The organism is Helicobacter sp. 23-1046 (genome assembly GCF_053654635.1).
This window is the reverse complement of the sequence record NZ_JBSIUS010000004.1, coordinates 57042-114712: the sequence shown is the minus strand read 5'-3', so window position 1 is coordinate 114712 and position 57671 is coordinate 57042. Positions and strand designations below refer to the sequence as shown.

The 57671-nt window shown below is 41.5% G+C and carries 56 protein-coding genes, 1 tRNA gene and 1 pseudogene (2 of these 58 cut by a window edge); 25 read left to right on the top strand and 33 right to left on the bottom strand.

Going from position 1 to position 57671, the window contains the following annotated elements:
• The 3 genes in view from gltX to rnc are tightly spaced (at most 17 nt apart) and all read right to left on the bottom strand, a layout consistent with a single transcriptional unit that may run on beyond the window.
• Positions 1-581: the start of a glutamate--tRNA ligase gene (gene gltX / locus ACWIUJ_RS09010; protein ID WP_454170387.1), read on the bottom strand. Its footprint begins 847 nt before the window's first position; the window shows 581 of its 1428 coding nt (coding positions 1-581); the start codon lies at positions 579-581; the stop codon falls past the left edge of the window.
• Positions 582-598: 17 nt separating this feature from the next.
• On the bottom strand, positions 599-1687 hold the full coding sequence (gene aroC, locus ACWIUJ_RS09005) for a chorismate synthase (protein ID WP_454170385.1): 1089 nt from the start codon (positions 1685-1687) through the stop codon (positions 599-601).
• Positions 1684-2382 (bottom strand): ribonuclease III, encoded by a 699-nt coding sequence (rnc, locus tag ACWIUJ_RS09000; protein ID WP_454170383.1) that lies wholly within the window; start codon positions 2380-2382, stop codon positions 1684-1686. The genes aroC and rnc overlap by 4 nt, the downstream gene beginning before the upstream one ends.
• 129 nt (positions 2383-2511) lie before the next feature.
• Between rnc and ACWIUJ_RS08995 the strand changes: the two genes are divergently transcribed.
• From ACWIUJ_RS08995 to ACWIUJ_RS08985, 3 genes are read left to right on the top strand one after another with little or no spacing between them, the layout of a single operon-like run.
• Positions 2512-3543, top strand: coding sequence for a hypothetical protein (locus tag ACWIUJ_RS08995; RefSeq protein WP_454170381.1), 1032 nt, complete (start codon positions 2512-2514; stop codon positions 3541-3543).
• 34 nt (positions 3544-3577) lie between these two features.
• Positions 3578-4519 (top strand): tRNA 5-methoxyuridine(34)/uridine 5-oxyacetic acid(34) synthase CmoB, encoded by a 942-nt coding sequence (cmoB, locus tag ACWIUJ_RS08990; protein WP_454170379.1) that lies wholly within the window; start codon positions 3578-3580, stop codon positions 4517-4519.
• 9 nt (positions 4520-4528) lie between these two features.
• Positions 4529-4993: a PaaI family thioesterase gene (locus ACWIUJ_RS08985; protein ID WP_454150104.1), complete on the top strand. Its 465-nt coding sequence runs from the start codon at positions 4529-4531 to the stop codon at positions 4991-4993.
• Positions 4994-5361: 368 nt separating this feature from the next.
• On the opposite strand, the gene fliP is transcribed toward ACWIUJ_RS08985, so the two are convergent.
• A complete protein-coding gene (gene fliP, locus ACWIUJ_RS08980; RefSeq protein WP_454151997.1) occupies positions 5362-6051 on the bottom strand; it encodes a flagellar type III secretion system pore protein FliP in 690 nt (229 codons plus the stop codon).
• Between the two features lie 357 nt (positions 6052-6408).
• Between fliP and glmU the strand changes: the two genes are divergently transcribed.
• Together glmU and thiS are read left to right on the top strand one after the other, a co-directional pair.
• Positions 6409-7797 (top strand): bifunctional UDP-N-acetylglucosamine diphosphorylase/glucosamine-1-phosphate N-acetyltransferase GlmU, encoded by a 1389-nt coding sequence (gene glmU / locus ACWIUJ_RS08975; RefSeq protein ID WP_454170378.1) that lies wholly within the window; start codon positions 6409-6411, stop codon positions 7795-7797.
• A complete protein-coding gene (thiS, locus tag ACWIUJ_RS08970; RefSeq protein WP_454150108.1) occupies positions 7794-8003 on the top strand; it encodes a sulfur carrier protein ThiS in 210 nt (69 codons plus the stop codon). The genes glmU and thiS overlap by 4 nt, the downstream gene beginning before the upstream one ends.
• A gap of 304 nt (positions 8004-8307) precedes the next feature.
• Here the strand turns inward: thiS and ACWIUJ_RS08965 are convergent, their stop codons facing one another.
• The 7 genes from ACWIUJ_RS08965 to ACWIUJ_RS08935 all read right to left on the bottom strand — a co-directional run bounded on the left by ACWIUJ_RS08965 (position 8308) and on the right by ACWIUJ_RS08935 (position 17243).
• Positions 8308-9423: a cytochrome d ubiquinol oxidase subunit II gene (locus ACWIUJ_RS08965; RefSeq protein ID WP_454170376.1), complete on the bottom strand. Its 1116-nt coding sequence runs from the start codon at positions 9421-9423 to the stop codon at positions 8308-8310.
• On the bottom strand, positions 9424-10941 hold the full coding sequence (locus tag ACWIUJ_RS08960) for a cytochrome ubiquinol oxidase subunit I (RefSeq protein WP_454170374.1): 1518 nt from the start codon (positions 10939-10941) through the stop codon (positions 9424-9426).
• The gene (locus tag ACWIUJ_RS08955) at positions 10938-11288 is read right to left on the bottom strand and encodes a DUF4492 domain-containing protein (RefSeq protein ID WP_454170372.1); all 351 of its coding nucleotides are present in this window, start codon (positions 11286-11288) and stop codon (positions 10938-10940) included. The genes ACWIUJ_RS08960 and ACWIUJ_RS08955 overlap by 4 nt, the downstream gene beginning before the upstream one ends.
• A gap of 168 nt (positions 11289-11456) precedes the next feature.
• Positions 11457-12815, bottom strand: coding sequence for a M16 family metallopeptidase (locus ACWIUJ_RS08950; RefSeq protein WP_454170370.1), 1359 nt, complete (start codon positions 12813-12815; stop codon positions 11457-11459).
• A 36-nt stretch (positions 12816-12851) separates the two neighbouring features.
• Positions 12852-13925, bottom strand: a complete 1074-nt coding sequence (locus ACWIUJ_RS08945; RefSeq protein ID WP_454170368.1) for a dehypoxanthine futalosine cyclase — start codon at positions 13923-13925, stop codon at positions 12852-12854.
• 15 nt (positions 13926-13940) lie between these two features.
• Complete coding sequence (bamA, locus tag ACWIUJ_RS08940) at positions 13941-16247, bottom strand: outer membrane protein assembly factor BamA (RefSeq protein ID WP_454170367.1); 2307 nt, start codon at positions 16245-16247, stop codon at positions 13941-13943.
• 156 nt (positions 16248-16403) lie between these two features.
• The gene (locus ACWIUJ_RS08935) at positions 16404-17243 is read right to left on the bottom strand and encodes a ferritin-like domain-containing protein (RefSeq protein ID WP_454170410.1); all 840 of its coding nucleotides are present in this window, start codon (positions 17241-17243) and stop codon (positions 16404-16406) included.
• 121 nt (positions 17244-17364) lie between these two features.
• Between ACWIUJ_RS08935 and ACWIUJ_RS08930 the strand changes: the two genes are divergently transcribed.
• From ACWIUJ_RS08930 to murA, 6 genes are read left to right on the top strand one after another with little or no spacing between them, the layout of a single operon-like run.
• Positions 17365-17736, top strand: a complete 372-nt coding sequence (locus ACWIUJ_RS08930; RefSeq protein WP_454150120.1) for a rhodanese-like domain-containing protein — start codon at positions 17365-17367, stop codon at positions 17734-17736.
• A gap of 19 nt (positions 17737-17755) precedes the next feature.
• On the top strand, positions 17756-18049 hold the full coding sequence (locus ACWIUJ_RS08925; protein ID WP_454151998.1) for a YggT family protein: 294 nt from the start codon (positions 17756-17758) through the stop codon (positions 18047-18049).
• A 1-nt stretch (position 18050) separates the two neighbouring features.
• On the top strand, positions 18051-19727 hold the full coding sequence (locus ACWIUJ_RS08920) for a lytic transglycosylase domain-containing protein (RefSeq protein WP_454170365.1): 1677 nt from the start codon (positions 18051-18053) through the stop codon (positions 19725-19727).
• 20 nt (positions 19728-19747) lie between these two features.
• Positions 19748-20572 (top strand): UTP--glucose-1-phosphate uridylyltransferase GalU, encoded by an 825-nt coding sequence (gene galU / locus ACWIUJ_RS08915; RefSeq protein ID WP_454150124.1) that lies wholly within the window; start codon positions 19748-19750, stop codon positions 20570-20572.
• A 15-nt stretch (positions 20573-20587) separates the two neighbouring features.
• Positions 20588-20998 (top strand): hypothetical protein, encoded by a 411-nt coding sequence (locus tag ACWIUJ_RS08910; RefSeq protein ID WP_454170364.1) that lies wholly within the window; start codon positions 20588-20590, stop codon positions 20996-20998.
• A gap of 9 nt (positions 20999-21007) precedes the next feature.
• Positions 21008-22297 carry a UDP-N-acetylglucosamine 1-carboxyvinyltransferase gene (gene murA / locus ACWIUJ_RS08905; RefSeq protein ID WP_454170362.1) on the top strand — a complete coding sequence of 430 codons (1290 nt, stop codon included), beginning with the start codon at positions 21008-21010 and terminating at the stop codon, positions 22295-22297.
• A 2-nt stretch (positions 22298-22299) separates the two neighbouring features.
• On the opposite strand, the gene ACWIUJ_RS08900 is transcribed toward murA, so the two are convergent.
• Positions 22300-23067 (bottom strand): TSUP family transporter, encoded by a 768-nt coding sequence (locus ACWIUJ_RS08900; protein ID WP_454170361.1) that lies wholly within the window; start codon positions 23065-23067, stop codon positions 22300-22302.
• A 279-nt stretch (positions 23068-23346) separates the two neighbouring features.
• On the opposite strand from ACWIUJ_RS08900, the gene ACWIUJ_RS08895 reads away from it, so the two are divergent.
• From ACWIUJ_RS08895 to ACWIUJ_RS08875, 5 genes are all read left to right on the top strand, one after another.
• Entirely contained in the window at positions 23347-25164 is a 1818-nt protein-coding gene (locus tag ACWIUJ_RS08895) for a PhoX family protein (protein WP_454170360.1), read from the top strand.
• Between the two features lie 335 nt (positions 25165-25499).
• Complete coding sequence (locus tag ACWIUJ_RS08890) at positions 25500-25814, top strand: hypothetical protein (protein WP_454170358.1); 315 nt, start codon at positions 25500-25502, stop codon at positions 25812-25814.
• Between the two features lie 75 nt (positions 25815-25889).
• Positions 25890-26234: a TM2 domain-containing protein gene (locus ACWIUJ_RS08885; protein ID WP_454150135.1), complete on the top strand. Its 345-nt coding sequence runs from the start codon at positions 25890-25892 to the stop codon at positions 26232-26234.
• Positions 26235-26323: 89 nt separating this feature from the next.
• Positions 26324-26572 (top strand): hypothetical protein, encoded by a 249-nt coding sequence (locus tag ACWIUJ_RS08880; protein ID WP_454150137.1) that lies wholly within the window; start codon positions 26324-26326, stop codon positions 26570-26572.
• Between the two features lie 123 nt (positions 26573-26695).
• On the top strand, positions 26696-27367 hold the full coding sequence (locus ACWIUJ_RS08875) for a YceI family protein (protein ID WP_454170356.1): 672 nt from the start codon (positions 26696-26698) through the stop codon (positions 27365-27367).
• 50 nt (positions 27368-27417) lie between these two features.
• Here ACWIUJ_RS08875 and flhB read toward each other — a convergent pair whose 3' ends face one another.
• The 4 genes from flhB to ACWIUJ_RS08855 form a co-directional block, all read right to left on the bottom strand.
• Positions 27418-28557: a flagellar biosynthesis protein FlhB gene (flhB, locus tag ACWIUJ_RS08870; protein WP_454150141.1), complete on the bottom strand. Its 1140-nt coding sequence runs from the start codon at positions 28555-28557 to the stop codon at positions 27418-27420.
• A 48-nt stretch (positions 28558-28605) separates the two neighbouring features.
• Positions 28606-29178: a hypothetical protein gene (locus ACWIUJ_RS08865; RefSeq protein WP_454170354.1), complete on the bottom strand. Its 573-nt coding sequence runs from the start codon at positions 29176-29178 to the stop codon at positions 28606-28608.
• Positions 29179-29181: 3 nt separating this feature from the next.
• Positions 29182-29943, bottom strand: coding sequence for an MlaD family protein (locus ACWIUJ_RS08860; RefSeq protein WP_454170352.1), 762 nt, complete (start codon positions 29941-29943; stop codon positions 29182-29184).
• A gap of 129 nt (positions 29944-30072) precedes the next feature.
• Positions 30073-30149 (bottom strand) — tRNA-Arg (locus tag ACWIUJ_RS08855).
• A 158-nt stretch (positions 30150-30307) separates the two neighbouring features.
• Here ACWIUJ_RS08855 and rpsU point away from each other — a divergent pair.
• Together rpsU and ilvA are read left to right on the top strand one after the other, a co-directional pair.
• The gene (gene rpsU, locus ACWIUJ_RS08850) at positions 30308-30520 is read left to right on the top strand and encodes a 30S ribosomal protein S21 (RefSeq protein ID WP_454150147.1); all 213 of its coding nucleotides are present in this window, start codon (positions 30308-30310) and stop codon (positions 30518-30520) included.
• Positions 30521-30608: 88 nt separating this feature from the next.
• Positions 30609-31844, top strand: coding sequence for a threonine ammonia-lyase (gene ilvA, locus ACWIUJ_RS08845; protein WP_454170350.1), 1236 nt, complete (start codon positions 30609-30611; stop codon positions 31842-31844).
• Between the two features lie 26 nt (positions 31845-31870).
• On the opposite strand, the gene ACWIUJ_RS08840 is transcribed toward ilvA, so the two are convergent.
• Together ACWIUJ_RS08840 and purH are read right to left on the bottom strand one after the other, a co-directional pair.
• A complete protein-coding gene (locus tag ACWIUJ_RS08840) occupies positions 31871-34114 on the bottom strand; it encodes a TonB-dependent receptor domain-containing protein (RefSeq protein ID WP_454170348.1) in 2244 nt (747 codons plus the stop codon).
• A gap of 113 nt (positions 34115-34227) precedes the next feature.
• Complete coding sequence (gene purH, locus ACWIUJ_RS08835; RefSeq protein ID WP_454150153.1) at positions 34228-35769, bottom strand: bifunctional phosphoribosylaminoimidazolecarboxamide formyltransferase/IMP cyclohydrolase; 1542 nt, start codon at positions 35767-35769, stop codon at positions 34228-34230.
• Between the two features lie 64 nt (positions 35770-35833).
• On the opposite strand from purH, the gene ACWIUJ_RS08830 reads away from it, so the two are divergent.
• The 3 genes from ACWIUJ_RS08830 (at position 35834) to ACWIUJ_RS08820 (ending at position 37869) form a co-directional block, all read left to right on the top strand.
• Entirely contained in the window at positions 35834-36745 is a 912-nt protein-coding gene (locus tag ACWIUJ_RS08830) for a 3'-5' exonuclease (RefSeq protein WP_454150155.1), read from the top strand.
• Between the two features lie 17 nt (positions 36746-36762).
• The gene (locus ACWIUJ_RS08825; protein ID WP_454170347.1) at positions 36763-37032 is read left to right on the top strand and encodes a hypothetical protein; all 270 of its coding nucleotides are present in this window, start codon (positions 36763-36765) and stop codon (positions 37030-37032) included.
• A gap of 156 nt (positions 37033-37188) precedes the next feature.
• Positions 37189-37869: an outer membrane beta-barrel protein gene (locus tag ACWIUJ_RS08820; RefSeq protein ID WP_454170345.1), complete on the top strand. Its 681-nt coding sequence runs from the start codon at positions 37189-37191 to the stop codon at positions 37867-37869.
• 340 nt (positions 37870-38209) lie between these two features.
• On the opposite strand, the gene ACWIUJ_RS08815 is transcribed toward ACWIUJ_RS08820, so the two are convergent.
• The 7 genes and pseudogenes from ACWIUJ_RS08815 to ybeY all read right to left on the bottom strand — a co-directional run bounded on the left by ACWIUJ_RS08815 (position 38210) and on the right by ybeY (position 43332).
• Complete coding sequence (locus ACWIUJ_RS08815; RefSeq protein ID WP_454150160.1) at positions 38210-38491, bottom strand: HU family DNA-binding protein; 282 nt, start codon at positions 38489-38491, stop codon at positions 38210-38212.
• Between the two features lie 125 nt (positions 38492-38616).
• On the bottom strand, positions 38617-39660 hold the full coding sequence (gene pseI, locus ACWIUJ_RS08810) for a pseudaminic acid synthase (RefSeq protein WP_454170408.1): 1044 nt from the start codon (positions 39658-39660) through the stop codon (positions 38617-38619).
• A 129-nt stretch (positions 39661-39789) separates the two neighbouring features.
• Positions 39790-40272, bottom strand: a pseudogene (gene pseH / locus ACWIUJ_RS08805) (UDP-4-amino-4,6-dideoxy-N-acetyl-beta-L-altrosamine N-acetyltransferase); the annotation flags it as partial.
• 51 nt (positions 40273-40323) lie between these two features.
• Positions 40324-41295 carry a hypothetical protein gene (locus tag ACWIUJ_RS08800; protein ID WP_454170343.1) on the bottom strand — a complete coding sequence of 324 codons (972 nt, stop codon included), beginning with the start codon at positions 41293-41295 and terminating at the stop codon, positions 40324-40326.
• The gene (gene pseF / locus ACWIUJ_RS08795; protein ID WP_454170341.1) at positions 41265-41978 is read right to left on the bottom strand and encodes a pseudaminic acid cytidylyltransferase; all 714 of its coding nucleotides are present in this window, start codon (positions 41976-41978) and stop codon (positions 41265-41267) included. The genes ACWIUJ_RS08800 and pseF overlap by 31 nt, the downstream gene beginning before the upstream one ends.
• A gap of 58 nt (positions 41979-42036) precedes the next feature.
• Positions 42037-42735: a flagellar basal body L-ring protein FlgH gene (gene flgH, locus ACWIUJ_RS08790; protein WP_454150166.1), complete on the bottom strand. Its 699-nt coding sequence runs from the start codon at positions 42733-42735 to the stop codon at positions 42037-42039.
• Positions 42736-42804: 69 nt separating this feature from the next.
• Positions 42805-43332 carry an rRNA maturation RNase YbeY gene (ybeY, locus tag ACWIUJ_RS08785; RefSeq protein ID WP_454170339.1) on the bottom strand — a complete coding sequence of 176 codons (528 nt, stop codon included), beginning with the start codon at positions 43330-43332 and terminating at the stop codon, positions 42805-42807.
• 130 nt (positions 43333-43462) lie between these two features.
• On the opposite strand from ybeY, the gene speA reads away from it, so the two are divergent.
• Positions 43463-45316, top strand: a complete 1854-nt coding sequence (gene speA, locus ACWIUJ_RS08780) for an arginine decarboxylase (protein WP_454150170.1) — start codon at positions 43463-43465, stop codon at positions 45314-45316.
• A 1-nt stretch (position 45317) separates the two neighbouring features.
• The gene (gene cysE, locus ACWIUJ_RS08775; protein ID WP_454170406.1) at positions 45318-46019 is read left to right on the top strand and encodes a serine O-acetyltransferase; all 702 of its coding nucleotides are present in this window, start codon (positions 45318-45320) and stop codon (positions 46017-46019) included.
• Between the two features lie 4 nt (positions 46020-46023).
• Here the strand turns inward: cysE and ACWIUJ_RS08770 are convergent, their stop codons facing one another.
• The gene (locus tag ACWIUJ_RS08770; protein WP_454170337.1) at positions 46024-46800 is read right to left on the bottom strand and encodes a pseudouridine synthase; all 777 of its coding nucleotides are present in this window, start codon (positions 46798-46800) and stop codon (positions 46024-46026) included.
• A 102-nt stretch (positions 46801-46902) separates the two neighbouring features.
• Here ACWIUJ_RS08770 and ACWIUJ_RS08765 point away from each other — a divergent pair, with 102 nt between their 5' ends.
• Complete coding sequence (locus ACWIUJ_RS08765) at positions 46903-47106, top strand: hypothetical protein (protein ID WP_454170335.1); 204 nt, start codon at positions 46903-46905, stop codon at positions 47104-47106.
• 105 nt (positions 47107-47211) lie between these two features.
• Here the strand turns inward: ACWIUJ_RS08765 and ACWIUJ_RS08760 are convergent, their stop codons facing one another.
• From ACWIUJ_RS08760 to ACWIUJ_RS08730, 7 genes are all read right to left on the bottom strand, one after another.
• Positions 47212-47958 (bottom strand): hypothetical protein, encoded by a 747-nt coding sequence (locus tag ACWIUJ_RS08760; RefSeq protein WP_454170334.1) that lies wholly within the window; start codon positions 47956-47958, stop codon positions 47212-47214.
• A gap of 29 nt (positions 47959-47987) precedes the next feature.
• A complete protein-coding gene (locus ACWIUJ_RS08755) occupies positions 47988-48287 on the bottom strand; it encodes a YciI family protein (protein ID WP_454150177.1) in 300 nt (99 codons plus the stop codon).
• Positions 48288-48316: 29 nt separating this feature from the next.
• Positions 48317-49966, bottom strand: a complete 1650-nt coding sequence (locus tag ACWIUJ_RS08750; RefSeq protein ID WP_454170332.1) for a methyl-accepting chemotaxis protein — start codon at positions 49964-49966, stop codon at positions 48317-48319.
• Positions 49967-50105: 139 nt separating this feature from the next.
• Positions 50106-51155: a 7-cyano-7-deazaguanine synthase gene (locus tag ACWIUJ_RS08745; protein WP_454170330.1), complete on the bottom strand. Its 1050-nt coding sequence runs from the start codon at positions 51153-51155 to the stop codon at positions 50106-50108.
• A complete protein-coding gene (gene dnaG, locus ACWIUJ_RS08740) occupies positions 51133-52788 on the bottom strand; it encodes a DNA primase (protein ID WP_454170328.1) in 1656 nt (551 codons plus the stop codon). The genes ACWIUJ_RS08745 and dnaG overlap by 23 nt, the downstream gene beginning before the upstream one ends.
• The gene (locus tag ACWIUJ_RS08735) at positions 52785-53093 is read right to left on the bottom strand and encodes a hypothetical protein (protein ID WP_454170326.1); all 309 of its coding nucleotides are present in this window, start codon (positions 53091-53093) and stop codon (positions 52785-52787) included. The genes dnaG and ACWIUJ_RS08735 overlap by 4 nt, the downstream gene beginning before the upstream one ends.
• 10 nt (positions 53094-53103) lie before the next feature.
• Complete coding sequence (locus ACWIUJ_RS08730; RefSeq protein WP_454150187.1) at positions 53104-54663, bottom strand: hypothetical protein; 1560 nt, start codon at positions 54661-54663, stop codon at positions 53104-53106.
• Between the two features lie 245 nt (positions 54664-54908).
• Between ACWIUJ_RS08730 and ACWIUJ_RS08725 the strand changes: the two genes are divergently transcribed.
• Positions 54909-57671 carry the 5' portion of a DNA translocase FtsK gene (locus ACWIUJ_RS08725; protein ID WP_454170325.1) on the top strand. The gene runs 192 nt beyond the window's last position, so 2763 of the gene's 2955 nt are visible here — the first part of the coding sequence; the start codon lies at positions 54909-54911; the stop codon falls past the right edge of the window.

The following is a 57671-nucleotide window of genomic DNA, read 5'->3' as shown; positions in this document are numbered from 1 at the left end:
GTTACGCCCATTAGCGCGTCATCAATGGTAACGACAAAATTATAAGTAGGGCTGCCATCGGCGCGGGCGATGATAAAGTCATCGATTTCCTTTGCCTCAATGCAAATCTCGCCTTTCACGCCATCAATAAAGCGAATTTGTCCGCTTAATGGAGCTTTAATCCGCACCACAGGCTCAACTCCTTTTGGAATCTCGCCACTAAACTCGCGGTAGCGGTTATCATATCGCCATTTTGTGCCTTGAGATTCCGCTTCTTTGCGCAAAGATTCTAATTCCTCCTTGCTCATATAGCAATAATACGCCTTTTTTTGCTCTAAAAGCTCTTTAATATAGCGCGCATAAATATCAAATCGCTTGCTTTGATACTCTACTTCCCCGTCATAAGAAAGCCCCACCCACTTAAATGAATCAATAATCGCCTGTGCGGCATCTTCGTTGTTCCTCGCTGTGTCTGTATCCTCAATGCGGAGTAAAAACTTCCCGCCACTTTGTCGCGCATAAAGATAATTAAACAACGCTGTGCGTAATCCGCCAATATGCAAATAGCCCGTAGGAGAGGGCGCAAATCGTGTAACAATCATTGTGAAATCCTTAGAATCTATGTGTAAATCTTTTTTAAATAAGAGAGCTTCGCGCTGGCATTAAGCAATAACAAATCTGCTAAAATCAGCGCAAGCTGGGCTTGAGCGACCACGCTACCACGAATGGCGATGCACGGGTCGTGCCGTCCTTTGACTTCGCAAGTTTGCACTGCTCCTTGCGTGTCTTGAGTGGATTGTGGGAGAGAAATGCTAGGCGTTGGCTTAAAATACACGCGCACCACGATTTCTTCGCCATTGCTAATCCCACCGAGCATTCCACCACTGCGATTACTCATAAAGCCCTGAGAATCCATACAATCGTTATATTCGCTCCCTTTCATCATAGCAGATTCTTTCCCTGCACCGATTTCCACAGCTTTCACGCCGTTTAATCCTAACATTAACGCACCAATAGCAGAATCTAGCTTATAATACAACGGCTCGCCAAGCCCAATGGGGACACAAAAGGCTTTGATTAACGCCACGCCACCCACGCTATCGTGCGCTCTTTTTGCTTCTAGCACGCGCTCTTTTTGTGCTTGGGCAAGATTTTCATCAAGGGTGAAAATCTCGCACTCTTGCGCACGCTCAAAATCACTCAAGCCAAAATCTAATCGCGGGGATTGAATCTCTCCCACACCGATAATCCCTCCGCCTATGCGTATGCCAAATTCTTGCAACAAAAGTTTAGCAATCGCGCCACTTGCTACTCTAAGTGCGCTCTCGCGCGCCGAAGCTCTGCCACCACCGCGATAATCCCTAATGCCATATTTGTGAAAATAAGTAAAATCGGCGTGAGATGGGCGAAATATATCTTTAATGTTTTCATAGTCTTTGGACTTGCTCGCGTTATTGGCGATATAAAGCCCGATTGGCGCACCTGTGCTCACACCATTAAACACACCACTAAGAATCTCCACCTCATCAGCTTCTTTACGCGCTGTGGCATAGGCATTCCTCCCACCTTGTCGCAAGAGCATTTGAGCGTGGATAAACTCCTCATCGATACGCAATCCCGCTGGAATCCCATCAATCACACACCCAATTCCTTTGCCGTGTGATTCTCCAAAGGTGCTCACGCGTAGGCGCGTCCCAAAAGTGTTCATTCCTCATTCCTTAATTTCTTATACACGATTTTTGCGCATTTTTGCTGTGCTTTTTTCTTAGAACCTCCACTTGCACGGGCATATTCCTTATCATCTAAAAACAAAGCCACTTCAAAGGTCTTTTTGTGGTCAGGTCCGCTTTGATTGATAACCCTGTATTCTGGGATTGCGTTAAAGCGTTCTTGGGTGAGCTCTTGGAGAAGTGTTTTGTAATCGCTTGAGAGGCTAAAATCAATTTTTTCATAGCAAGATTCTAGCAATTCATAAGTGATTTTGCTCGCCACGCTAAGACCAGATTCTAAATACACTGCGCCAATAATCGCCTCAAAAGTGTTAGACAAAATAGAGTGCTTGTGCCTGCCCTCATTGTGCTCCTCACTTTGAGAGACAAAAATATACTTGCCTAAATTTAACTTTAATGCAAATTTTGCTAATCCACTTTCGCTCACAATACACGCACGCAATTTAGACAAATCGCCCTCATCATCACGCGGAAACTTCCTAAAAAGATACTCACCAATAAGCAAGTCCAACACCGCATCGCCTAAAAATTCCAAGCGTTCGTTATTAGGCGCATCTTTACAGCTACGATGTGTAAGTGCCTTTATCAACAACTCCTCATCGCTAAAGTAGTAATTGATGGCTTTTTGCAATTCTTCTAAGTTTGCCTTATTGACTTCGCTCAAGTCCTCCACCTCTAAATCCTTGATAAAGAAATCCTTGAAAGTTGCCTAGCCATTATAGCAAAAATACTTTTTTATGGAATCTAATTTGCTACACTTTAGCGCAAAAATAAACCAAAATAGGCATAGAGAGGCAGTTGTATGAGAGTGAGTGAGGCAAAAGAAATTGTAAGGGGGAAGCTCATCGGAATCCCATCAATTAGTGAATTTGAAAACATCACAAGCCTTGCAGATAAAATCAAGCGTGGGTGGCTTTTCATAGCCAGAGATTGCTCGAGTGCCACTCTTGCTAAAGCTATCGAAAATGGCGCGTATGGTGTGATTTATGCCAAAGATTCTCTTAATTTAGAGCAACGAGATGAAGAAATCGCGTGGATTGAAGTTGATGACTTGCAAGATGCCGTTGTGCGCTTGGTGCGAGATAGTATTTTGCGCAATGATATTGATGTTGTGAGTTTTAGCGAGATTCAATGTGCTATTGGTGCACAAATCATCGTGGATAGAAGTGTGATTTTTAGCGATGGGGATTTTTTCGCCCTTTTGGAATCTCTCACCCCTCACACGCGCTACATAATAACAAACGAACAAAAACTTCTTACTATCGCCTTTAATGTTCTATCCCTACTTAAACCGCTTAGTATGCCTTTTAACCTCATTTCTTACACGCTTTTTGATATGCGCGTTTTTTATAATTCAAAAGAATACTTGCTTAATATGCCATTTTTGTTTGTCGATGATTTGAGCGCGGTGGTTGGCTTTTGTGAAGATAGAGGCGTTTTGTTTGATATAGCAAAGTTTCAATCACTCCCCTTTTTAAAGCCAAACTTTATCGACTCTTTTGGTAGGCGCAAGGAATATGGCGAAAGCCAACGCGTGCTTATCATAGAAGAGAATCTGGGTTATTTTGAGAACTATGTGCGTTACTTGGATAAATTTGCCAAATGGGGGAAAAAGGTCTATCTTTTACCCAAAGACAAAGAGCACGCGAGCTTTATGTTTATACACGGACAGCGGTTTTTGTTTTACAAAAATTATGAGGAAATTTTCCACTTTATAAGAAATGAAGAATTTAACTTTATGCTTATTTTTGGCTTACATAGCGATGGGTTGGCACGCATTTTTGAACTTGCTGCATTTGAAAATGCTCCAAGTCTCTTTGATGGGGTTTGCTAGGACTAAGGACAACTTTAAAATTTTGGGGGCAGAGGTGAATTTCTACTTAGAACAATATCTACAACACAAAATCAATCAACGCAATCAAAGCAGGGACTTTATGGCATTTTTAGAAAGCCTTCGTGCGTTGGATTACATAGATGATGAATTTGAGCTTGTCTTAAAGCCAAAGGACATTCAAAGCAATGGAATCGTTTTACAACCCAAAAAACCCCTAAGTGCTGACAAAAAAGAGCGCATACTCTCCATTGCTAAATCTCTCAAGCCGTGGCGCAAAGGACCATTTTTCATTGATGATTTGCATATAGATTCTGAATGGCGGAGCTGTATAAAGTTTAATATCCTTGCTCCGCACTTGGATTTGGAGGGCAAAAGTGTGCTTGATATGGGGTGCAACAATGGCTATTATCTCTTTGAAATGCTTCGTTTCGCGCCAAGAGAGCTTTTTGGGTTTGACCCAAGTGCTGCAAGCAAAGCGCAATTTGACTTTATCAACCATTTTGCCAAAACTCCTATTGCATTTTATCGTTTGGGAATCGAGGAATTGCGAGACTTTTGCGAAGCACACAACAAGCGATTTGATAGTATCTTTTGTTTGGGTGTGCTCTATCATCGAAGCGACCCCATTGCGAGCCTTAAGCACTTGAGCGTGGGGCTGAAAAAAGGTGGGGAGTTATTTTTGGATTGTTTGTTGTTTGAAAACGAACAAGAGGTTTGTTTATGTCCAAAACAAAGCTATGCAAAAATGCGTAATGTGTATTTTATCCCTAGCATTAGTGCCTTGCAAGGCTGGTGTGAGCGAGCTGGGTTTGGGGAGTTTGAACTCCTCGCGCTTAACCCCACCACTACACAAGAACAACGCAAAAGCGATTGGATAGATTCTCTTAGTTTAGAGAGTTTTTTAGACACCAACGGCAAGACTGTGGAGGGATATGAACCTCCGCTTAGAGGATATTTTAAACTAAAAAAACTATAAGGACACACAATGGATGAGCAAAATCAAGAGCAACAACCACAAGATGGAAGCACCGCCCTAGAAACCGATGATATAAATGTTTGTAAGGATTTGTATAATTGCGGGAATATCACAAAATTAGCAAAAGGCAGGGCGGTAGTGCGATTCGTGCCTGATGAAAATATGGTTATGGATAAAAATGAACGCAACCAACTCATTCATTCAGGCTATGTGTTTAACGCTGCCTCTTATGCTGCAATGGTAACTATAAATAAGCGGTATAGCATAATGATTGCCTCTGATGTGAAGTTTTTAGCACCTATTGAATTAGGACACGAAGTGTTTTTTTATACTCAAAGTATCCAAGATGATAGCAAAAAATGTGAAGTTAAAGTAGAGGGCTACTTGCTTGATATTAAAATTTTTGACGCGGTGTTTCATATCGCTGTGTTTGATAAAGCTCCGTTTTCTATCGCACTGGAAAAAATGAACTAATACCCCCTGCGCTAAGATTCTCCAAATACAACAACAAAATTTACTTAAAGTGTATTTTGATAGATTAAAAGCATCGCTTGCAAAAAGCTACCTCCTCTTACCACAACAACATAAGAGGAGGTATCAACAACAAATAAGGAAGGAAAAAGATGCTTGTTTCAGCCCAAAACCCACCCAACCTAAGCTTGATGCACCAAGCCATAGCCTAAGCATCTTTTTAGAATTATCATAGTAGCACAAAATTAAGAATGATATTTAAAAAATCAAATTTTTAAATATTTGACAACATTATACACAAAAAATAGTAAATGAAAAACAAATAATCGTTCTTATATATAAATTTTGTAACTATTTTCTTATAAAAGTAGCTACTTAAAGCCTGCCACGAGATTCCCAACCAATAAATTAAATCCATCAACGAGCACAAACACGAGAATCTTAAATGGCAGTGAAATCATCACAGGTGGAAGCATCATCATACCCATCGCCATAAGCACCGAACTTATCACCATATCAATCACAAGAAATGGCAAATAAAGCAAAAATCCTATCCAAAACGCTGTTTTGAGCTCGCTAATCATAAATGCTGGAATAGCCACAGTAAGTGGCACATCGTCCATTGTTTGAGGATTATCAAGGTTGCGGATTCTAAAAAAGAGTGCCAAATCCTTCTCACGCGTATTAGTAATCATAAATTCTTTAAAAGGCTTGATAGCAATATCAAACGCCTCATCATAGGAAATCTTGCTCTCACTATATGGCTTAATGCCCTCATTATAAGCCCTTGTAGCGATTGGCTCCATAATAAAAAATGTCAGCACCAACGCCAATGAAACTAGAATCTGCGTAGGTGGGGATTGTTGTGTGCCAAGCGCAGTGCGCAAAAATGCAAACACAATCAAAATCCGCGTGAAACTTGTCATCACTAGCACAAGCGAGGGCGCGAGCACCAAAAGCGTGATGACTATGATGATATTAAGCGTGCTTACAAGCTCATTTGGCTGGCTTGGTGGTGTAAGCGAGAGATTAAGCTGTGGAATCTGCACCGCTGGAGGCATTTTCACATTTGGCTTAGATTGTATATCTTGCGTGCGCCTCTCTGGTGTAACCTTATCTGGCACTTGTGGTGCAAGAGGACGGATATTTGGCTCTTGTGGCAAATAGGGATTTTCTACTTCAATCATATAAGGGTGGGTTGAGCCATCAAGGGTTTGTTGTGGTGGCACTTGCGCGGGCACTTTTTGTGTTTGTTGAGATTCTACATTTGCGCTTAGCGAGACAAAAAACGCAATACAAAGAAATAATGCCCTTAGTGCTTTCAAACCAATCCTTTGGTGTAATTTCTTTAAAATCCGCGATTATAGGATTTTATGTGTTAAAATTCCATAAAAATGACTAAATTTCAAGGAATCTTAATGAAAAAATGCGCTAAATTGGAAATTTTTTCACATTCAGTTGTTATTTTATGCGCTGGAGCTGGCACACGAATGAAATCCCACACACCAAAAGTCTTACATACGCTTTGTGGGCGCAGTATGATTTCGCTTATCTTGCGCGAGAGCCTACCAATAAGTGATGACATACATATCGTGCTCTATCATCAAGCCGATGAAATCACAGATTCCATTATGCGTGAATTTAGCGAGCATATCCCCTCACACATTCACTTCCACACCCAAGACCACAAAAACTATCCGGGCACGGGTGGGGCGTTAATGGGGGTAAAATGCAAGTATGAAAAAATCCTCGTGCTAAATGGTGATATGCCTCTAGTGCGCACCGCAAGCCTCCAAGCCCTATGCGCAAGGCGAGAATCTATCGTGCTAAGCGTGTTTGAACTAGCAAATCCGCAAGGATATGGGCGTGTGGTGTTAGATTCTAAAAAGGGGGTAAAAAGCTCGCCTCAAGTGCAAGCAATCATCGAGGAAAAAGACGCTAACGCCAAGCAAAAGGCGATTACAACGCTCAATGCGGGCGTGTATGTGTTTGAAAAATCCTTGCTTGGAACCCTTTTGCCACATTTATCAAATGCCAATGCCCAGCAAGAATACTATCTCACCGACATTATCGCTCTTGCGCGCGATGCAAATCTCCTTAAAAAATGCAAAATTACACGAGCCATAGACATTGGCGCGGAGTTTGTAAATAGTGAAGAGTTTATGGGGATAAATTCCAAAGCACATTTAGCAGACGCCCAAGAAGTGCTTTTAGCACGATTGCGAAATGAGGCAATGCAAAAGGGCGTGCGCTTTGACATTCCACAAAGTGTGTATATCGAATGTGGCGTGGAGTTTATCGGGGAGTGCGTCATAGAAAATGGCGTGAGGATAAGCGGGGAGTGCGTCATAGAAGATTCCCACATTAAAGCCCATAGCGTGGTAGAATCTAGCACTATTAAGCGTAGCGATGTGGGACCCTGCGCGCATATCCGCCCAAAGTGTGAAATCATAGACACACACATTGGCAACTTCGTAGAAGTCAAAGCGGGCAAACTAAATGGCGTCAAAGCGGGACATTTAAGCTATCTTGGCGACTGCGAGATAGGCAGAGGGAGCAATGTGGGGGCGGGCGTCATCACTTGCAATTATGACGGCAAACAAAAGCATAAAACACTCATCGGGGAAAATGTCTTTATCGGCAGTGATTGCCAGCTTGTCGCACCAATCAGCATAGAATCTAGCGTGATAATTGCCGCAGGCACAACCGTAACGCAAAATATCCCAAGTGGCGCGCTCGCTATCTCACGCACCAAGCAAAGCAACAAACTTGGATTTTTTGCGCGGTTTTTTGGAGGGAGCAAATGAGTGAGTCTATACAAATCCTACTTAATGGCAAACCTCATAACACAAACGCGCAAACTATCGCCATCCTCGTAAGTGAGCTAGGCATACGAGCTCAAACTATCGCTATCGCTCAAAACACACAAGTAGTGAAGCAAGAATGCTGGGAGAGTGCCAAAATCGCGCAAAATGATGAGATTGAAATCTTGCAATTTGTCGGCGGTGGATAAACCCGCCAAAAACAACTCTCCTTGCCTGATTACTTTTTCTCTTCGCGTCTTTGGATTTCATTGATATTTAGGCTAATAAACTTATATGCCAAAAAGATGACTAAAGGCCAAAAGCATATCAAAAATAACGACCATAGCATTTCACACGCTCCTTTTTAGAAAATTTTCAAACGAATATAAATCTAACAAAAAAACCAAAATCTAGCAAAATCTAGTATGCAAAATCATAGACAATTTCGCACACAAGATTTAAAGCAATTTCGCACCCACGATTTATGCACGATTGCACCATAAAAACCAAAACCTAATACGAATGCGAATCCAAATCGCTTAGCTCCATTTTTTTGCTATCCATTTTGCGCCACACAAGCACGATATAGCCTAGCACAAAGGGGATTGTGAGGCTTACATAGCCCATCACGCTTAGCGTGTAGTAGCTTGAGCTTGCATTTGCGATAGTAAGCGAGCTTTGCAAATCGCTTAGACTAGGATAAAACGCGCTATCCCCCAAGCCCACATTCAAAAACACCGCCATCACCGCGCACACCACGCCCACGCCCAAAGCAAAAATCCCTTTTGTGCCTTTAATGCTAAAAAAGATTCCCGCTAGCACGCACACCACGCCTATAAGAAGCAACACTACAATCAATGGATTTTGCAAAAAGCTCTGCAAATACAGATTCTCCACCATTATCACTTCGCCACTCTCACTTATGCCAAAGCCCTCTTTTAGACAAATCCACGCTAAAAATCCAAGAAAAAATGGCAAAAACAACGCCGTATTTACTACTATGTCTTTGCGGGATTTTTGCGTGATATTTTCGTTTGCTATGGCGTTTATGAAATAGCTCTCCGCCAAAATCCTGCTTAAAAACACAAGAGAGAAGCCTAGCAAATAATTACACGGATTTGCAAGTGCCTCTAGCCCGCGCCACTCACTTTGCCACTCTACAAAATTTTGAGAATCAAGAGTGAAATATGAACCGCTAAAAAATGTGCTCACCGCCACGCCGATAAGAAACACGCCCAAAATCCCGTTGATTTTCAAAAACACTTCATAGGTTTTTGCGCCGAGTAGATTGCCCTCTTTTTTGCGGTATTCATAGCTCACCGCTTGCACAATAAAGCAAAAGAGTATCGCTAGCCACACCCAATACGCCCCGCCAAAGCTCGTAGCATAAAACAGCGGAAATGCCGCAAATGCCGCCCCGCCAAAAAGCACTAGCGTGGTAAATCCTAGCTCCCATTTTTTGCCCAAAGTATTGATAAGCAGGGATTTTTCCTCTTCATTGCTTGATAGCCTATCGATAAGCCCTTGTCCACCTTGCACAAAAAACATAAACACCAAAAGCCCGCCTAGCAAACTCTCTAACACCCACCAATACACCTGCAAATGCGCTAATTCTAATCCAAAAAACATCTAAAATCCTTTGCTTATGGTTTTTTTCATAATGCCAAGCTCGGCGAGTAAGAGCGCAGTGAATAAAAACAAAAATAAGAAAAATGAAATTTGAATGTTGGTGTGCGAGAGGTTTGTCGCAGCGATATGCACAGGCATCAAATCCTGTATCGCCCACGGCTGTCTGCCCACCTCTGCGACTATCCAGCCCGCCTCTGCTGCGATGTAGCCAAAGGGTATCGCCACCACGCAACACCACAAAATCTTTCTAAACTTTTGCACATCATTTGCCATAGAGAGATACAGCACCACGATAAAAAGCACAAAAAACGCAGAACCTAACGCCACCATCAAATGAAAGCTATAAAAAGTAATCGCCACAGGTGGCACAGCCCTCTCTTTTGATTCTAAGTAGCCATAGCCAAAGTTGCTCATATTTGCCTGCAAGATAGATTTTTGCTCCTCCATAGCCTGCGTGTCATTTTGCTCTTTTGCTTCTTTGTAGGATTTTAAGGCTTGCACGGCGAGCTTGCCTGAAGAGATTCTAGAATCTAAAGAGGGGATATTTTTTTCCTCATTGCCAAAGACTAAGTCATTTATCCCCGGGATAAACCCGCCACTATCCCTCGTGCCTAAGATTGAAAGCGCGTAGGGAATGGTAAAATCAAATAAAAATGTCGGCTTTTCATCGCCTAGCTTTTTTTCAGGGTTTAGTATGCCAAATGCCACAAGCCCCGCCCTATGCTCGCCATCATAGATTCCCTCCATTGCAGCGAGTTTCATCGGTTGCTTTTGGGTAACTTGATACGCACTCTCATCACCACTCAAAAAGAGGAAAATCGAAGTGAGAAGCCCAAAGCTAGCCCCGACTATGAGAGAGCGTTTCGCCTCCCAAATATGCCGCCCGCGAAGCAAAAACCACGCGCTTATGCCCATCACAAAAAGCGCGGAAATCACATAGCCACTCGCAATAGTGTGGAGGAATTTCGCCACTGCCACAGGAGAGAGAATCACCTCTAGCACGCTACTCATCTCATTTCGCGCACTATCGGGGTTAAATATCGTGCCGATGGGGTATTGCATCCAACCATTTGCAACTAATATCCAAAACGCAGAGAGATTGCTCCCAATGGCAACGAGCCACGAAGAGAGGAGGTGAAATTGTTTTGAGACGCGATTCCACCCAAAAAACATCACCGCAAAAAATGTCGCTTCTAAGAAAAACGCGATAATACCCTCAATCGCAAGCGGTGCGCCAAAAATATCGCCCACAAACCAACTATAATTTGCCCAATTTGTGCCAAATTCAAATTCCATTATAATGCCTGTGGCGACACCGATAGCGAAATTTACGCCAAAAAGGGTGAGCCAAAATTTCGTAATTTTTAGCCATTTTTCATCGCCACTTTTGACATAGATACTCTCCATAATCGCTACGATGAAGCTAAGCCCCAAAGTCAGCGGGACAAACAAAAAGTGATAAATCGCAGTCAAACCAAACTGCGCTCTACTCCAATCGACACTTAATTCCATATTCACTCCTTTTGTGTGGGATTTGCAGGATTTGTGTATGCGTGTGCGGTGCTAGATTTTGGTTGGGTTGTGCTTTGCAAAGGATTTTGACTAGTATCGCTAACATCATAGGTGAGATTCTCTGCAATGGCTTTAGAATCTAAGTCAGGGTGCGTGAGATTGCCTAGCACAAATTGAGATTTTGCCTCGCTTGTGCCTAGAGTGGCTAGCGAAGTGTCATAGACAAAGACTTTGAGCACGCCAAACATTATGATGAGTTTGATAGCTATCACTGCCCAAAGCACTCTACCAAGCGTCATATTTCTAAACCCATCGACATAAAAAGAAGTGATATTTTTTAGGAGTTTTGTCATTGTTATCCTTGTTTGCAAAAGAGTAAAACTTAGGTCCAACCCTTGCCACCTTGCCAAAATCTTGCCAAACCAAATATAAAACGCGCAATTATAAATATGATATTCTTAATTTATTCTTAAAAAACCAAATTTTGATTCCAAAAAATGCTGGCAAGCACTAAAGGTTAATTATTCGCTATCTACAATGCTCACACTTAAATCTAAAATTTCCTTATGGCTTTTGATAAATGTGTTGATTTCATCTAAAGTAAGATTGGTGATTTTTTGTGTGTCGCGCTTGTGATTATCAAGTGGCAATCCCCTAAAATAGTTGTTAAACTTCGCATCAAGTCGCTGAGAGAGTGTCTCCTCGCGCAAGGGCTCACTACCTAAGATAAACGCCTTTGCCCCATCAAGCTCCTCTTGGGTGATTCCATTTTCTACAAATTCCCTCATTACCTCGCGCACCACTCTTAGTGCCTCATCTTTAGAATCTAGTCCCGTTTGCAAGTGTCCTGTGCCATAGTTTATCACATCGCTTGAGCCAATAATACTAAAATATGCCGAGTATGCTAAACCTCGTTTCACACGCACTTCCTCCATAATCCTAGAGCCAAATCCACTGCTCCCAAGCACAAAGCTCATTACCTTTGTCTTATATGCTTCGCTTACATCGGCATTAAATGGCGATGAAAAGTAAATATATGCCTGTTGTGTGGGCTTCTTAGATTCTATATAAGCGAGGTTTCTGTGTGGTTTAATTTGTGGTTTGCTTACTACATCGCCTTTGGGTAAAAAGCCAAGCCGTGCGCGTAAATCATTCTTTATCCCCTCTTTGTCTAAATCGCCACCAGCCACGATAATAAGGCGATTAAGGACAAGATTTTTTTCCAAATAGTGTGTAATGTCAGCTAGGTGAAGTGATTGTATGCTCTCAATCGTCCGCTCAAAGCCTAATGGTGTGCCAGCAAAAAAGATTTTGTTTAAATTCACCCCTGCAATATAGTCAAAATCATTTTGCTTGGCTAAAATAGCACTGCGAGCGAGTGCTTTAACTTTCTCAAACTCTTCTTCAGTTGTATTTGGGGATTGCAACAATTCTGCTAGACAATCAAGTGCGAAATCCTTATACTCGCTTAAAAATGATATATTAAAGCTTAGTGTTCGCGTGCTTGTAGCGGCATTAAGGCTTACTGCCTTGCTCTCTAGCTTTTCGGCAAATCCCACGCTTCCTAGCTCCTTTGTGCCAGCATTAAGTAGCCTACTTGCAAGTGAGGCAAGTCCTGCTTTTGCCTGCACACTATCTTTTGCGCTAAATGCAGTAGAATCTGTGCCAGCATTTTGCCAATCATACGCGCTTCCTCCGCCATTAAAAACAAGTTGGACGCTGCCTATGGGTAAAAGCTCGCTTCGCTCAAAAATTAGTGGCACTTGCACGCCATTTATCTCTACAAACTCTACGCCATCGATATTTTTATCACTCCTTAGCATAATAAACAACCCTCCTATGAATATAAAGATTCCGACAATAAACACAACTTTTTTCATTTTATTTCCTTTAAAGCAATCTAAAAAACAGAGAATCTAATCAAATCGCTGCAAAATGTTATACGCTGTATCGCGCTTAGCCGCCCTTAACCCCAAGTCTTTTATAAGTGCAATCATTTCTTGTTCATTCATTGAATGCGCCGCTCCTGCGCTTGAAACGACATTTTCTTCCATCATCGTGCTTCCTAAGTCATTTGCCCCAAAGCACAGCGCAAGCTGTCCAATGTAAGAACCCTGTGTAACCCAAGAACTTTGAATGTTTGTGAAATTATCAAGATAGATTCTCGAGCACGCAAGCAATCGCAAATATCGATTAGAGCTTGCTCGTTGTATGTGGGGAAACTCTCGTTTAAGCGGGGTGTTATCGGGCTGAAAACTCCACAAAATAAACGCACGGAATCCGCCATACTCATCTTGAAGGCTACGCAAATGCTCCCAATGCTCCACAATGTCCTCATCACTCTCCACACTTCCAAACATCATTGTCGCACTGCCTTTCATTCCAATCTTATGTGCCTCTCTATGCACTTCTAGCCATTGTTGTGTGGAGAGCTTTTTGGGCGCGATAATATCACGCACTTTATCGCTTAAAATCTCTGCCCCAGCTCCTGGGATTGAGCTAAGCCCAGCCTTTTGTAAGCGTTTTAGCGCTTCAGGGATTGATATTTTAGAAACTTTGGCAATGTAGTTAATCTCAATGGCAGAGAATCCGTGAATGGTAATTTGTGGGTATTTGTTGTGGATAAAGCTCACAAGCTCCTCATACCACTCAATCTTTAGTTTGGGATGCACCCCACCTTGAAAGAGAATCTGCGTGCCTCCCACCGCTAAAAGTTCATCGATTTTTTGACTAATTTCATCAAAACTCAAAATATACAACCCCTCTTCGCCCACTCTACGCTTAAATGCGCAAAATTTACAATCCACCCAACACGCATTGGTGTAGTTAATGTTTCTATCCACGATAAAAGTAATTGTCTTGCTTGGGTGCAAAGAATCACGAATCTTACTTGCCATTTTACCAAGCTCTTTAAGCGGGGCGTTTTGCATTAAATCTAAAATTTCGCTTTTGCTTACGCGCTTGGTGTTGATTGTAGGTGTATTACTCATTGTTTGTCCTTATTGTTAGAATCTCGTTCCCATTGTGAATTCAAAACTTGATTGAGCGTCATTTGGTCCGGGATTGATGGCGCGTGGGAAAACAATCACAATAGGTCCCATAGGGCTTACCCACTCAAGTGCCAGCCCCCAAGATGACCGTTGTGTTTCATCTATTCGTTGGATTCCAATCATACCATAATCAAAGAATACTGCCAAGCGCATTTGTGCCTTTTCTAACAAACCAAAGCTAAGCTCCACAGAATGTGTGTTGATATAATTACCACCCACGCGCAATTCACCCTCATAAGGCGTAAGTGAGCTTACATAATAGCCTCTCACGCTGTTAATGCCCCCCATATAGAAGCGACTTGTGATTGGCACATGCCCTAAATCATATATCCCACCTATTTGCATTTTATAGCGCGCGATGACATCGACCCCGATGAGATTCTTTAAATGTTTGTATCCTGCGAACTTTCCATATAATTTGACATATTTTTCATCAAAGCCTAAGAATCCAACACCCGCTACTTCTCCGTAGGCTGAAGCGATGATACCATTTTTAGGGAAGTAGTAGTCATCGGTGTTGTCAAAAGATAGGCTTGGTGTGATAGCACTCTTAATTGGTCCCTCAAGCGGAGAGACTTCATAACCTTTGCTTGCAAAATATTGCTCATAGAGTGGCTTGTAATAGCTATAATTTGTCGAGCTGTAATAATATCCAAATCGTTGGTCTGGAAAATCAATAATGGTCTTGCTAAGCGTGTAGCCCAAAGAGACGCGAAAGGTCTCAGTAATCAATCGCCCCACATTTATCGTAGCACCCGTAGTGCGTTCTCTATATTGCCAATTATAGTAGTTAGAGACAAAAAGACTTACAGATTCTGAATACGCGGAATCTAAAATGCGCGGATTTACCAAAGTGAGATTGACAATCTGCCTATACGCACTCCAATCTGCATACAGCTGTCCGCTATGCCCTGTGCCAAAGAGATTGCGCTCCCTAATAGAAGCATTTATCATTAGCTTATCGTAGCTTCCATAGCCAAAACCAAACATAAGCTCACCTGTGCGTTGCTCTTGGACATTGACAAGCAAATCGATATAGTCCTCGCTAACGCGCCGCTCCTCAATCTCTACTTTTTCAAAAAATCCAAGTCTCCTTAGTGCGTTTTCAGAATTTTTGATTTGTGTGAGGTTGTATTCATCTCCCGGGGAAAGCAATAACTCTCTACGAATGATTCTATCTCCCGTGCGTGTGTTGCCAGAAATGATGACATCATTAACCCGCACTTTTTGTCCTGCTTGGATATAATAAAGCACGCGAACTTCAGCATTCGTAGAATCTTTATCCAAATCAGGCGATACGCGCGTAAAGGCATAACCCATATCCGCTATCTCATACTTGATAATCTCCATATCAGCGCGTAAATTTTCAATGTTAAACACATCGCCTTTTTGGATTCTGAGCTTTTTTAGGAGCTTTTTTTCGTTGATTTGTGGAGATTGGATAATGATTTGCACATCAGAGACTTTATACTGCTCGCCCTCGCTAATGTCATAGCGTAACTTCGCGCTATAATCACTAAAATCCGCCTCCAAAAACGCGGGGCCTACTTGTGCGTCTAAAAATCCTCTACGCATATAAGAATCTTGAATGCGTGCATTATCATATTCTAAGTCATATAAACGCAACTTGCCATCATTTCTCCCCCAAAACCAGCCAGCAAATTGTTTTTGTTTGTTTGCGCTGAGTTCTTGGATTTCGCTTACCTTGAGCTTTTCTCTGCCATTGTATGTAGCCTCTTTGATGATAATATTATCGCCTTGATTGATATGAAGTGTAATGGCATACGCGCCCTCATCGCTTCCTACGGGTTGTATCTCTTCTTTTATCACCGAGCCATAATAACCTTGATACTCCAAAATTGTTTTTATGACATTTTTAGCGCGCTCCAATCGCACCTCATCATAACTATCGCCCTTTTTAATGCCAATTTGTCCATAGAGCGATTCTTTTTCGCTCTCGCTCCCATAGCCCTTAATCTCAATGCTTGCGACCTTTGGACGCTGCTTGAAATGAAAGGTAAGGATTCCGTTTTCAAACGAAGCATACACATCTTCATAATACCCCTGTTTGAAAAACTCTTTAATCGCGTTATCAACTTTGTTAATATCAAGTGTATCGCCTGCTTTGATATTAGCAATCTCGCTTGCAAGCGTATCAGAAATCGAAGTGCTCCCCTGATATTTAACCGCGCTAATTTGCGCACCAAGACACAATGTGGCACTAAAGGACAGCAAAAGCGCAAATACAAGGCGTTTAATCATAAAATTTAGCTCCTACTAAAAGTCTTTTTATATTAGGCACAAAAAATGCAAAAAATGGTAATTATACTTTGAAATAGTAAAAATTTTACAAAATAAAGCCCTATCGCCCAACCACAAAACTTGCTTATCATTGCTTGCAAATTGTTATGCTAAATGTTAGCGCGCATAAAGGGATTGTAGGGATTGTATTTCTGCTTGGCTAAATCCTGCGCTAAGTCGTGCCTGTATGTTGGGAATCTTCCCCAAAAGGCGCAAATCACTAAACTCTGCACAAAGATTGATAAAACGCGCGTCCATATCTTTATGTGGCGTGGCACGAAGAGAAAAACGCCACCATTTATCACCCTTTAAGACATGACTTACCTCATCGCGCAATATCACATCAAAAGCATATTTAATGGCAGGCTTAATATCTAGCGTGGTTTGGAGGAGCTTTTCTTGCACAAAGGGATTGGCATCTAACCCCTTTGCTTCTAGTCCGCGATGCACGATTCCCATTCGTGTGCTTAGATTGTGTTGGGTGCGCTCTAATGCGTCAAAAAAGAGATTGTGCGTAGGAAAATCGCCATATTTATATCCAATCTCGCCCAAAATAGCATTAAGCAAGCAAAAATGTGCAATTTCTTCATTTGCTACACTAAGCCAATCTTCATAAAATGCTAATGGCATATTTTTGAATCGATATGCCGCATCAAGGGCTAAAACAATAGCACTAGATTCTATATGTGCTACGGAGTGGAGGATTTTAGCACTTGCGATAGTGGAGTTGGCGTTTTTAGGGCGGCGGATTTTAAGTGGAGAGAGAGATTTGCTACCACATAAATAAAGCGCGTTAAATTCCGTGCAAGGCATACTTTCTTGCTCGTTATTAAAAATTATCTTGTGTGATTTAAAATCCTCATAAAAATGCGTGAATCTCTCTCGCAAAGTGGCGAAGTCCTCACTTTGAAGGACGCTAAGCAGTTGGCTAAAAAACTCATTTTTCTCTTGTTTCATTTGAGATATTATAGCGAGTTGTGCTTTTATCACACGCTTTTAATGCGCAAAATTAAGAAATTTTTATTACAATTAAGATTATATTTTGTCAAAAGTGTATAACTCAACTTTAAGGAAATGTATGGATTCTCCAATGCAGGGTAAAAACAACCTCTCACTTGCTACGCCAATCTACGCGCCTGATATGGCTGGCTTTATGCAAGATTCTTATGCCATTATTGACATTCGCGATGAGAGTGATTACAACCACGCGCATATCAAGGATTCTCAACATTTTAGCAATGCCCAAGAAGTATTTGCCTTTAGCCAAAAACACGCGCAAACAAAAATCTTGCTTGTGTGTTATAGCGGGCACACAGCGGCAAATTTAGGCACGGCGTTGGTCCAAAATGGATGCAAAAATATTTATTTTTTTGATGATTATTTTGCGCATTTTGAGCTTTTAGGGTTGCTTAACACCCAAGATTCTCAACACCAAACACCACAGGATTAACTAAAAGGATAGCACTATGATGGTTTTTAGCACTTTTTTAGAATCTCTTGCTCACATTATAAGTATGCTTATTAACATTTACATTTGGGTGCTCATTATTGCTGTGTTGCTAAGCTGGGTAAAACCCGACCCCTACAATCCAATCGTGCAGGTTTTAACGCGCCTAAGCGAACCTTTATTTGCTAAAATGCGTTCTTTAATGCCTACGAATTTTGGCGGTATAGACTTCGCGCCGCTTATTGTTATTGTGATGTTAAAGTTTATTGATTTGATGTTTGTTCGTTTGTTATTAAAATACGCTCAAGGATTATAAATTGTATTTTTCTCGCTCCACACAATGTGTCATTATTTTTGTTGCAGGTTTGGCGTTGAGCTGTGCGTATGGTAAAGATTCTTATACCAAAAAGCAAAAAACCCCCGACATCACACTAGAATTTTTAGAATCTAAGCCCAGCGGGATTGCACGGGATTTTTATATTTGGCGGTATTTAAGCGATGAAAACACCAAACTCCAAGATGCTATCAAAGCCTATGAGCTCGTCAGTCGTAAAAATCCAAAACTCAATACCCTTATGTCAAAAAAGGGGAAGCCAGATGAGCTCCCTGCGAATTTTTATTGTCGCTCACTTGATATAAACGCCCTGTTGCAAAAGGATTTGGCTTGTCTTAAGCAAGGATTACGCCTAAGTCAAGTGCCAAATCTGCCTCCAAAAACACTCCAAGCCCTTAAAGAAGCAATTAAAAGCGATGCAAATTTGGCGTTAAAAGTAGAGATTCTTAGCTCAAAGCAAATTCTCACACAAATGCTAAACGCCGATGCTAAGACATTTGCTGAGATTTTTAACATACTTGGAGCCCAACAAAAAGAGCGAATCATAAACCAAACCATAAAACCAGCCAGCATTAAAAAACTCGGCGACCAAAATGTGCGAGAATTTAATAAAGTGCTTCAAAAAATCCTTTTTGAAGATTCTCTGCCAAAGTTTAAAAAATCTCTACTTGGCGCAAAAATAACGGGTGCTGATTCTTATACGAGCTTTTTGCTAGGGCTCTATGAACTCCAAAATGGCAACAAAGAAGCCGCCATTGAATATTTTAAACTCTCAGAATCAAAAAGCAAAGATTCGCTATTTGTCAATCGGGCGCGATTTTGGCAGTATTATTGTGGTGGCGATGAGGAGGTCTTAAAGGCACTCTCTCAAAGCAAAAGCCCTGATTTATACACACTCTACGCAATCCAAAAGCTCGAAGTCGCCCCGAGCTACACCATTGTGAGTGGATTTGAGAATCTTAGCTCTACCAAAAAGCCCGCGTTTGACATTACAGACCCATTTGAGTGGCAAATCCTGCGTGATAATCTCACACAAGTTAAAGATTCAAAAGCTCTTATGAAATTGGCTGAAAACTTTGCTTTTAGCGAGAGTGAGGCGCATTTCGCGTATGTGCATAATCGTGCGAGTAATTTTGCCAATAGCTACTTTATCACGCCATTTAGCGACAAACTTGAATGGAAGAGCACACACCAAAAAGCAATCACTTATGCCGTAGCAAAGCAAGAGAGCATTTTCTTGCCTGCATTGGTTTCGACTTCTTACGCGCTTGGAATGATGCAAATAATGCCATTTAATGTCGAGCCCTTTGCTAGAAGTTTGGGTATAAAAGATATTACACTTGAAGATATGTTTAACCCACTTACCGCCCTTGAATTTGGGAGGTTTTATCTTGGGGATTTAGAAAGAGAGTTTAAAAACCCTCTTTTCATTGCGTATGCGTATAATGGTGGTCCGGGATTCTTGCGCCGAACCCTTGCCAAAAAGACTCTTTTTAAGAAAAATCGTGCGTATGAGCCTTGGCTAAGTCTAGAGCTTTTGCCCATAGAAGAGACACGCTATTATGGGATAAAAGTGCTTGCAAACTACATCGTCTATCAAGAGATTTTGGGGAACAAAGTGAATGTTGAGGAGATTCTCAAGGCGACATTGGTAAATTAAATCACACTAAGGAGTATAAAATGATTGATAAATGTTTATTTCCAGCTGCTGGCTATGGGACACGCTTTTTGCCCGCGACAAAGGCAATGCCAAAAGAAATGCTTCCTGTGCTCACGAAACCGCTTATCCAATATGGCGTAGAAGAAGCCCTAGAAGCAGGTTGCCACACAATGGCAATCGTTACAGGACGAGGGAAAAGAGCCATAGAAGACCATTTTGACATAAATTATGAATTAGAGCACCAGATTCAAGGCACGGATAAAGAGGACTTGCTCAAAGACATTCGCCGATTGACTAATCTTTGTAATTTCTCCTACACACGCCAAAACGAAATGAAAGGGTTGGGGCACGCGATTTTGACAGGTGAGGTGCTTATCGGGCAAGAGCCTTTTGCGGTGATTTTGGCTGATGACCTATGTGTAAATAAAGGCTCTCAGGGAATCTTAGCCCAAATGGTAGAATTGTATAAAACCTATCGTTGCTCTATTGTGGCGATTGAGGAGGTGGATTCCAAAGAAGTGGATAAATATGGAATTGTGGCTGGTGAAATGATTGAAGATGGCGTGTATCGCGTAAATAATATGGTGGAGAAACCAAATCCACAAAACGCACCGAGCAATCTAGCAATCATCGGTCGCTACATTTTAACGCCTGATATTTTTGATATTTTGCGTGTAACCAAACCGGGCAAAAAAGGTGAGATTCAAATCACTGACGCGCTTTTAGAGCAAGCAAAACAAGGCAGAGTGCTCGCATACAAATTCAAAGGCTCAAGATATGATTGTGGCTCAATTAGTGGATATGTAGAAGCGACCATAAACTTATTTAAAGACTTTAAGGGGTAGGGTTGGGCAGAGACAATGTTTGATTTAATTTTTTATGTGTTTTGTTGGGTGGTGATGCTCTCTTTGGCGTTGCCCCTCATATTTGCTGGGATTTTAAGCGTAGCGGTATCAAAGCAAAGCGATGAAGCCCCACAACAACAAGGAAATGATTTGGCTGCATTGCTTGCATTAGTAACCGCCAATAAAGAAAACAAAGAAGCCCTTACACAAAACTACGAGACTTTCAAATATAAATTTAACAAATGTGATGGGAAAGACAAAGACACTTGGATTGAGATTATCCACGAATTTTGTGTAAATCCGCTCCTTATGGAGACAAACGAAGTAGCAAACTTCCGTGATAAACTCGAAGATGATAACCCTGAAATAAAAGAAGAAATCCGCAAAAAAATCGGCGAAGCCCTGCAACAACGCGAAAAAAAATAGGAGAAAGGTATGGATTATCTAAAAATCACGCAATCACTCAATTTAAATGGTTCTGTGCGCATTTCTGGGGCGAAAAATGCCGCACTTCCACTCCTTGCGCTTACTCTGCTAAGTGATAAACCTGCTAAAATAAGCAACCTCCCTGATGTCGCTGATGTCAAAACTTTTGTCAAGCTCTTAGAGCACTTGGGTGCGAATGTAGAAGTCTTAGATTCTCATAGCATAACGCTTGAGTGCGCTAACATTATCCACACCAAAGCAATTTATGACATTGTGCGCAAAATGCGTGCATCTATTTTGGTGCTAGGACCTTTGCTTAGCCGATTTCACAAATGCCAAGTAAGCTTGCCCGGTGGGTGCGCTATCGGTGCGCGTCCTGTGGATTTACACTTAAGGGCGTTAGAAAAAATGGGCGCAGAGATTCACATAGCTGGAGGTTACATTGTCGCTACCGCGCCAAAGGGCTTGAAAGGTGCGGATATTGTCTTTGATAAAATCACCGTAACGGGTTGTGAAAATATCATTATGGCAGCAGCACTTGCGCGGGGTAAGACACGCATTATAAACGCAGCAAAAGAGCCAGAAGTAGTGCAGTTGTGCGAGATTCTCAATGCTAATGGCATTACAATCAAAGGTATCGGGGAAAGCGAGATAGAAATCTATGGAAGTGATGGCGAGTTACCAGAGTTTAAGCCCTTTGCAGTAATCCCTGATAGAATCGAGGCGGGCACTTATCTTTGCGCAGGAGCGATTACAAACTCTACAATCAGCCTTGAGGGTGTAAATACCGCTCATTTGGGTGCAGTTATGGATAAACTTGGAGAAATTGGCTTTAACTTCGAGCAATCGCCCTATGAAAGTGATTGCGCGCTGTGTAATCTCCAAATCCTGCCAACCAAAAAATACAAGCCCTTTGAACTCACAACCACTGAATTTCCCGGATTCCCCACTGATATGCAGGCACAATTTATGGCTCTAGCCACACAATGTAATGGTGTGAGTAAAATTGAGGAGCGATTGTTTGAAAATCGCTTTATGCACGCCAGCGAGCTAGTGCGACTTGGCGCAGATATTAAACTCAAAGGCAATGTGGCTAAAGTGCGCGGAGGGAGAGAACTTTTAGGTGCGAGCGTGATGGCTACGGATTTGCGTGCGAGCTCAGCTCTTGTGCTCGCTGCCCTTGTGGCAAAAGGAGAGAGCGAAGTGCATAGAATCTACCACCTTGACAGAGGGTATGAAAACTTAGAGAGCAAGCTAAAACAACTCGGCGTGCAGATTGAGCGACTAAAGCGCGACTAAGCCTACTCAAAAAAGAGCAATTTCACGCACATCGCCACACACACGATGACTACTAATGGCTTGATAATGCTAATTCCATAGCGCAGGGCAAGCTTCGCGCCGATATTTGCACCCACAAACTGCCCCACAGCCATAGCTACACCCACCGCAAACAAAATATGCCCAAATGCCAAAAATACAAGCACGGAAGCGAGATTGGTAGCGAAATTATACAGCTTTGCTTGCGCGAGCGCGTCTTTTATCCCAAAGCCTCCTAACGAGATTAGAGCGAGCATAAGAAACGAGCCTGTGCCCGGACCAAAAAACCCATCATAAAAGCCTATGCCACCGATGATAAAGGCTAGAGCGATTTTGCCAACACGCGCATTTATAGAATCTTTGTGCGATTCTTGCTTGATTTTGGGCGAAAAGAGAAAATAGAGCGCGAAAAAGAGGAGTAAAAACGGAATGATTTTACGCAAAAAATCCGCGCTCACCACCTGCAAAAGCAATGTCCCACACAGCGAAAATACAAAGGCAAAAAGCGCGAATAACGCGCATTTTTTCACATCTAAATGCCCCTTTTTATAAAAATGCAATGCCGCGCTAAAACTCCCAAAAACCGCTTGGAATTTGTTTGTCCCTAGTGCTTCGTGTGGAGGGATTCCCACCATATATAACGCGGGGATTGTTATCATTCCCCCGCCACCCGCGATACTATCCACAAACCCCGCGACAAGCGCGACTAACGCGAGCAAAATAAGTGTGCTAATGCTTATGTCAAAATCCATTTTTGTCCTTTTAAGAGAATCTATTCACTATTGTAGCAATTTTTGGCGTTTGATTTGTATTGAGATTCTGTTGTGGTGTTTTGAAATTGCAAAATTTTGGGGCAAATCCACCTTAATCACACAAAATAAGCAATCACACGCTTTTTATTTAATTTGGTGTGAGTTTTACACTGCCCTTACACAAATAATATAGACATTTTTCAATATGAATTTAGAATCTCGCACAAAGTCTAACTGATAAAACCAGTGGACTTTTAACATCAAATTAAGGAGATTTCAATGAATAGGCGAGATTTTATGAAGAATTCGGCTTTGGGATTAGGGTATGTGAGCTTTTTTGCACCCTCTTTTATGAGTGCTACAAGCACGGAAAATGTGCACTTGCTTGGATTTAAAGGCATTGCTTCAAGCACGGAGGATACTATCAAAGTGCCAAAAGGCTATGAGGCAAAGCCTCTTATAAGCTGGGGCGATAAACTTTTTGCAAAGGCAAATGCGTTTGATGAGCGCAAGATTATCGATAAAAAGGCGATTGTCAATGCGAATCTAGCCTTTGGCGACAACACCGATGGAATGGCATATTTTGCTTTGAGTGAAAATCGCGCGATTTTGGCGGTGAATAACGAATACATTAACCCTGAGATAATGTTTAACCACAAGGGCAAAGATATAAATCTAAGCGATGTCAAATATATGCAAAACTCGCTTGGAGTGAGCATTTTTGAGATTGCAAAAGATGAGAGCGGATATTATCAGGTGGTGTTGGATTCAAAATACAATCGCCGAATCACGGCGCACACAGCGATGAAAGTAAGTGGCTATGCCAAAGGCTCACCACTGCTTCAAATAAGCGCGGATAAAAAAGCCACAACCATAAAAGGCACACTCAATAACTGCGCAAATGGGCAAACGCCGTGGGGGACTTATCTCACTTGCGAGGAAAATTTCGATGATTTCTTTGGGTGCAGTGATAAAAACTTCGCATTCACAGAGGCACAAAAACGCTACGGGCTAATAGGGAAAAATCGCTATGGATTCGCGCTTGATTCACGCTTTGATATTGCCAAAACACCAAATGAACCCAATCGCTTTGGCTATGTGGTAGAAATCGACCCATACAACGCAAACTCTACGCCCATAAAACGCACTTCTTTGGGGCGATTTAAACACGAAAATGCGGAAATTGTCATTAGCAAAGAGGGCAAGGTTGTCGTGTATATGGGTGATGATGAGGCAAATGAATTTTTATATAAATTTGTCTCTAAAAATGTTTATGACACAAACGATAAAAGCGCAAATAAAGATATTTTAGATGAGGGGACTTTGTATGTCGCTAAATTCCATAATAATGGGCATAATTTAGAGGGCGAAGGCGAGTGGATTGCGCTTGTTTTTGGCAAAAATGGATTAGATAAACGCAATGGCTTTTCTAGCCAAGCTGATATTTGTGTGCATACGCGAATCGCTGCAAGTATCGTAGGTGCGACAAAAATGGATAGACCTGAGTGGATAGCAGCCGATAACAAAGGACAATACATCTATGCCACGATGACAAACAACACCAAGCGCAAGGAAACTCACAGCGCGAATCCACGCGCTAATAATATCTATGGGCAAATCATTCGTTTTAGAGAAAATGATGATAACCACGCGGGAAGCAAATTTCGCTGGAATATCTTTGCCCTAGCTGGGAATCCACTCGTATATAAAAAGGGCGATTTACGCGCTGGCACAAGTAATATCACCAAAGACAATCTTTTTAATAGTCCTGATGGGTTGAAGTTTGATAGATTTGGGAGGCTGTGGATTGAGACAGACGGCAAATACTCCAATAAAGACGAATACAAGGGTATGGGAAATAATCAAATGCTTTGTGCTAATCCAAACACGGGCGAGATACGGCGATTTCTAACCGCGCCCATAGCCTGTGAGGTAACGGGTATCGCATTTTCACCTGATAATGAAGTAATGTTTGTGGGGATTCAGCACCCCGGAGAATTTCTCGCACCAAGTCATTATCCAAATGGCGGTGAATCTACGCCACAAAGCACGATAATCCAAATCAAAAAAAGCAATGGTGGCGTGGTGGGGAGCTAAATCCACACTCACCACCTACAAAAGCAGTGTCCTACACAGCAAAAACACAAAGATAAAAAGCGCGAATAACGCGCATTTAGCCAAATCCAATGTCCATTTATAAAAATGCAAGGTCGCACTATTGTAGCGATTTTTGGCGTTTGATTTGTATTTAGATTCTTCCTCGTTATGGCTTTTTTACAATTTTTAGTGTTTTTTACTTTTTGGTAGAGTTTTTTAAGGAGAATTTAAGGGGGGGGGGGTAGATAGAATGCTTTGGTTTTTTGTTTTTTGACTTTAGATTCTTAGAATCTTAGGAAATAAAAACAAAGCAAATCTACCTAAAAGGAGAAAGAATGAAATACAGAAAGATTTTGGCAGGTTTTGCCATAATTGCAGGTGTGGCTTTTAGCGGATGCAGTGGTATACCTGATTGTGATGATAGCGATGTGAAAAACTTATTGACACAAATCGCAAAAGACAATCATTGGGTTTCAAAGGACTCGAAACTCAGATATGATGCTTTTATAACACAATTTAAGGACAAAGACACCAAGCAAATCAGTTGTAAGGCAAGAGTAACAATCAATGGTTTAAAAACTAGCTATGTTACTTATACCGCTCAATATACAGATGATGGACAGCTTTATGTTGAAGCGATGAGAGATTGATTAAAGATTGAGGCGGAGTTTTAACTCTTAACACTTTTGGGATTTGAAAATCCCTAAAAAAACAAAGGATACACAATGGATACAAACTCGATTATGATGATGTTGCAGGACAAACTGCCAAAGGACATTCAAAGCCAACAACTCTTGCGCGACAAACTTGATAAACTAAATGACACGCAAAGAGATGAGTTAGTGCAAAAGCTTCCACTACTAAATCTAAAAAATCCTGTAGTGGGGCTTGTTCTTGGATTATTCTTGGGGGGCGCGGGTGCTGATAGGTTTTACAAGGGCAACATAGGATTAGGTGTAGTAAAACTTTTTACTCTTGGCGGACTCGGCATTTGGACAATTATAGACTTATTTATTGTCCATAAAGGAATCAGAAAGGACAATTTTGAAAAAGTTTTCCTCAACATCTAGCCACAATGTTATTCATCTCATAAAGAAAACTGATGAGTATGGCAGAATCTATGCACTAAAAACAACACAAAAAAACAGATAAAAATACTTTGTTTGCGCATCAAACCAAACATTGCTTTAATGTCCTTTGGCAAAATTGCTACTCCAAAATCTTTTTGGAGTGTTTTGGTATAAATGGACTTTATAAAGACATAGGACTAGGCGTGGTAAAACTTCTATTTTGTTGGCTGACTTTAGGGATATGGTGGCTGGTGGATTTATTCTTAGTGTGTCAAGGGATAAAAAATCACAATATCGCTAAAATCGCTCAAGCCATAGCATTTGCTAAAAAGAAATGAGCTTTTTGTATCGCTATCCCAGCGTTTTTACAAAATTTTACCAAAATTTGCGCTAAATTCTTGTATTGTTAATTTTTTCCGCTTACAATTTTGCCTTTTAATCTCAAAATAAAGGATTGTGTTATGAATATATTTGACGCGATAGGCATTTTGTTGGGGAAGTTTCTACCTTGTATGAAAATTTCTTTTAATTTTAGTAATCTCTCTTTAAAAAGAAGTGAGATTCTCTCACATAGGGTAAAGTTGTTAAGTTTGCTGGGCGTAGCATTGTGTGCAGGCGTGATAAGCGCAAAAAGTATCGACAAAGAAAGCATCAAAGTGGGCTTTAGTGCGTATAAAACGCAGAACAAAGTCGCTGTAAATGGCACATTTAGCGATGTGGCGTTTAAATTTGGCAAAAAGAATGAGAGCATTGCTAGCACGCTTAATAACGCACAAGCGACCATTGACCCAAGCAACATTAGCACAGGAGAGAATCTGCAAGATAAAAACATTAAAGAGTTTTTTATCAAAAAGTGGGCAAAGCCAGAAATCAAAGTAACGCTTAAAAATATCATTGAGGGCAACAATGTAGGGACAATCCTCGCAAATGTGCGAATGAATGGCAAGACACAAAAAGTCCCAATGCAATACACCATCAAAAATGGAATCTTAAGGGCAAATGGTGTGCTTGATTTAAGCGAATTTAAGCTCGATGAGGCACGAGAAAATCTCATCAAAAACACTTCTGATGCTATCGAGGGGCTCATTTGGAGTGAAGTGCAAATTGGCTTTGAAGCAAAGGTAGTGGATTAGACCCTTTGTTGTCTTTGTTGCGTTGCTTTTACGCATAGAGGATTACAGCTTTACGCGTTAGATTCTGCGTTTTGAGCGGCTTTTTGAGCGGCTCGAAGCGTGGTATTGTAGAGCGTATCCTCGCCTTGCAAGTGGTTAAGCCACGCCACTTGTTTAAGCACTTCTGAAACCGCACGGAATAAATCTGGATGCACAAAATCATTGATTTCTACCATTGCATACAATGCGCGTGCTAGCGGAGGATTCTCGATAATTCTCACGCCTGATTCTCTAGCTAGAGCTTTAATGCGTATCGCAAGCTCATCAATGCCCTTTGCCACCACTCTTGGAGGGAGATTCATATCCACATACTCATCGGTATAAGTAATAGCCACCGCGTAATGCGTGGGGTTGGTAATCACCACGCTTGCTTTTGGCACTTCTTGCATCATTCTGGTGCGTGCGATTTTTTGTTGCATTTGGCGAATGCGCGAGCGCACTTCTGGATTCCCCTCGTATTGTTTGGTTTCATCTTTGAGCTCCTTTAGGCTCATTCGCAAGGATTTCATATACTGAAACCGCTTAATCATAAAGTCCGCTACCGCCATCACGGCAAAAATCACTAGCAAGATTCCAATGAGGATTAACGCCTTATCACGAAACCACAGAATCTGGTCATACAATCTAAAGCGCGACACCGTTGGTAAATCCCCAAAAAACCCCAAAAACACTACAAAGCCTACAATAAAGGCAATAAACACCTTAAGTGTTATCATAAAGCCATCAAGTGCCTTTTTTAGCGAAAAGAGATTCTTCGCGCCCGTAACGGGGTTAATTTTAGAAAGTTTTGGCTCAATGGGTTTCGTGCTTAGCAAAAATCCAAACTGCCCGACATTTGCCAGCACACCCATAACCACAAGCCCCAAAAATATGGGCAAAATCATCTTTAACATTTCTAATCCAAGTGTCGCGCTTAGCAAAAGGAGCTCTTGGGAGCTAAACTCAGGCAGAGAAAAAAGCGAGGCGGTATAAGCAAAAATATTGCGACAACCCTCCACCCAATATGGAAGCATAAAAAACAACAACGCCAACCCAACAAGCATCACAAAAAACCCGACTAACTCTATGCTTTTACCGACATTGCCCTCTTGCTTGGCTCGTCTTAGTTTGTGTTGGGAGGCTGGGAGCGTTTTTTCATCATCAGCTGCCATTGTGCAATCCTTTCACCTCTCCCCATTCCTTTGGGGGATTTTTAATCTTTATAAACCCTCAACGACTTCTTGTAACACACCATAGCTTAACTGCAAGAAAACAGGCGCAAACTCATTGATGTTGCTAATTGGTGCTTCTTTGGTAATATTAAGGCTTTTTTCTACGCTAAGCGTTTTGGAATCCACCACTTCACAATCAAGCGCGATATGCGCAAAATTGCTATTTCCTCGCTTAATGATAAGCAATCTTGCAATGTGGATTTTGAGAATCTTTTGGATTTTTGCCCCACCAAATGGCTGTCTAATGGCATTGAGCCCTTTGGCATTCATTAGGCTTAAAAGCGTAGTTGAGAGCATTTCTTTTGGTTTGGTAGCCCATTGTGTGTTAGACAATGGCTTGCTTCGCAATGTAGATTCATCAAGGCGAAAAATATCCGTGCTATCATAGGGCTGAGCCGCGCTAAACATCACTCCATAAACCTTTTGAGATTTTTTGTTTGTGCTCTTTTGTGTGTCTAAGGTGGTTTGAGCGGATATATCATAGAGGTGTAATTCGCCTAATTTCGTGCTACAAGAGCTAAACAACACTACTAAGAGGCAAACAAGCAGGGTATGTTTCATTTTCTAATCCTTTGTTTCTTTTCTCTTGCCAAAAATGCTATCATAGGGGCTCTGCTCGATTTTATCCACCAAGCGCGTAGCTTTGGCAAAGAAATTATCCATTTCAAGCAACGAGCTCTCTAATTGCAACATTGTGGGGCTAATAATCGCACGCAAATCGTATTGTCCGTCTTTGAAGTTATTATCCACTCTATGCGTGATAGAATCTAGCCTATGCGTAGCTTGGGCAATGTCTTTAGAGATTTTTGAGAGATTGGCGAGGATTTCATTAAGGTTTTTTAAGTTGTCCTCGTTTGTGAGATTTGTCATCAAATCTGCAGTCCTATCGCCTATATTCTCTACTTTTTGAAGCAATATATCAAACCCGCCTTTTTGGAGCTCTAGCACTTTGGTGGTATTGGGCTTGGTGCTTTGTCCTTGATGAAGTGCGAGGTAGTTCGCCCCAGCAAGCCCACCAGAACCAACACTAAGATAAGAATCTTCTCTCACCTCTAATTCTGCATCTAAAATGAGCGAGATTCTCACTAGTCCCATTTTATAATCCTCAAAACGCACATCGCTCACCCTGCCAACGCCTATGCCCTTAAACTTTACGGGAGTATTCACGCCGATATTAGAAACTTCATCTTGAGTGTAAATGTAGTAGGTGTTGTCAGCATTTGAGTTAAAGTCAAACCGCCCAAGCCATAGCACAAAAAACACAAGCCCTATCACAATGGCAAAAAACACAACACCAATGCTGATATAGCGCACATTTCGTTCCATCACATCTCCAAACATATAAAATATACATTTCTAGCGACAATTTTAGCAAAACTTTCACAATTTCTCTAAGGTCAAACAATAGAATCAATCATAAGTGGGTATTTTATGGAGAAACAGCAAGTTAGCTTATGGCGTGCTCGGAGGGATTCAAACCCCCGACCTACAGGACCGCAACCTGTTGCTCTATTCAGCTGAGCTACGAGCACAAAGAATCTAGCGTTTCTAAAAAACGATGAAAATTTTAGAAAGCCAAATGCGCATTGTATCTAATATTGCATAAATTTTAGTTGAATTTTAGTTGATTTTAGCTACAATCTCTCTTTGCTTTATGCAAAATATTTTATAAAAGAAAGAGGGTGATAGTATGCCGGGTATGAAAGTGCGCGAGGGCGAAAGCTTCGATGAGGCGTATAGACGCTTTAAAAAGCAAACCGATAGGAATCTTGTCGTTACAGAAGCGAGGGCGAGGCGATTTTTTGAGCCAAAGACTGAGTTGCGTAAAAAGCAAAACATTAACGCCAAGAAAAAACTTCTCAAGCGTCTGTATATGCTAAGACGCTATGAATCTAAACTCTAAGCATAATCCCCTGCTTAAGCGGGGGTTGCTTATCTCCTTAATGAAACCTTAGATATTTTAAATAAAATTTACAATACAAAGGATAGCGATGAATCTCCTTGATATTGAAATGATACGACAAGCAAGGGAAAGGCTACAAGGCATTATCACATACAACCCACTTGCCTTTGCGCCACGACTAAGCAAACTTACAAATACACAAGTCTTCTTAAAAAAAGAGAATCTCCAGCTCACAGGGGCGTTTAAGATTCGCGGGGCGTTTAACAAACTCGCCAGCCTTAAAAGTGCAGATGAGTGCAATGGCACAAATGTTTTGCAACAGGGCGTTATTTGCGCCTCTGCGGGCAACCACGCGCAAGGCGTAGCATACAGCGCACAGCACTTTGGCGTGCGCTCTGTAATCGTAATGCCCGAAGCCACGCCATTGCTTAAAGTAAGCGGGACAAAGGCTATGGGTGCTGAAGTCGTGCTCGCGGGGAATAATTATGACGAAGCATACGAGCAAGCCCTCCAAATCGCCAAAAAACAGAATCTACACTTTATCCACCCATTTGCAGATAGCGATGTCATCGCGGGGCAAGGGACTATCGCCCTTGAAATGATTGAAGAACAAGAGCTTGATTATGTTTTTGTGCCTATTGGTGGCGGGGGCTTGGTGAGTGGCATTGCAAGCGTGTATAAGACACTTAGCCCAAAGACAAAAATCATCGGCGTGCAATCAAAAGGCGCAAATGCGATGACAAAGAGCTTTTTGCAAAAGCAGATTCAAAACGCTAAATCCGTGCGCACTATCGCAGATGGTATCGCTGTGCGCGATGTGGATAAGGAAGTCTTTGAGTGCGTATTACAGGGAGTGAGCGATATTGTGGAGGTCGATGAAGAGGAGATTGCTAGTGCGATTTTATTTTTATTAGAGAATCAAAAGCTCGTGGTCGAGGGAGCGGGTGCAGCAAGCGTGGCAGCAATAATGCACAAAAAAATCCCGCTTGATTCTACTATGCGTGTGGGTGCGGTGCTAAGCGGGGGGAATATCGATGTAACAATGCTTAATATGATAATTGAAAAGGGCTTGTTTAAATCTCACCGCAAGATGAAAATCGAAGTGGTGCTCATCGATAAGCCCGGCTCTATGCAAAAATTAAGCGATATACTCTCTCACTCTGGCGCAAATATCGTGCAAATCACTTATGATAGGACGCCAAGCAACTTAGAATACGGTGATGTGCTCATCAGTATGGGATTAGAAATCAAAGGCTTAGAGCACAAGCAAGATATACTCACAAACCTCAAAAACGAGGGTTATGAGTTTAACGAGATTGTTTAGCTATAATTCTATGACAAAACGAGAATCTAAAAATCATATTTGACCGTAATCCAATAGTTTCTGCTTGGCAAGATTCTTTGATATTGATTGGTATAGCCTCCATTTGCTACACCAGCAGTGGAGGTATAGAGAATAGGACTATAAAAGTTCGTATCAAATAAATTGTTAATTGCAAATGTTGCGCTTAGCCCTTTATAAATTTTATAACTTAACGCCAAATCGAGGATTTGATAATCTTTGTAATATCTGCCTATTGTGTTGCGCGCATCTGTGCTGGTTGGAGAAGAAACATTAGAAGTCGGTGTGAGATATTTCCCGCTCCAGCGCACATACATATCAAAATCCCCATAAGCATATCGTGGTGTAATGGTAAAATTATGGCGTGGGATATTATTTACAGGTCCTCCCACGAGATAGGCATTAGCCGCTGTGGTAGATTCAAGCACTTCACTATAAGTAAGTCCATAATTTACATCAAGTGAGAATCCACCCACAGGTTTTAGCTTTACGCCTAACTCCGCGCCTGCCAAGAGGGATTTAGAAACATTTTGATAATAATTGCATTGAGACACAGGACACGCATCTCCTGTAACCGAATATGAGGCGATTTGGTCGCGAAAGTCTGTGTAATACCCTGTCGCAATGCCTAGCACATACTCTGTATCTAAAACTACACTAAATTCATAATTCCAGCTTTTTTCAGGTTGGAGGTTTTGATTCCCATAGGTATAAATTGTATTTGCACCGCTTGTAGATTCTGTATAGCCCTCATAGAGGTAGCTTAGTTGAGGCACAAGCACGCCACTTGTTACACCAGCCTTAAAAGTAAGCCAAGTCGTGGGATTGACATTGATATACAAACGCGGGTTTGGAATCGCGCTAAATATGTCGCTATAATTATAGCGGAAGCCTAAAGTCGTGCTGATATAATCATTGATGACATATTCGCCCTCTGCGAACAATGCCACTTGATTCATCGCACGATTAGAGCGCGAAGCGGGATTGGTGTTATACACCTTTAGTTGCTCCCACATATAATACACTCCACCGCTAAAAACAAGATTCCCAAATTTGTCAAAATCAAAAATATTATTATAAGTGCTTTGGAAAATGGCATCTTTATTGTCTCTACCATTCCCCTCATTGCCCCAATTTACTTTATCGCCCTTTGTGCCACCAATGGGGACATTTGCGTGTCCGCCCCAAAGCGTTTGGCTATATTGCACATAGCTCTCTAGCTTCCCCCAATCATAATCTGCAGTATGACTTAGCACATTGTTAATCTTATAAAAATCTCTAATCGCCGTTATAGAATTGCCCGAAGTGTTAAGCGAACCCGTGCGAGCGAAATACACTTCAGAATCGAGGTAAATATAATTATTGAGATTGGGCGTGTAGTTTGCTCTCAATCCTGCATTCCAATTTGTAAAACCCGTAGAACTCCAACTCGCATAGGGATTATTTAATGCAGCTCCACTTTGCCCTTGCAATCCCGCAGGTTTATAAAAGCTATTTTGCTCGCCATATTTATACCCGCCACGCACATTGAGTGAGAGTATATCTTTGATTAAAGGCACATTGACATAGCCATTTGTCCCATAAATATGCCCAAAGGTTTCGTGGTGTTCGGCGAGTTTGCTATCCACTTGCACGCCCGCACTTAACTCGCTGGTATGCTTTTTAGTGATAATGTTTATCACGCCACCCATTGCATCTGAGCCATACATCGTGCTAGCAGGACCACGGATAACTTCGATTCTCTCTATCATACTTGCAGGGGGCATAAAGCTCGAAAATGTCCCAGCCCAACCATTAGCATCAAATCCGCGTGCGACATTTTGGCGTTTGCCATCGATGAGGATAAGCGTATAGCTCGTGCCAAGCCCGCGCATTTTGATTTCATTGCCACCGACTTTTGTCGCCTCGACATAGACGCCGGGCACATCTTGCACCGCATCGCCAATATCACGGATTGGGCGAGTCATAATCTCCTCTTTAGGGATAATGGCAATGCTCGCGGGCGTGTTTTTGATGTCTTGCTCATAGCCACTTGCTGTAACTGTCGAGCGTTCTAATCGCACAGATTCTTCGGTTTGGGTAGATTTTTTTGTTTTTGAGGATTGTTTGGTATCGGTGTTTGGCAAATCACCTTGCGATGTGCTCTCATCAGCCAAACATAGGGTTAAGGACAATGCGCCTATAAGCAATATGACTTTTTTGATTAGGGGGGGGGGTATGTAACATTTCTGCTCCTTGTTGTTTTGTTTCATTATCAAGTCAATAATAAGAATGACTTGTAAAAGTGCAGAAATATAGCTTATTTTTCCTTAATTTTTTCTTATAATAGTAAAAAGTATCAATTTTTACCAAAAGATTCCAACAATCAATGCAAAAAGTGTCGTGTGTGTGTGAAATACATCGCTATACCAAATTCATCGCACGCTTTAATCACCTCATCATCGCGTATGCTCCCCCCGGGTTGCACTATCGCGCTCACTCCTACGCTTTGTGCCATATCAATGCTATCTCTAAATGGGAAAAACGCCTCGCTTGCAAGCACACAACCATTCAAATCTAATCCCATATCCTTTGCTTTGGCAATCGCAGCACGCGCCGCATCTACGCGACTTGTCATTCCCATACCAATGGCGAGCAACGCGCCGTCTTTGACATAAGCGACACAATTTGACTTTGTGAGCGCGGCGATTTTATACGCGATTTCTAAATCCAAAAGTTGCGCCTTGCTTGCGCTCCTTTTTGTCATCAATTCAGAATCCACCACTTCATTTGCCCTCACACTATCGCTTTGTTGATAGACATAGCCTCCACTAATGTGCTTGAAGTCATAGCTATCGCGCCCTCTTGGGAGCACAGCGCAATCTGCGTCTTGCAAAGTAAAGATTTTCATTCGCTTCTTATTTTCAAACACACTTAATGCCTCATCGCTAATATCCACGCACACAAGCACTTCGATAAAAATCTCATTGATTTTTTGCGCGAGGGGCTTCTCTACCCTGCCATTGACTGCCACCACACCACCATACGCGCTAACGCTATCACACCGCAACGCACTCACATAACAATCTAATAAATCCTCTTTTAACGCAAATCCGCAAGGATTGCCGTGCTTGACTATACACACCGCCTTTTTCTCTCCAAATGCGCTGGCGATATTTACCGCACTATTTATATCTGTGAGATTATTGAAGCTCGCCTCACCCTTTTTGCTCATAAAATGCGTGCTAAAAAAGTCATCAAATTCATACAGCGCGCCTTTTTGGTGTGGATTCTCGCCATAGCGCGTTTCACACACTTTAGAGCCTACGATGAAGTTCTTTGCCCCAAATCCTGCATAAAATCGCTCATTTAAATAATTCGCAATAAACGCATCGTAGCTCGCGGTATGCTCGAATGCCTTTATCATTAGCTCACGGCGAAATTCTAGCGTGTCTTTGGTGTGCTTTAATGCCTCTAGCACGCGCACATAATCACTCTTATGCGTTACCACAAGCACAGATTGGAAGTTCTTTGCTGCGGCGCGGATAAGGCTAGGACCGCCAATATCGATGTTTTCAATGATTTCATCAAAATCATCGGTGCGCTTGGTGGTTTGCTCAAATGGATAGAGATTCACACACACAAGCTGTATAGATTCTATGCCATTTTGCTGGGCTTGCACTATATGGGAATCTTTATCACGCCGATATAAAATCCCGCCGTGAATCTTAGGATGCAGAGTTTTCACTCTCCCATCAAAGAGCTCTTTACTATGAGTGTATTGACTCACTTCAATCGCGCTAATCCCGCTCTCTTGGAGAGCCTTAAGCGTCCCGCCCGTGCTTAAAATTGTATAGTTGAGCTTTACTAGCCCTTGCGCAAACTCGATAATGCCCTCTTTATCACTCACGCTTAATAACGCATACATTTACTCTCCTTTTTTGGTAAAATAAAGCATAATTGTAACTTGAATTGGATTTAAGGAGGCTTAAATGGTGTGCGTTTTTGATATAGAATCTGTGCCTGATATTGACTTATTGCGTGATAAATATGGCTTTGATGGCAGTGAGAGAGAAATTTGTCAGCAGGCTTTTAACGCACAAAAGGAAAAAAGCGGGAGTGAGTTTCTCCCTGTGCCCTTTCATCGCATTATTAGCATTGCGTGCGTGGTGTGCGATGAGTTTGGGCGGTTTAATCGTGTGGGGAGCTTTGGCAAAAACGCAAAAGAGGAGCTTTTAGCAAGTCTAGATTCTCAAAACACACAACCTTGTGCGCAAGATTTCACCAACGCGCTTGATAACTTTGAAGAAAATCTCTTGCGTGAGTTTTGGAGATTTTTTAATAAGCACCAACCTGCGTTAGTGAGCTTTAATGGGCGCGGGTTTGACTTAATCGCACTCACCTTGCGTGCTATGCGCTATAATATCGAGGCAAGCGCGTATTTTGAAAAGCACAATCCGCAATTTAATAAAGATAAGTGGGAAAATTATCGCTCGCGATATAGCGAGCGGTTTCACACCGATTTGCTTGAGAGCTTGGGGAATTTTGGCAGTGTGCGTGCGCTCAATCTCGATACACTGTGCCAAATGTGTAAAATCGTGGGGAAGTTTGATATGCAGGGCTCGCAAGTTTTTGAGATTTTTTATGGAAGTGAAAATACGCCAAATGCCAAAAAGCTCGCCCTAGAGCAAATTGAGAGCTATTGTCAAAGCGATGTGCTCAACACTTATTGGGTGTATTTAAAATTCCTTATTTTAAAAGGCGAATTATTGCTCAGCGATTATGCAGATATTTTAACGCAAATGCGCGAAAAGCTCCCATTAGAGCAAAATTACTATGAGCCCTTTAGCCAAAGCATTGACGCGGAGCTAGCAAGGCTAAAAAATGCAATAGAGATTCCATAATTTATTAAGGAGGGTTTATGGATTTAGACGCACCGCACATTAGCTCAAATGGCGAGATTATTAGCAAGCGCGAATTGATAAGCGAAATTGAGAATCTCCTTAATGGCGTGGGCTCTCACAAAGACGCACCCGCACGCTCTAGCGCACTTAGCCAAACCACTCTAAGCACACAAATAATGGCAACTCTTAGCTTTGAAGAGCTTTTGGGCTTGCGTGATAGTATCTTGCAAAAAGACAGCCTAGAGGCAAACAAAGATTGGCTGCTCAATCTTAGTCAAAAGCCATAATATCACCCGACCTTAGTATTTCACACGATTATAAAAGAGTAAATCCAAACTTGGCATTACATTTGCTTTCATCTCAAAGGCTGTTTTATACACGCTTAGGCACTTTGTAGCTTAAAAAATGTTTAAAATAGACTAAATTTTTGTAAGGAGACAAAGATGAGAATCTTTTCTAACCTTTTGGTAGCCTCATTGCTACTATGGGGGGGGGCTGTTTATGCTGATGATGATGATAGAGAGGCATTTAATGAAAATATAAAAGCAGAGCAAGAATCAAAGCTATCGCTTTTTATCGGTGGTGAAATCGGCTATGCAGCCGCACTTTTAGGCACTACTTCTAACGCTACTAACGGTGCGACAACGAGTGATTTCCGCGTGCCTTATGGCGTAGTCGGTGGGAAAGCTGGTATTATTGGATTCTTTGGTGAGAAAAAGCGCACAGGCTTGCGAGGCTATGTAAGCTACCACTACTCAAGCGATGGCGAATACTATTCACACCAGACTGCCTTTAACGCAGAGGCGATTTGGAAACTTGGCAGAAAGTTTGGTATCTATGCTGGTTTGGGTGTGGGCTATGCACATAATGCTTCAATAGAATCAAGCAACATTGCTACCACTAATCCTAATGCTACCACGCTCATTACTGAGCCTAAAGGAAGTGGATTTATCCTCCCTGTGAATATTGGCTTTGAGGTGGCACTAGATACTCATCATACAGTAAGTGTGAATGTGCGTGGCTCTAGTATCGCTGCGAGTGAGCGATTGGGTGCTGCTAACGGCACGACAACATACTCCGCAAGAAATATCTTGCTTACCGTTGGATATGCGTATCAATTCTAACGCGTAAGGATTTTGGGACTTCGCTATTTTAGGCTAGCTTGTGGCTTAGTCGCAAGCTCTGCTTAAGAGGGCTACTCCCAAACCTCTTTATTTATCTCTGTTTATTTGTTTTTATTTACGCCTTAATGAGATTTATTGCATTGATTGGCGTCCTATTAGATTTGAGAATCTTGCTCATAGCGCAATAAATAATGCGCAACTCACTCCAAATAATCAACCTCAAAACACAATTTCTCTCAATCGCTCTTGTAATCTCAATAATAAAATAGGGAAAAATAAGGGGGGTTAAACGAGGAATGCGACCTAAAGATAGGAAGTCCTATCTTTAGAATCAACGCAGTTACTTCTTAGCAACAGTGTCTTTAAGACCTTTACCCGGTCTAAACTTAGGCACTCTTTTTTCCTTTGTGCTGTAAGTTTTGTTTGTTCCGGGAACTTTACCTGTTTTTGCTTTTTGGATTGCAGTTTCAAACTTACCAAATCCTACAAGCTCAACACTATCTTTTTTAGAAAGTGCTTTAGTTACCGCATCTGTGAAAGCATTTACTGCTCTTTCCGCATCTTTTTTGGTCTCAAACTTACCAGCAGTTTTTACCAACTCTACAAAATCAGCTTTATTCATAGCTTACTCCTTAGAATGAATTTGAAAACGCCGTGATTGTATAGGCTTTTTTACATAAAGTCAAGGATTATAAGCGTTTTTGTGTAATTTTTATAAATTTTTTGCCTTAAATGCGCAATTTTTACTCATTTTTGTATATTTTCGTGCTGTAATGGCGTGCCAAATGCTAAATCTTTGGTTGCTTTTTTACCTAAAATATACTTATATTCTCTTGGGTGGATTTCACCACTAGGGCGCAGGACTTTGATATTTTCCCTGCTAAAAACTTCGCCTTTTTTAATGTCCTTTGCCACCCAAATGCTTCGCGCAAACTCACGCCCACTTTTTTGTGTGTTACTTTTTGGTGCGGTGGATACATTTTTAAGGGCATTATCTTTATATGGAGCATTGCCTAACGCAAGATTTGCGCTTTTCACTTGCTTAACAAGCTCGCTAAATCCACGAGAATCTAGACTAAACGCGCTATCAGCACTCGTAATAGAGGAATCCAAAATAAAATGTTTCTCTATCATACTCGCCCCAAGTGCAGTAGCAAGTGTCGGGGCAAGCGTGCCAATGGTGTGGTCAGAAAGCCCAAACTTCACACCGAACTTCTCTCCAAGCAATGGCATTTTGTGGAGCTCTAAGGATTCCAAACTTGCAGGATAGCTACTCGTGCATAAAAGAAGCGTTATATCATTCACACCATTGCTCTTACAAATCTCCACCGCCTCACCTAACTCATCATCACTCGCAATGCCCGCAGAGAGAATCACGGGCTTGCCACACTTCGCCACACACTCGATAAGCTCCAAATCAACCACTTCAAAGCTCGCTATCTTATACATTGGACAACTTAGAGATTCTAAAAATTCCACGCCTTTTGGAGAAAATGGCGAGCTAAATACCACCAAACCAAGCTCCTTCCCAAGCGCAAAGAGCTCTTTATGCCAGCTAAATGGTGTTTGCGCTTGCTTGTAGAGCTCGTAGAGATTCATATTATCCCACAAAGTCCCTTTAATACGAAAGTATTCATTATCACAATCTAGTGTAAGGCAATCGGGCGTGTAAGTTTGGAGCTTCACGGCGTCCGCGCCACTCCTCGCAATCGCTCGCAGGGAATCTTTTGCCACTGCTAAACTCCCCCCGTGATTTGCACTCAGCTCGGCGACAATAAGCGGGCGTGGCAGGCAATGGTTAGCGTGGCAGTCGCTAGAAGATTTGGTGGGGGATAAAAGATTGTGAGTAGAAATGGCAAAGTTTTTTAACGCGTCTTGCTTTTTTGTTTCTGTGGGATTTTTCTTGCTCATCACCACCACATCGTAATAGTGTGAATCTCTATACATATAATCACGCAAAAATCCACATTCCTCATAGCCATATTTCTCATAAAACTTCAATGCACGGGCATTCTCACTCATCACTTCTAAAAAAATACTATGCAAACCAAACTCGACAAAAGCAATATGCTCGATAACTTTTAGAATCTGCTCGCCTTTGTTTGGGAGTTTGAGTGATTTGTTGGTGTAGATTCCAAGATGAGCGTGCTTGTGCGTGATATGCAAACGCGTTAAAGAGCCCACACCATAAATTTGCTCATCTTTTAAAATCACAAAATACCGCTCGCTTTGAGTTTTTAACAATCTACCGACAAACTCAAAATGTGCCTTTTGGCTAATACTCTCGCTATACATCCATTGAGCGACTTGCGGGTCATTACGAATACGCAGGATTTCTAGCAACAATTCCTTGTCGCATTGGATAAAATCACGCGCCTCAAAACCATCAACATTATAATTCATCACTTCTATGCCTTTGGATTAAAATATAAGCCGTATTTTGACATTATAAATCTACAATTTAAATATTTGCTTTAATGCTGGGGCTAAATGCACTCCAAGCGGGAGTTGTGCCAATATATCCGCCTTGTTTTGACGCACGCATTGTGGAGCGAGGGAGGACAAAAGCGCGGGGATTTGGGCGAAATCCTTTGCCTCTATAAACGCGCCTAACTCTTTAAACTGCGCGACTTGAAAGGCTTGGTTTGGTGCTGTCGCAAACATAATAGTTGGCATTTGACTTTGCGCGAGCTCTAAGAGCATTCCCCCTCCAGCACTTATGGCTACATCACAGCACGCAATGAGCGCGTTTAGCTCGTTTGGGCTGAGGTTATGATAGAGCGTTACATTGGCTTTTGGTTGCAATGTATGAGGATAAAGCTCGCCTAGCACAAGATGAGCGTGGTAGTGTCGCGGGATACACTCTAGCACCTGCGCGCTAAAGTTTAGAGAATCTGCACCCCCAAAGTTTATAAAAATATCTTGGATTTGTTCCTTGTGTGTGGGCTTTGGTGTGAAATGTGGCGAAGTAAGCGCGTAGGGCAATCCTAAAGCATAATGCACGCCTTTAGATTCTCTAATGCAATGCGTGGGAGCACAATCTGTGTGTAAGGGGTGTTGTTTTTGACATTGTGGATAAAGCAAATGCGCGTTTGGCGCACCATTAAGCACAAAGCTCCCAGCAGGATACACACCGCGATTTTCATCATCAAAGCACAAAAGCGCGACATCAAAGCGTGCGAGTAAAGCATAATGCGTGCGAGTAAAAACATAGCTATCAACGATAATCCCATCAAAAGATTGCCCTGCAAGACTTTTTATATACGCTATCGTAGCGTTTTTAATAACGCTATACTCACAATCACACAAGGAATCAAGCAGGCAAAAGAGCTTTTCACACCGCCTCAAATGCCCCAAACCTACATTCTGGCTATAATCACAAAAAGCTAAGAATCTCATAGATTGTTGTTTATGCGGTATTGCCACTCCGCTCGCTCCCAATCTTGCTGTGTATCAATGTCTATGGCATATTGAGATTCTATAATCAATGCGAGCGAATGCGGAGCAAAAATGGGCTGTTGCTCTATGAATGCTTGGGCTTTACCAAAATAAAATTGCCCGCTATCGTGGAAAATAGGCTCTAAATCCTGCGAGCGCGTGGAGTGAAATTGCTCAAAAAGCATTGTGGGTCGCCCTGTAAGAATGCCCTGCTCTCCACTTGATTGCGCGAGCTTAAAGGCACGCAGGGGATTGCACGCATATTGTAACGCGCCAAAAACATACAGCACATTTGGATTTGTATCAAGCAATTCTTTGGCTTGGAGTAAATGAGTGCTTTGCAAAAGTGGCGTAGCAGGATAAATGCAACAGATTCTATCATCAGCCAAAAGATTAAGCTCTCTCGCTGCGTGTGCCACGACAGGAATCGTGGGCGTGCTATCATCACTCAAATCTTTAGGACGCATAAATGGCACGCTCGCCCCAAGCTCCCTTGCTACGCTAGCGATTTGCTCACAATCTGTGCTTACCACCACTTCGTCAAAAATCCCGCTTTTAAGCGCGTTTTGGATAGGATACGCAATGATTGGTTTGCCAAAAAAATGTTTGATATTTTTGTGTGGGATTCTCTTAGAACCACCTCTTGCGGGGATAAGCGCAATTGTTTTCATTTTTTAGATTCTTTATAAGTGTTTGCTCTTTTAATATGCAATCGCCCACTTTAAAATATCAAAATGGATAGAAGCTCTCAATCCCGTCATTGATAGGTTTTTTGCTTCGTGTTTGGCTGATTGGTCCTACGGAATGATAGGCGATTTTGGCGTCTGCTAGGTATTTGCTTTGCACGGTATTGTTTTTCTCCACATCATAGGGGCGCACCACACCACTTATTTGAATTATTTGCTTTTCGCCATCGACAAGGATTTCTTTTTGTCCAGCGATGAAGTAGTTGCCATTCTCAAGCACTTTGATAATCCTTGCTGTAATGGTGGCATTGATAGAATCTGTATGGCTCTGATTCCCGCCACCATTGAAGTTTGTCGTATTGTTTGATTTGGTAAGTGTGTAAGCGGTTTGGTTGTTGAGTTCTTGGGTGATTTGTTGCTGTTCCTCATCTTGTCCACCATATTGCAAGACTGGAGGAGTGATATTCCCACCGCTTGTGCCGTTATAAGTTTTATTGGCACTAAAGTTTGCATTCGCGCTCTCACTAATAATCACCGTGATTAAGTCATCGGGCTTCATTGCCCTCCTATCAGCAAAGAGCGGTCTATCTCCTGTGCCAAAGAGACTTCCCGCACGCGGAATCTCAGGGATAAACTCTTGGGCTGGAGATTCCTCGACATAGTTAGGCACTTTTGAAAAATCAATATCCGCCTCAAATCCAAACGCTACACTTACGCAAGCTACACAAAGCATTCTTTTCATTAGACACTATCCTTAGTAATAATTTGCTCTTCTTAAAGCAATGCGCGTTCCGCGTTGATTGTATATGTATCACCTCTGCGTGCGCGTGATAAGACTTTGAGGAAGTGTAAAATGCTCTATCCACCTTTGCTCCTCCTCGCGTTGCTCGCCATTATCACATTCGTGGTCAAACCCAAAAATATGCAAAAGCGCGTGGATAAAAAGGAGTTTGAGCTCATCATCAAAACTATGTTGAAATTTTTTGGCGCATTGTCTTGCCTGCTCGACATTGATGAGAATACTACCAAGTGGAATGTTGAAATTTTTTGGGGCGCAAGATTCCAAAACCTGCCAATCAAACTCCATAATCTCTAACGGGAAACTTAACACATCGGTTTGTTTGTCTATCCCGCGCTCTTTGTGGTTGATAGCACGCATTTGTTTGGCATTTACCAAAAGCACTTCGAGCAATCCATAGCGCAAAATACCATCACGCTTGTGAGAATCTAGCCCACAAAGATAAGATTGGCTTAGTGTAAAAAAAATGTGATGAAATTCTTGTGTCCTTTTTTTTGCATTTATAAGTCTAAAGGTGCTTTGATTGTGAATTTTTAGCAATATCGCTCCTAAAAGAAAGGCTTTTTGTGTCAAAATTTTATGTCATTATAGCCTTAAAAATGTATAATGCGCTTTTGGTTTTTGGATTTTTAGACTAAAATGCAATGCGATTACAACAAGGTATGAAAGAATGGTTGATTATGGAATAAATTTTTGGTCAAATAATGACTTTATCATTGATGATGGGCAAGTGCGCGTGAATTTTAAATCCAAACCCGCGCTTATTGATATTGTCCAAGAGATACGCGAAAGGGGCTATCGTGGTCCCCTGCTTTTGCGCTTTCCGCATTTGATTCGCTCCCAGCTTGATAAAATGTTTGGGGCGTTTGAAAAAGCAATCAAAGAATATTCTTACAAGGGCAAATTTAAGGCGGTTTTTCCACTAAAAGTAAATCAAATGCCAAATTTTGTCCTGCCTTTAGTCGAGCAGAGCAAGGGTCGATGCTATGGGCTAGAAGCAGGGAGCAAGCCTGAACTTATTTTAGCAATGGCTTATACCAACAAAAATACGCCCATCACCGTCAATGGCTTTAAAGATAAAGAGATGATTTCGCTGGGTTTTATCGCAGCAAATATGAATCACAACATCACACTTACCATTGAGGGATTAAACGAGCTAGAAACTATCATTGAAGTGGCAAAAGAAATGGGCGAGCCCTATCCAAACATAGGACTTAGAATCCGCTTGCATAGCACAGGCACGGGCATTTGGGCAAAAAGCGGTGGATTTGGCTCAAAATTTGGGCTCACCTCAACAGAATTGCTCGAAGCTATCAATATGCTTGAAAAGAATGATTTGCTCCATAAATTTACAATGATTCATTTCCATATAGGTAGCCAAATAAGTGATATTTCGCCACTTAAAAAGGCATTGCGCGAGGCGGGCAACATTTATGCGGAATTGCGTAAAATGGGGGCAAAAAAATTGCGTTGTGTGAATATCGGTGGTGGTTTAGCCGTAGAATACACACAACACGAGGGCGAAAACAATCGCAATTACACACTTAATGAATTTAGTGGCGATGTGGTGTTTTCGTTGTGCGAAATTGCTAAAAACAAAAAAGAACCCCAACCAGATATTTTTATAGAATCTGGTCGCTTCATCGCGGCAAATCACGCCGTGCTTGTCGCGCCTGTGCTTGAGCTCTTTAGCCAAGAATACGATGAAAAGGCGTTAAAATTAAAACAAAAAAATCCACCGCTTATCGAGGAATTGTATGATTTATACAACAGTGTGAATGAAAAAACCGCCATTGAATATCTGCACGATAGCCTCGACCATATGGAATCGTTGCTCACGCTTTTTGATTTGGGTTATATTGATTTGCAAGACCGCTCTAATACCGAAGTGCTCACTCACTTAATCATCAAAAAGGTGCTAAAACTCCTCAAACACAAAAATCACAATGAAATCATTCGAATCCAAGAACAAGTTCAAGAGCGTTATTTGCTTAATTGTAGCTTTTTTCAAAGTCTCCCAGATTATTGGGGATTGGGACAAAACTTTCCTGTAATGCCACTTGATAGACTTAATAACAAGCCCACAAGGAGCGCGAGTTTATGGGATATTACTTGTGATAGCGATGGTGAAATCGCCTTTAATGCCAACAAACCTCTGTATTTACACGATGTGGATATTACGCGTGAAGAATATTTTTTAGCTTTTTTCCTCGTGGGAGCATATCAAGAGGTGTTAGGAATGCGCCACAATCTTTTCACTCACCCCACTGAGTTTAGCATTGTCTTTGATGATGAGCTTAGCAAGGGTTATGAGCTTAGCAATCCCCTAGAAGCGCAAACTATCTTAGATGTGCTTGATGATTTAGATTATGACACGAAAGATATTGAGCGGCGATTAAAGCAATATGTCGAGGAAAACCAAGCATTAGATACAGAAGAGAAAAAAGAAGTGCTAGGGCAACTCTATATAATGCTAAGCGAAAATGGCTACTTGCGCACCATTAGCAAGAAAGATAATGAATAAAATGCAAAAAACAAGTCTTTTTGCCCTTATAAAAGAAGATTTTAGCGTAGTCAAGCAACGCGACCCTGCGTTTGAGAGTATTATTGAGGTGTTTTTTTATCCCGGTGTTATGGCAATCGTGCATTATAGAATCGCCCATTGGCTTTATATGCGTGGATTTAGGCGTTTGGGACGCGTAATTATGGGAATCACGGGCTTTATTACCAATGTTGATATTCACCCACAAGCCCAAATCGGCAGGCGCGTATTCATCGACCACGCTATTGGCGTTGTGATAGGGCAAACCGCCATTGTGGGCGATGATGTAACAATCTATCAGGGAGTGAGCTTAGGTGGTGTGAGCTTAGCAAAGACTAAACGACATCCAACCATAGAATCTGGTGTGGTGATTGGAGCAGGAGCGAAGGTTTTAGGAGATATTACCATTGGGAAAAATGCCAAAATTGGCGCAAATTCTGTGGTGATTAAAGATGTGCCTAGCGATTGCACCGCTATTGGAATCCCAGCGCGCGTCATCATAAAAGGGCGTGCCAAAGACGCCAACCAAGCAAACAAACTCCCAGACATTGATAGGGCACTTTTTGAATATTTACTCAAACGAATGCAGGTGCTAGAAAAATGCGTAGATGACAAGCAATGCCAACAATCGCTCAAAGAACTTGAATTGCTATATGAAAACTTCCTTGCCACATTAAAACGATAAGCAATCAAATATTGTGGGTGTTTCCCTGCATAAAGTGGTGCAATTTGTTGTATTCATTTCTGTTAAAATATCGCCATTTTCCTGCTGGAAGTCCATTAAGCGAACAAAACCCATAAGCCACGCGCCTTAAATCACGCACTTCATAACCAAAATGCGCAAACAATCTCCGAATCTCTCTGTTTTTGCCCTCGCGTAGCGTTACGCGCACGCGCGGGAATCTTGGAGAATCTTTAAGAATCTCAAAATCCACAAAAGGTGCGATAAGAATCTTCTCTATCGTGCTTTTTGCGTGCGCCCCCTTTTTATCAGCGATTTCTATCCATTCGCCATTTTCCATACTTTTGGCGATACAATCTAAAAATTTATCACTCAAACCCCTATCGAGTTTGACATTATAAGTGCGAGGGAGCGAAGATTCCATAAGGGCGGTTGCCACCTTTTTATTATCGCTTAAAATAAGCAACCCCTCACTCGCATAATCAAGTCGCCCCACATACACAAAATGCCTAAACTTGGAATCAAGGCTATCATAAATGCTCCTGCGATTGCGCTCATCTTTTTTGCTTACAATTTCGCCCTTTGGCTTATGATAAATAATCGCTGTATAGCCTTGTGCTTGCCTTAATCGCTTCCCATCGACAAAGACAATATCACCATCTTTTAGCACGGTGGTAGGATTGGCAATGTTATTGTTAATACGCACGCGCCTAGATTCTATAAGTGCATCTGCTTCACGGCGAGAATATGTGGAATGATGAGCGATATATTGATTAAGTCGCATTGCAAAATCCTTGTTAAAAGCAATTTTATGGTATTGTAGCAAAAGTTTATCGTGTGCTTGAATAATCAAGCAAGAATTATCGTAATTGCAAAAGGAGCTCTAATGCGTTATAAACTTTTTATGTTTGGATTCCCAGCGATGTGTATAGATTTAGATGAAGTAAGGGATAGACTAAAGATTTATCCAAGTGAGCGCGCAAATTATGAGGGATTAGACCAATGCTACCTTATTGATTTGCAAACGGGCGAGCAGTATAAAATAGGGCTTAATGAAACAAATCACTTCATAGTGTTAGGACTAACATAAAGGGCTCTAAAATCGTTTTATTATGCCATTAAATCTATCGTAATGAATTTTTAGAGGTGGAAGTTGAAAATGAAATAAAATCGTTTTAAACGCATTTAAATGCGTTTAAAACGGCAGAGCGTCCAATGAGGCAGGAGCAAGGATAGTAGAGAGGAAAGAGAGCTCAAAGCTCTGCACGCGCTCTATTTCCCCATTTTTTAAAACAAAGGCATCAATCCTATAAATGTCTTGGTTGCTCGCATCTACGCCTTGAATCCACACCAAACTACTATTTGCCTGCGAAGAAATACGCAAGTCAAAAGGCGCACCGACTTCCTTGTATGTCGCTGGGAACTCAACAACATCGCCATTTTGCACATTTACCGCGCCCACGATAGTTTGATTTTCCCCTTGTGGCAAGGTATAGAGCACATAGCTTCCTGCAAAGTCAATGTGTTGTTTTTTAAGTGCGCTCTGTGGTCCTCCCTCGCAATTCACACACTCATCGCCCATATTTACCCATTCACCACGATACACTAGCGCAGGAAAGGCACTAAATCGCACGAGTCCATTTTGTTGTGTAAAGATTTCATCGCGTTTATTGGCACTTGTGCGCTTATTTTGCTCTTCTAGCTCTTTTTGGTCAGGTTGTGCGATAGCAAGATTCTCATCTACAATGGGGTTGTTTTCATTGCTTGCTTGCTTGTCCTCACTATTTTCTCCCTCGCCACTTTCTTGTGGAGCTGTGGGCTCATAACTACTAGGGATAGCATTATTTTGTGAAAACTTTAAAAGTCCTGTAACCCCAATCCCAACAGCGACACCAACCACTATCACCGTAGCCAATAAAATATTTCTTTTATTATTATCCATTTGAAATCTCCTTAAAAGTTTTGGGTATCTTAATCTTGTAAAAAAGAATCTAGGACGCTTGCGTGTAGCACGGGGCTAAACTCGATGATTTCATAAGTAGCAAGGTTGGCTAAAAAATACGGGTCGCTTTGAGTGAATTTTTGTGCTTGGGCTTTATCGGCAAAATGCCCTATGATAAGCCCACCAACTCGGGGGTTAAGAGGACCTGAAGCAAGCAAAAACCCTGCGTCATAGCCCGTTTGCAAATATCCCCTATGCGCCTGTAAGACTTTCTCAATCTCTTCTAGTGGCTTAATGTAAGTAACAATAATGCAAAATAAATTTTTCATATCTCTGCCTTAGATTCTCTTTATAATGCTTACACTTTAAAATGTGCTACATAATCACGCAATGCCGTTGAAATCTTCTCCAATGCCACGCTCGCGCTAGAATTTTGTCCCATTAAAACAGAAGTTTCTTTACAGCTTTGTTGCATATTTTCAATATCCTTAGTAATTTGCTCCATTACAGAAACTTGCTCTTTTGAGGCATTAGACACATCTTTGGCATTTGAGAGTGAATTATTTGCTTGCTCATAAATTTCTTCGAGAATCTCGCGTGCCTCATTAACCAAATGCAAGCCCTTTTCTACTTGTGGGACAGCTGTTTGCATCGCTAAAACACTATTTTGTGTCTCATCTTGAATAATTTGAATCATTGTGGCAATTTCACTTGTAGCATCCTGTGTTTTTTCTGCGAGTTTGCGCACCTCATCAGCCACCACAGCAAATCCTCGCCCGTGCTCGCCCGCTCTTGCGGCTTCAATGGCGGCATTAAGCGCAAGGAGGTTTGTCTGGTCTGCGATGTCTTTAATGAGTTGGGTAGAATTGCTAATATCTTGGGAATTTTTCTCTAAAGAGCGGATATGCTCGCTACTTTCACTCACGGTTTGTGAGATTTTTTCAATCTCAGTGGCAGTCTCTTGCACCGCATCTTTGCCCTTTTGAGAAAGTTCAGCACTGCGGATAGAGTTTGATTCTGTTTGTGTTGCGATATTTACGACATTATCAATGGCTTTTGCCATCTCCTCAATCTTCTTCGCAGAATCTTCAGAAATCTCCATTTGCTCGTTGCTTGCCTTGCTCGCTTTTTCGGAAGAAAGGGCTACGGTTTGGGCTTTTTGGTTTAAGTCTTTGGCATTAGCAACAATGTCGTTAATGATAGTTTTTAGATTGTCTTGCATTTGCGCGGTAGCACTAAGTAGGCTATTTTGAGCTGTGCTGCCGATAGCTGTGCGCAAATCCCCAGAGGCAATAATATTCATTATATTTGCCGCTACGCTTGGCTCTCCACCAAGTGTGCGCATAAGATTCCTAATGATATACACCGCCACACCGATTCCTGCGACTATTCCAAATATCGCAAGCCACAGACTCTGCACAAGGTATGAGGAAACATTATCCTGCGCCAAATTGCTTGATTTTGTGTTTTTTGCTTCTTGGTAATCAATAAAGTTATTGATAGCTTTAAGCCAAGCGACAAAATCGCTACGAACGACTTCATTGAGAAAATCTCTAGATTCTAATCCGTGCCCGCCCAACTCCAAATCCATAAAATGTTTTACTTCTGGGACAGCCTTGATACGAATGTCTTTAATCGCCGTCAAAAGCTCTTTATCTTTGCTATCAAACATATCTGGGTTTTTGGAAAGTTTATCCAACTCATCTGCGTTTTGGGCATATTGTTCATCAAGCTCTTTAATCAACGCCACAGTGTCATTAAGCTCGTTAATGCTATCAACAAGCATCAAATCTCTAATGCCAATCGAGGTGTCGTGCACTGCTCCACGCAAATTGATAGCATATCGCTGTTTGAGCGCATTGACTTCATTGATTTCCTTAAGCACAGAAGAAACAAAACTCACTCGCATATAACCTGCTATCACTATCACAAGGATAACAAGCACCAAAACTCCAAACCCGAACGCTAATTGCGCGCGCACGGACAAACCACTTTTCTTTACTTTCATCACTCAATCCTTTTAGAGAATTTTTATTGTTAAATATTAAATTCCAAAATAATTATACTCCACAATAATAACCAAAAAGAAATATAATCGGCAAATTAAGTGTGGAGATTCTCAAAGTATTGCTAAATTTCTTGTAAATTTACTCTTTTAAAAGCAAATATTTGCTTGCTTGCTCGCGCTCTAAGGCGGTAGTGTGCAAAATTTCCTCCCCTATGCGGACCTGATAAGTTTGATTGGTGTTGGTTTTTGCGTAGCTTAGCATAAGACGCGCACCCAAAAGTCTATCAACAGAATCTGCGCTCTTTTCTATAAGCCCCACGGGACCGATACAATCAAGCAAAGTCATTGTGTCCATTGTAGGATTTGGCGCACTAAGTTTAGCATTTTCGCTCTCATTTCTCCCAATCACACAGCGTGCGCCATTTTCTAGCACCAGATAACGACCTACTTTTATCATTTCAATATCCTCAAACACCATTTGTCTATGTGATTGTAAATCTTTAATTTTTTGCGCGATAGAATCTTGGGTAAGCAGGCAACCTCCTCCGGGCTTCTCAAAATATTTAAACCCATAATCTTGTATCATTTGTAGCTGTCGTGTGCGCCCTCGCCCACTCACATCAAGTAATTTTTCCCTATCGACCCAACCCATTTTTTCAGGAAAACTCGGTGGCAAAAGTTTCGCGCACATCGGGCGCAAAAGCAATTCATCAAGCGTTTGTGGCTTGCTTTTGTCGCTCCCATCACGACTTAAAATGGCATCAAATTTGGAATCTTTCCCAATCTCGCGCACGAGCTTTTTAACCTCATCGAGTGCTTGTCGGCGTTGAGACTTTGGACGCTGTCCTAACACTTCCCCGCTAATCACAAAATCCGCACCACTCTCAAGTAAATAATAAAACGCATTGCCAAACATATTAGCGTGGCAATCAATACACGGATTAAAATACTTGCCATACCCATACTTTGGCTTAAAAAGCACGGTGTTAAAAAATTGCTCTCTAATATCTAAAATCTTTAACTCCACAGGAATCTGCGCAGTAGCGTTTTTGAAATATTCCTGCTTGTCTTTGTTGCCACCAAAGCCTATATTAAAATGCAAGGCTATAACCTCGATTCCTTGGTCTTTTAAAAGTTTCATTGAAATAAGGCTATCACAGCCTCCGCTAAAAAGTGCTAATGCTTTCATAACTTACTAATTCTCCTTTGCTAAGTTGTTGAATTTTTTTGTTGATATATTTAAGGGCTTCAATCTTTTGAGCACTTTGGATAGACGCATTTGAAATGTGCTGTTTATCGCGCTCATAGGCTTTTATGATAATCAACTTAAGCTGTGCCTCGAACTCTTGAGGACTAGAAATCTTTTTGATAGTATCATTCACCCACAAAGCACGCAAGTGTGGCTCATCTTTTGGCGTCTTGCCAGCAAGAAGCAAATCATACTCCCTCTTATACACTTCAAGCGCACTAGAATCGATATATTCCACCGCAATATCAAGCCATTTTGGATTCTCTAACAAACTTATGATAAGCCCGCTTTCAGCTAGATTCTCATTTTTGTGCATCAAAAATTGCGGGGTTTTATGTTTGGTGATTTTAATAAGATTTGGTGCGATTGCTAAACTCTGCGCAACGAAGTTAATATATTCGCGTTGCAAAAGTGGCTCAAGCGTTTTAAGGAAACTTTGAATTTCTCGAAGTGCTTTTTGCTTTTGGAGTGGCTTGGTTATGTCAAACCGCGCGACAATGTGCTCAATCACAAATTCAATAAATGGCTTTGGCGCACTAAATAGGGCATTTAATTCTTCTAATTTGCCCTGCGCTACCATATCCGCTGGGTCTAAGCCATCATTAAAAATCACCACACCACCGCTCATACTTGCACTTGAGAGAATCTGTGCTGCACGAAATGCCGCATTTATACCTGCATTATCACCATCATAGCTTACAATCACTTCTGGCTCGCCTTTTTTTAAAAGTGGGATATGTTGGGCGTTTAGTGCTGTGCCAAGTGTCGCTACGGCATTTTTAAAGCCCGCCTGATGGAGCATTATCACATCGATATATCCCTCGCATACGATGATTTTTCGCTCTTTATAAACGCGCTCTTTAGCAAAATGATACCCATACAAAAGACGCGATTTGTTAAAAATCCTGCTTTGCGGGGAATTTTTGTATTTCGCTGGGTCGTTTGGATTTATACTTCGTCCGCCAAATCCCACTACTTTGCCACTTGTAGAATGTATAGGAAACATCAAGCGTTCGATAAAAAATGCCCACTCTCGTGTTTTATCCCGCCCAATAAGCCCAAATTCACTTGCTTGAGTTTTGTCATAATTATTGGCATTTAAAAAATTTATGGTCTGAAAGCTATTTCCACTAAATCCAAGCCTAAATTGCTCAATACTTTGACGCGTAATCCCACGATTAGCAATGTATTCTAACATTTGTGGATTCTCAACTAAAAGTGATTGATAAAACTTCGCTATGTCCTCTAAAATGTGAAAGTTTTTGGGTGTATTTGATTTTTCATACTCCAATGGAAAATTCATCATCTCCGCCACACGCTCAAGCGCGTCAGGATAGCTTAGATTCTCATATTTCATCACAAATCCTATGCTATCCCCACCTTCACCACAACCAAAGCAATGCCAAATGTTGCGCGAAGGACTTACAGAAAAACTTGGGGTTTTTTCACTATGGAATGGACAAAGGGCGACAAAATTTCCATTACCAGCGCGTTTAAGCTCAATATATGAACTAATAACATTCACCACATCAACTTGCTCTTTTAATCGCTCGATAGAAAGTTGGGCTATCACTTTGGGATTCCTAATGGCTTTTTGTTACCTAAGCTTGGCGGGAGAAATGCCTCTATGTCTTTTGGTTTATTTTGGGCGTGTTCTTTGTGCCATTGTAAAATGGGGTCTTGTTGTGGGTTTTGGGAATTGTCATATTGTTTGTGTCTATAATATTGGCTTCTGCCATTGTATTCCAAAAAATTTTTCCACGCGCCAGAATTGCTATGGTTTTCTCGTGTGTGAGCATATTCATCGTATGGATACAAAAACGGCGTATATGCGTTGCAATGCACACAAACACACATTGCCAAAAGCAATCGCTTCATCATCATTGCCTTATGTGGCTGGTGTCTGGTCGGCTGTTTCTTTAGAATCTTGGGCTGGTGAAGTTGGTTGATTTTTGCTCTCCATAATCTCCCTTAGTTTTTGTGCATCAAGATTCTTTAAACTCACGGCTTTAAGGAGCGCGAATTTTGTGTTGGCATTAAGCCTTGAGGTGAGCACGGATTTTGCAGCAGCTCTTGGCTCTGTTAAGCGTAATTCCGCATCAATGAAACAAAACTCAAATCGCAAACGATTCATCGCGCTAAAGCACTCAATTTCTTTTTGAAACACATACACGCAGGTATTTTTAGACAATGCGAGAATCTTTACCTTCAACTCGACTTCAAAATGCTCATTATCAGTAAAAATAGCGTAGTTTTTGTAAGTCTTTTCATATTGCTTGTAGTAGTTATATACCACGCTTTCATTATTCCCCATTTTGCCTTTATCAAGGCGGTCAACGTGGTGTTTGACAAAAGTCATCGCGCAAAATGGCGTATTGACATTTTGACGAAAAAAGACATTTTTAATTGATGCGGATTCCATTGCTAAATGCCACGCCTTATCATCAAGCCTCGTGCCGACCACATCAAGGGCTTCTTTTGTCTTGGTGATAAGAACTTGATACATTTTGTTAAACACCACTTCAAAGGCTTTATAATTGTCTTTAACGAAGTTTTCGCACATTGCTTTGAGTTTATCCATAAGGGCGTTAATGGTATCTGAATCTGCTTGTGTCTTTTTAATCATACCTTGCACTTCTGTCTGGCGTGCTTGTAAAACATTCACATCGCCTTTTTTTGCATCAATTTTGGATTGCAATGAGCGGATTTCCATATTACACACGCGGATTTTGTTATCAATTTGGAGTTTCTTTTCCTTAAAGGCCTCAATGGCACGCAACACGCCTTTGTAGTGATGTTGGGAATCAAGAAAGGTTTCTCTATAAATTTTATCAATGTTGATATTGACATTCACCTTAAAGGCATTGTGCGAGTATTCTAATTGTTTAATGATTTGGAGCTCCTCAGCAAAACTATCCATTGAGGCGTGCTTGTCGTTATACACCAAGTAATCAACAGCTTTTTGTAAAAACGGCTTTATGATAAGGTAATTAAGTGGCTTGTCTTGCAAATCACAAGAATCTTTGTTTTCTTGCTTAATTTTATCCAAAAAGCTAATGGCATTAAACTCATCTCTAAAGTGCTCTCTAATGGATTCTTGTGCGTCTGCGCTAAGCTCTATGCTCTCTAGCTTAGCGTAGTTGGTTTTTGTGAAGATTTCTTTGGCTATGGCTGCTTTGGCATCGGCTTCTTTTTGTTTGAGCTCCTCATCTGTATTCGTGCGCCAAAAATCAATCTCGCGCACCAGCGAACCCTCAGGGAAACTCTGGTAGCTCGAAGCCCTGCAATCCACAATGGTATAACCCCCCTCATCAGGAGTGCGAAACTCCACAAACATTCCAACAGATGGCATCATTCTTGGGTCGTGCCAGCTATTAGCTCGAAGTTCAAAGATTTTTTTGTTAATATCTGAAACCACACCATTTTTGGTTTGATTAGAATACCGCAAAATTTTCCCGTGCAAGTTTTCCTCCAAAAGTTTGAATTATAAAAAATCAAAATCGCCAAAACTGAATCAAACATAAAGGCTAATCATAACAAAAAATATGCTTTTATGGGGTAATTATGTCATATTCTCTTAATTTTTTAAAAAATCTAAACACAAATAAAGCTGAGAAGTTAAGCTTGCCTTATAAAAGGTGTGAATTTTGGCTATAATGCCAAATCTTTTACAAACTTTAAGGATAAAGCACAATGTCAAAAAAACACAAAAATAAAGATAAAATGCCCAAAGATTCAAACCCCCAAGCATTCAAACAAACAAGAATCTACCCCTATATTTTGTTTAATGTGTTTGTTGTGTTTAGTTTCTTGGCTACTTTAGCTGGTGAAAATGGTGCAGTTGGAGTGATTGGAGAGAAGATTGGCACACTTAATATTCGCATATTTGGCTATGTGGGTTATGTGTATTTGCCATTATTGCTCTACCCTGCTTATTGTTTATACAAAACGCCACATTTAACCTTTCATCAATTAGAGGTTATTGTTGCTTCTTCTCTTGGGTTTGTAAGTGTGTTGCTAGGGCAAAGTTTGCTATTTGGTGTGGGAGATTTTGGTAACATCGTGGTGGGTGTGTTGCGTGGATTTATTGGCGATTTTGGAATCTGGGTGTTCGTGTTTGGCTCATTGCTCTTGGCATTTTTTGTTGGGACACAAAGTAGCGTAGATTCCCTAATTCGAGCCCTAAATCCTTACATTAAGCCCATATTTAGCACTCTTAGCGAAATCACAAACGCGATATGTGCTGAAATAAAAGATTGCTTTATCTTGCTAGGCAGAGGGTTGAAAAAATGTGGCGCATTTTTAGGTGGGGGGTTTTTACACCTTAGCACAAAGAGCAAAGAGCAAATGCTCCAAGCATACCAAAGCTACAAAACAAACGCGCTAGAGAAAAAGCAACAAGCGCAAGCGCAAGAGGAGGAGCGCATACGGCATTTGCAAGGCATCCAAAACCTACGACTTGATAATGATGAACCACACAATCAAGCCTCCACACAACCTGCGCCATCTATGCCACAAAACGAACAATACAATGCCCCCATAGATTCCCAAATGCAACAACCACAAGAGCCAAACATTGTCCTTGAACTCGTAGAATCAAACAAAGAGCAATCAAAGCAGTTTTTAGAAGAACAAATCGCGCGATATTATAGGGATAGTGCCCCTCAAGCTGTGCCGATTCCAAAAGATGTGCAAGAAGAATCTAGTGGCATTATCATAAAAGAAATACACAACGCCACACACCAAGAGAACACAAAAGACACTAACGCCCAAACACCACAAGACATTTATAAACCAACGATTGAAGCACACCAAATCAACGCTTCTGGCGTATATCCATCATTGCAATCAAAAAGCCAAAGCGAAGTGCAAGGCATTATGGAAATTACCCAGCCACTAGATATTGCCTCACTTATCGCACCACAAGATTCCCTCGCACAGCAAGCCAGAGAAAAGCACGCAAATATGCAAAACCAAAATACACCCACACCACAAACTTCATCACCCAAGCAAGATGCTCCATTGCAACAAACAAAATCGCTGATAAAAAGTATGCAGGAATTGCCACCTATGCAAAATATCACCATTAAAAAAATAGAAGTAGGTGCGCCACCCACAGAAGAAAAACTCCCGCTTAGAGCCATAGATGGTGCGCCACCGCCACCGCCCAAAAGACCTGAGCGCGTAGCGATTAAAGAGCTCGCCGAAAACCAAAAACTGCTTAAAGACTTGGAGCGAGGTGGAAGCGTCTCTCCGCTTAATTACAAGCTTCCCACCACAAGTCTTCTCAACAAGCCAGATGGTGTGAAAAATCAAATTGATGATGGGGAAATTGACACAAAAAGCCAGATTCTCCTAGAAAAACTTAAAACCTTTAAAATCGATGGCGATGTAGTGCGATTTTACACAGGACCTATCGTTACGACTTTTGAGTTTCGTCCTGCCCCAAATGTCAAAGTCTCTCGCATTTTAAACTTAGAAGATGATTTAGCCCTCGCGCTCTCGGCTAAGTCTATTCGTATCCAAGCTCCCGTGCCGGGCAAAGATGTGGTGGGCATTGAGATTCCAAACAACAAAATCGAAACCATTTATTTGCGTGAAGTCTTAGAATCTGATTTGTTTAAATCCACTCTCTCTCCGCTCACGCTTGCTTTTGGGAAAGATATTGTAGGCAATCCTTTTGTGCAAGACTTACGCAAACTCCCACATCTACTTATTGCGGGGACGACAGGTGCGGGGAAAAGCGTGGGATTGAATGCGATGATTCTCTCACTTTTGTATAAAAACTCGCCCGATAACCTTAAACTAATGATGATTGACCCAAAACGCGTAGAATTTTCGCTATACAGCGACATTCCTCACCTCATCACACCCATTATCACCGACCCTAGAAAGGCAATCGCTGGTTTAGTAAGCGCAGTTAGCGAAATGGATAGGCGATATGAAATGATGAAAGAGTTGCGCGTGAAAGATTATGAGGGCTACAACAAACGAGTTAAAGAAGAAGGTGGGCGAGAAATGCCTTATCTTATCATAGTGATTGATGAATTAGCAGATTTAATGCAAACCGCTGGGCGCGAAGCAGAATCTCCATTAGGGAGAATCGCTCAAATGGGCAGAGCGTGTGGAATCCACCTTATCATCGCCACGCAACGTCCAAGTGTCGATGTGGTTACAGGCACGCTAAAGGGCAACCTCCCATCGCGCATAAGCTACAAAGTAGGAAGTAAGGTGGATTCTAAAGTGGTGCTTGATACCACAGGGGCGGAGAGCTTGCTTGGCAGAGGCGATATGCTCTTTAAAATTTCAGATTCTATGATACGATTGCACGCGCCACTAAGCACGGAAGAAGAGATTGAGCGCGTGGTAGATTTTATCAAGCAACAGCGCAATGTGGAATATGATGAGAATTTCTTGCTTGACAAAAAAGAAAGTGTGCTTGCTGGTAGCGATGAA

Bases quoted from the DNA above. Each gene is read 5' to 3' on its own strand.
- aroC (WP_454170385.1), bottom strand. From the start codon at position 1,687: ATGAACACTTTTGGGACGCGCCTACGCGTGAGCACCTTTGGAGAATCA.
- ACWIUJ_RS08995 (WP_454170381.1), top strand. From the start codon at position 2,512: ATGAGAGTGAGTGAGGCAAAAGAAATTGTAAGGGGGAAGCTCATCGGA.
- ACWIUJ_RS08985 (WP_454150104.1), top strand. From the start codon at position 4,529: ATGGATGAGCAAAATCAAGAGCAACAACCACAAGATGGAAGCACCGCC.
- fliP (WP_454151997.1), bottom strand. From the start codon at position 6,051: ATGCCTCCAGCGGTGCAGATTCCACAGCTTAATCTCTCGCTTACACCA.
- glmU (WP_454170378.1), top strand. From the start codon at position 6,409: ATGAAAAAATGCGCTAAATTGGAAATTTTTTCACATTCAGTTGTTATT.
- thiS (WP_454150108.1), top strand. From the start codon at position 7,794: ATGAGTGAGTCTATACAAATCCTACTTAATGGCAAACCTCATAACACA.
- ACWIUJ_RS08965 (WP_454170376.1), bottom strand. From the start codon at position 9,423: ATGTTTTTTGGATTAGAATTAGCGCATTTGCAGGTGTATTGGTGGGTG.
- ACWIUJ_RS08955 (WP_454170372.1), bottom strand. From the start codon at position 11,288: ATGACAAAACTCCTAAAAAATATCACTTCTTTTTATGTCGATGGGTTT.
- ACWIUJ_RS08950 (WP_454170370.1), bottom strand. From the start codon at position 12,815: ATGAAAAAAGTTGTGTTTATTGTCGGAATCTTTATATTCATAGGAGGG.
- ACWIUJ_RS08945 (WP_454170368.1), bottom strand. From the start codon at position 13,925: ATGAGTAATACACCTACAATCAACACCAAGCGCGTAAGCAAAAGCGAA.
- bamA (WP_454170367.1), bottom strand. From the start codon at position 16,247: ATGATTAAACGCCTTGTATTTGCGCTTTTGCTGTCCTTTAGTGCCACA.
- ACWIUJ_RS08935 (WP_454170410.1), bottom strand. From the start codon at position 17,243: ATGAAACAAGAGAAAAATGAGTTTTTTAGCCAACTGCTTAGCGTCCTT.
- ACWIUJ_RS08930 (WP_454150120.1), top strand. From the start codon at position 17,365: ATGGATTCTCCAATGCAGGGTAAAAACAACCTCTCACTTGCTACGCCA.
- ACWIUJ_RS08925 (WP_454151998.1), top strand. From the start codon at position 17,756: ATGGTTTTTAGCACTTTTTTAGAATCTCTTGCTCACATTATAAGTATG.
- galU (WP_454150124.1), top strand. From the start codon at position 19,748: ATGATTGATAAATGTTTATTTCCAGCTGCTGGCTATGGGACACGCTTT.
- ACWIUJ_RS08910 (WP_454170364.1), top strand. From the start codon at position 20,588: ATGTTTGATTTAATTTTTTATGTGTTTTGTTGGGTGGTGATGCTCTCT.
- murA (WP_454170362.1), top strand. From the start codon at position 21,008: ATGGATTATCTAAAAATCACGCAATCACTCAATTTAAATGGTTCTGTG.
- ACWIUJ_RS08900 (WP_454170361.1), bottom strand. From the start codon at position 23,067: ATGGATTTTGACATAAGCATTAGCACACTTATTTTGCTCGCGTTAGTC.
- ACWIUJ_RS08895 (WP_454170360.1), top strand. From the start codon at position 23,347: ATGAATAGGCGAGATTTTATGAAGAATTCGGCTTTGGGATTAGGGTAT.
- ACWIUJ_RS08890 (WP_454170358.1), top strand. From the start codon at position 25,500: ATGAAATACAGAAAGATTTTGGCAGGTTTTGCCATAATTGCAGGTGTG.
- ACWIUJ_RS08885 (WP_454150135.1), top strand. From the start codon at position 25,890: ATGGATACAAACTCGATTATGATGATGTTGCAGGACAAACTGCCAAAG.
- ACWIUJ_RS08875 (WP_454170356.1), top strand. From the start codon at position 26,696: ATGAATATATTTGACGCGATAGGCATTTTGTTGGGGAAGTTTCTACCT.
- flhB (WP_454150141.1), bottom strand. From the start codon at position 28,557: ATGGCAGCTGATGATGAAAAAACGCTCCCAGCCTCCCAACACAAACTA.
- ACWIUJ_RS08865 (WP_454170354.1), bottom strand. From the start codon at position 29,178: ATGAAACATACCCTGCTTGTTTGCCTCTTAGTAGTGTTGTTTAGCTCT.
- ACWIUJ_RS08860 (WP_454170352.1), bottom strand. From the start codon at position 29,943: ATGGAACGAAATGTGCGCTATATCAGCATTGGTGTTGTGTTTTTTGCC.
- rpsU (WP_454150147.1), top strand. From the start codon at position 30,308: ATGCCGGGTATGAAAGTGCGCGAGGGCGAAAGCTTCGATGAGGCGTAT.
- ilvA (WP_454170350.1), top strand. From the start codon at position 30,609: ATGAATCTCCTTGATATTGAAATGATACGACAAGCAAGGGAAAGGCTA.
- ACWIUJ_RS08840 (WP_454170348.1), bottom strand. From the start codon at position 34,114: ATGAAACAAAACAACAAGGAGCAGAAATGTTACATACCCCCCCCCCTA.
- purH (WP_454150153.1), bottom strand. From the start codon at position 35,769: ATGTATGCGTTATTAAGCGTGAGTGATAAAGAGGGCATTATCGAGTTT.
- ACWIUJ_RS08830 (WP_454150155.1), top strand. From the start codon at position 35,834: ATGGTGTGCGTTTTTGATATAGAATCTGTGCCTGATATTGACTTATTG.
- ACWIUJ_RS08825 (WP_454170347.1), top strand. From the start codon at position 36,763: ATGGATTTAGACGCACCGCACATTAGCTCAAATGGCGAGATTATTAGC.
- ACWIUJ_RS08820 (WP_454170345.1), top strand. From the start codon at position 37,189: ATGAGAATCTTTTCTAACCTTTTGGTAGCCTCATTGCTACTATGGGGG.
- ACWIUJ_RS08815 (WP_454150160.1), bottom strand. From the start codon at position 38,491: ATGAATAAAGCTGATTTTGTAGAGTTGGTAAAAACTGCTGGTAAGTTT.
- pseF (WP_454170341.1), bottom strand. From the start codon at position 41,978: ATGAAAACAATTGCGCTTATCCCCGCAAGAGGTGGTTCTAAGAGAATC.
- flgH (WP_454150166.1), bottom strand. From the start codon at position 42,735: ATGAAAAGAATGCTTTGTGTAGCTTGCGTAAGTGTAGCGTTTGGATTT.
- speA (WP_454150170.1), top strand. From the start codon at position 43,463: ATGGTTGATTATGGAATAAATTTTTGGTCAAATAATGACTTTATCATT.
- cysE (WP_454170406.1), top strand. From the start codon at position 45,318: ATGCAAAAAACAAGTCTTTTTGCCCTTATAAAAGAAGATTTTAGCGTA.
- ACWIUJ_RS08770 (WP_454170337.1), bottom strand. From the start codon at position 46,800: ATGCGACTTAATCAATATATCGCTCATCATTCCACATATTCTCGCCGT.
- ACWIUJ_RS08765 (WP_454170335.1), top strand. From the start codon at position 46,903: ATGCGTTATAAACTTTTTATGTTTGGATTCCCAGCGATGTGTATAGAT.
- ACWIUJ_RS08760 (WP_454170334.1), bottom strand. From the start codon at position 47,958: ATGGATAATAATAAAAGAAATATTTTATTGGCTACGGTGATAGTGGTT.
- ACWIUJ_RS08755 (WP_454150177.1), bottom strand. From the start codon at position 48,287: ATGAAAAATTTATTTTGCATTATTGTTACTTACATTAAGCCACTAGAA.
- ACWIUJ_RS08750 (WP_454170332.1), bottom strand. From the start codon at position 49,966: ATGAAAGTAAAGAAAAGTGGTTTGTCCGTGCGCGCGCAATTAGCGTTC.
- ACWIUJ_RS08745 (WP_454170330.1), bottom strand. From the start codon at position 51,155: ATGAAAGCATTAGCACTTTTTAGCGGAGGCTGTGATAGCCTTATTTCA.
- ACWIUJ_RS08735 (WP_454170326.1), bottom strand. From the start codon at position 53,093: ATGAAGCGATTGCTTTTGGCAATGTGTGTTTGTGTGCATTGCAACGCA.